This window comes from Rhizobium sp. UFLA01-1127, from assembly GCF_059803845.1.
This window is the reverse complement of sequence record NZ_JAUQTZ010000001.1, coordinates 1-57,337: the sequence shown is the minus strand read 5'-3', so window position 1 is coordinate 57,337 and position 57,337 is coordinate 1. Positions and strand designations below refer to the sequence as shown.

52 protein-coding genes and 1 riboswitch (1 of these 53 cut by a window edge) are annotated in these 57,337 nt (G+C 60.6%); of the genes, 18 read left to right on the top strand and 34 right to left on the bottom strand.

The genetic code is table 11. The features are described from left to right. Positions 1-1,119, top strand: the 3' portion of a protein-coding gene (locus Q4Q11_RS00260) for a class I SAM-dependent RNA methyltransferase (RefSeq protein ID WP_498568200.1). Its footprint begins 132 nt before the window's first position; the window shows 1,119 of its 1,251 coding nt (coding positions 133-1,251); its start codon lies beyond the left edge, outside the window; the stop codon is at positions 1,117-1,119. A 4-nt stretch (positions 1,120-1,123) separates the two neighbouring features. Here Q4Q11_RS00260 and Q4Q11_RS00255 read toward each other — a convergent pair whose 3' ends face one another. Then, on the bottom strand, positions 1,124-1,876 hold the full coding sequence (locus tag Q4Q11_RS00255) for a crotonase/enoyl-CoA hydratase family protein (RefSeq protein WP_498568199.1): 753 nt from the start codon (positions 1,874-1,876) through the stop codon (positions 1,124-1,126). 9 nt (positions 1,877-1,885) lie between these two features. After that, a complete protein-coding gene (locus Q4Q11_RS00250) occupies positions 1,886-3,664 on the bottom strand; it encodes an acyl-CoA dehydrogenase family protein (protein WP_498568251.1) in 1,779 nt (592 codons plus the stop codon). Positions 3,665-3,952: 288 nt separating this feature from the next. On the opposite strand from Q4Q11_RS00250, the gene Q4Q11_RS00245 reads away from it, so the two are divergent. Beyond that, entirely contained in the window at positions 3,953-4,954 is a 1,002-nt protein-coding gene (locus Q4Q11_RS00245; RefSeq protein WP_498568250.1) for a transporter, read from the top strand. A 179-nt stretch (positions 4,955-5,133) separates the two neighbouring features. Here the strand turns inward: Q4Q11_RS00245 and Q4Q11_RS00240 are convergent, their stop codons facing one another. Beyond that, complete coding sequence (locus Q4Q11_RS00240) at positions 5,134-5,589, bottom strand: BA14K family protein (protein ID WP_112512339.1); 456 nt, start codon at positions 5,587-5,589, stop codon at positions 5,134-5,136. A 305-nt stretch (positions 5,590-5,894) separates the two neighbouring features. Here Q4Q11_RS00240 and Q4Q11_RS00235 point away from each other — a divergent pair, with 305 nt between their 5' ends. After that, positions 5,895-6,845 (top strand): glycoside hydrolase family 25 protein, encoded by a 951-nt coding sequence (locus tag Q4Q11_RS00235; RefSeq protein ID WP_498568249.1) that lies wholly within the window; start codon positions 5,895-5,897, stop codon positions 6,843-6,845. Between the two features lie 125 nt (positions 6,846-6,970). Here the strand turns inward: Q4Q11_RS00235 and Q4Q11_RS00230 are convergent, their stop codons facing one another. Then, positions 6,971-8,059: an FAD-binding oxidoreductase gene (locus tag Q4Q11_RS00230; protein WP_498568198.1), complete on the bottom strand. Its 1,089-nt coding sequence runs from the start codon at positions 8,057-8,059 to the stop codon at positions 6,971-6,973. A 2-nt stretch (positions 8,060-8,061) separates the two neighbouring features. Next, positions 8,062-9,306, bottom strand: coding sequence for an aromatic ring-hydroxylating oxygenase subunit alpha (locus Q4Q11_RS00225; RefSeq protein WP_498568197.1), 1,245 nt, complete (start codon positions 9,304-9,306; stop codon positions 8,062-8,064). Positions 9,307-9,403: 97 nt separating this feature from the next. Beyond that, a riboswitch (cobalamin riboswitch) is annotated at positions 9,404-9,607 on the bottom strand. A gap of 415 nt (positions 9,608-10,022) precedes the next feature. Here Q4Q11_RS00225 and Q4Q11_RS00220 point away from each other — a divergent pair. The 3 genes from Q4Q11_RS00220 to Q4Q11_RS00210 are packed head-to-tail and all read left to right on the top strand — an operon-like array spanning position 10,023 to position 13,134. Then, positions 10,023-10,640, top strand: a complete 618-nt coding sequence (locus Q4Q11_RS00220) for a DUF6656 family protein (RefSeq protein WP_113213772.1) — start codon at positions 10,023-10,025, stop codon at positions 10,638-10,640. Positions 10,641-10,698: 58 nt separating this feature from the next. Beyond that, entirely contained in the window at positions 10,699-11,673 is a 975-nt protein-coding gene (locus Q4Q11_RS00215) for an L-threonylcarbamoyladenylate synthase (RefSeq protein ID WP_498568196.1), read from the top strand. 30 nt (positions 11,674-11,703) lie between these two features. Next, positions 11,704-13,134: an FAD-binding oxidoreductase gene (locus Q4Q11_RS00210; protein WP_498568195.1), complete on the top strand. Its 1,431-nt coding sequence runs from the start codon at positions 11,704-11,706 to the stop codon at positions 13,132-13,134. Positions 13,135-13,138: 4 nt separating this feature from the next. On the opposite strand, the gene phnF is transcribed toward Q4Q11_RS00210, so the two are convergent. Further along, entirely contained in the window at positions 13,139-13,873 is a 735-nt protein-coding gene (gene phnF / locus Q4Q11_RS00205) for a phosphonate metabolism transcriptional regulator PhnF (RefSeq protein WP_498568194.1), read from the bottom strand. Between the two features lie 72 nt (positions 13,874-13,945). On the opposite strand from phnF, the gene Q4Q11_RS00200 reads away from it, so the two are divergent. Further along, positions 13,946-14,497, top strand: a complete 552-nt coding sequence (locus tag Q4Q11_RS00200) for an MOSC domain-containing protein (RefSeq protein WP_498568193.1) — start codon at positions 13,946-13,948, stop codon at positions 14,495-14,497. Positions 14,498-14,796: 299 nt separating this feature from the next. On the opposite strand, the gene Q4Q11_RS00195 is transcribed toward Q4Q11_RS00200, so the two are convergent. Both Q4Q11_RS00195 and Q4Q11_RS00190 read right to left on the bottom strand, forming a co-directional pair. Beyond that, positions 14,797-17,766, bottom strand: coding sequence for a DNA translocase FtsK (locus tag Q4Q11_RS00195; RefSeq protein WP_498568192.1), 2,970 nt, complete (start codon positions 17,764-17,766; stop codon positions 14,797-14,799). A gap of 220 nt (positions 17,767-17,986) precedes the next feature. Next, on the bottom strand, positions 17,987-20,488 hold the full coding sequence (locus Q4Q11_RS00190) for a DUF1217 domain-containing protein (protein ID WP_498568191.1): 2,502 nt from the start codon (positions 20,486-20,488) through the stop codon (positions 17,987-17,989). Between the two features lie 317 nt (positions 20,489-20,805). On the opposite strand from Q4Q11_RS00190, the gene Q4Q11_RS00185 reads away from it, so the two are divergent. Then, positions 20,806-21,372: a DUF6101 family protein gene (locus tag Q4Q11_RS00185; protein WP_498568190.1), complete on the top strand. Its 567-nt coding sequence runs from the start codon at positions 20,806-20,808 to the stop codon at positions 21,370-21,372. Positions 21,373-21,714: 342 nt separating this feature from the next. Here the strand turns inward: Q4Q11_RS00185 and ubiA are convergent, their stop codons facing one another. Together ubiA and Q4Q11_RS00175 are read right to left on the bottom strand one after the other, a co-directional pair. Further along, positions 21,715-22,677: a 4-hydroxybenzoate octaprenyltransferase gene (ubiA, locus tag Q4Q11_RS00180; RefSeq protein ID WP_112513117.1), complete on the bottom strand. Its 963-nt coding sequence runs from the start codon at positions 22,675-22,677 to the stop codon at positions 21,715-21,717. 97 nt (positions 22,678-22,774) lie between these two features. Continuing rightward, positions 22,775-23,557 (bottom strand): MipA/OmpV family protein, encoded by a 783-nt coding sequence (locus Q4Q11_RS00175; RefSeq protein WP_498568248.1) that lies wholly within the window; start codon positions 23,555-23,557, stop codon positions 22,775-22,777. Positions 23,558-23,861: 304 nt separating this feature from the next. On the opposite strand from Q4Q11_RS00175, the gene Q4Q11_RS00170 reads away from it, so the two are divergent. Continuing rightward, positions 23,862-24,296 carry a hypothetical protein gene (locus tag Q4Q11_RS00170; RefSeq protein WP_112513119.1) on the top strand — a complete coding sequence of 145 codons (435 nt, stop codon included), beginning with the start codon at positions 23,862-23,864 and terminating at the stop codon, positions 24,294-24,296. Between the two features lie 88 nt (positions 24,297-24,384). Here the strand turns inward: Q4Q11_RS00170 and Q4Q11_RS00165 are convergent, their stop codons facing one another. Further along, the gene (locus Q4Q11_RS00165) at positions 24,385-25,644 is read right to left on the bottom strand and encodes a cyclopropane fatty acid synthase (RefSeq protein WP_498568189.1); all 1,260 of its coding nucleotides are present in this window, start codon (positions 25,642-25,644) and stop codon (positions 24,385-24,387) included. A gap of 139 nt (positions 25,645-25,783) precedes the next feature. Then, the gene (locus tag Q4Q11_RS00160; RefSeq protein WP_498568188.1) at positions 25,784-28,093 is read right to left on the bottom strand and encodes a Tex family protein; all 2,310 of its coding nucleotides are present in this window, start codon (positions 28,091-28,093) and stop codon (positions 25,784-25,786) included. Between the two features lie 244 nt (positions 28,094-28,337). Between Q4Q11_RS00160 and purD the strand changes: the two genes are divergently transcribed. The 3 genes from purD (at position 28,338) to Q4Q11_RS00145 (ending at position 32,336) form a co-directional block, all read left to right on the top strand. Next, positions 28,338-29,606, top strand: coding sequence for a phosphoribosylamine--glycine ligase (gene purD, locus Q4Q11_RS00155; RefSeq protein WP_498568187.1), 1,269 nt, complete (start codon positions 28,338-28,340; stop codon positions 29,604-29,606). Between the two features lie 112 nt (positions 29,607-29,718). Beyond that, positions 29,719-30,138 (top strand): plant virulence effector HPE1-like domain-containing protein, encoded by a 420-nt coding sequence (locus Q4Q11_RS00150; protein WP_113213785.1) that lies wholly within the window; start codon positions 29,719-29,721, stop codon positions 30,136-30,138. A 383-nt stretch (positions 30,139-30,521) separates the two neighbouring features. Continuing rightward, a complete protein-coding gene (locus Q4Q11_RS00145; RefSeq protein ID WP_113213786.1) occupies positions 30,522-32,336 on the top strand; it encodes a methyl-accepting chemotaxis protein in 1,815 nt (604 codons plus the stop codon). 77 nt (positions 32,337-32,413) lie between these two features. On the opposite strand, the gene Q4Q11_RS00140 is transcribed toward Q4Q11_RS00145, so the two are convergent. From Q4Q11_RS00140 to Q4Q11_RS00085, 12 genes are all read right to left on the bottom strand, one after another. After that, the gene (locus Q4Q11_RS00140) at positions 32,414-32,908 is read right to left on the bottom strand and encodes a 2-thiouracil desulfurase family protein (protein ID WP_112513125.1); all 495 of its coding nucleotides are present in this window, start codon (positions 32,906-32,908) and stop codon (positions 32,414-32,416) included. A gap of 14 nt (positions 32,909-32,922) precedes the next feature. After that, positions 32,923-35,037, bottom strand: a complete 2,115-nt coding sequence (gene glyS, locus Q4Q11_RS00135; protein WP_498568186.1) for a glycine--tRNA ligase subunit beta — start codon at positions 35,035-35,037, stop codon at positions 32,923-32,925. Between the two features lie 85 nt (positions 35,038-35,122). Further along, on the bottom strand, positions 35,123-37,063 hold the full coding sequence (locus Q4Q11_RS00130; protein ID WP_498568185.1) for a DUF2207 domain-containing protein: 1,941 nt from the start codon (positions 37,061-37,063) through the stop codon (positions 35,123-35,125). A gap of 90 nt (positions 37,064-37,153) precedes the next feature. Beyond that, entirely contained in the window at positions 37,154-38,410 is a 1,257-nt protein-coding gene (locus Q4Q11_RS00125; protein ID WP_498568184.1) for a 3-phosphoshikimate 1-carboxyvinyltransferase, read from the bottom strand. An 87-nt stretch (positions 38,411-38,497) separates the two neighbouring features. Further along, positions 38,498-39,049: a LemA family protein gene (locus tag Q4Q11_RS00120; RefSeq protein WP_498568183.1), complete on the bottom strand. Its 552-nt coding sequence runs from the start codon at positions 39,047-39,049 to the stop codon at positions 38,498-38,500. 135 nt (positions 39,050-39,184) lie between these two features. Continuing rightward, positions 39,185-40,144, bottom strand: coding sequence for a glycine--tRNA ligase subunit alpha (locus tag Q4Q11_RS00115; protein ID WP_498568182.1), 960 nt, complete (start codon positions 40,142-40,144; stop codon positions 39,185-39,187). 121 nt (positions 40,145-40,265) lie between these two features. Then, positions 40,266-40,667, bottom strand: coding sequence for a PIN domain-containing protein (locus Q4Q11_RS00110; protein ID WP_498568181.1), 402 nt, complete (start codon positions 40,665-40,667; stop codon positions 40,266-40,268). Next, positions 40,667-40,897, bottom strand: a complete 231-nt coding sequence (locus Q4Q11_RS00105) for an AbrB/MazE/SpoVT family DNA-binding domain-containing protein (RefSeq protein ID WP_498568180.1) — start codon at positions 40,895-40,897, stop codon at positions 40,667-40,669. The genes Q4Q11_RS00110 and Q4Q11_RS00105 overlap by 1 nt, the downstream gene beginning before the upstream one ends. A gap of 64 nt (positions 40,898-40,961) precedes the next feature. Beyond that, positions 40,962-41,153, bottom strand: coding sequence for a membrane protein (locus Q4Q11_RS00100; protein ID WP_037149631.1), 192 nt, complete (start codon positions 41,151-41,153; stop codon positions 40,962-40,964). A 16-nt stretch (positions 41,154-41,169) separates the two neighbouring features. Further along, positions 41,170-42,030, bottom strand: coding sequence for a S49 family peptidase (locus Q4Q11_RS00095; RefSeq protein ID WP_498568179.1), 861 nt, complete (start codon positions 42,028-42,030; stop codon positions 41,170-41,172). A gap of 108 nt (positions 42,031-42,138) precedes the next feature. Further along, on the bottom strand, positions 42,139-42,915 hold the full coding sequence (locus Q4Q11_RS00090) for a methyltransferase (protein ID WP_113213792.1): 777 nt from the start codon (positions 42,913-42,915) through the stop codon (positions 42,139-42,141). An 8-nt stretch (positions 42,916-42,923) separates the two neighbouring features. Next, a complete protein-coding gene (locus tag Q4Q11_RS00085; RefSeq protein WP_112513154.1) occupies positions 42,924-43,154 on the bottom strand; it encodes a putative signal transducing protein in 231 nt (76 codons plus the stop codon). Between the two features lie 108 nt (positions 43,155-43,262). On the opposite strand from Q4Q11_RS00085, the gene Q4Q11_RS00080 reads away from it, so the two are divergent. The 4 genes from Q4Q11_RS00080 to moaB all read left to right on the top strand — a co-directional run bounded on the left by Q4Q11_RS00080 (position 43,263) and on the right by moaB (position 47,739). Further along, positions 43,263-44,279 carry a polyprenyl synthetase family protein gene (locus tag Q4Q11_RS00080; RefSeq protein WP_112513155.1) on the top strand — a complete coding sequence of 339 codons (1,017 nt, stop codon included), beginning with the start codon at positions 43,263-43,265 and terminating at the stop codon, positions 44,277-44,279. Positions 44,280-44,402: 123 nt separating this feature from the next. Continuing rightward, positions 44,403-46,259: a tetratricopeptide repeat protein gene (locus tag Q4Q11_RS00075; RefSeq protein ID WP_498568178.1), complete on the top strand. Its 1,857-nt coding sequence runs from the start codon at positions 44,403-44,405 to the stop codon at positions 46,257-46,259. A gap of 8 nt (positions 46,260-46,267) precedes the next feature. Continuing rightward, complete coding sequence (locus Q4Q11_RS00070) at positions 46,268-47,182, top strand: 4-(cytidine 5'-diphospho)-2-C-methyl-D-erythritol kinase (RefSeq protein ID WP_498568177.1); 915 nt, start codon at positions 46,268-46,270, stop codon at positions 47,180-47,182. Continuing rightward, on the top strand, positions 47,182-47,739 hold the full coding sequence (gene moaB / locus Q4Q11_RS00065) for a molybdenum cofactor biosynthesis protein B (protein ID WP_498568176.1): 558 nt from the start codon (positions 47,182-47,184) through the stop codon (positions 47,737-47,739). Before Q4Q11_RS00070 ends, moaB begins: the two co-directional genes overlap by 1 nt. A 236-nt stretch (positions 47,740-47,975) precedes the next feature. Here moaB and Q4Q11_RS00060 read toward each other — a convergent pair whose 3' ends face one another. Beyond that, positions 47,976-48,290: a hypothetical protein gene (locus Q4Q11_RS00060; RefSeq protein ID WP_112513158.1), complete on the bottom strand. Its 315-nt coding sequence runs from the start codon at positions 48,288-48,290 to the stop codon at positions 47,976-47,978. Between the two features lie 284 nt (positions 48,291-48,574). Beyond that, the gene (locus Q4Q11_RS00055; protein WP_498568175.1) at positions 48,575-49,093 is read right to left on the bottom strand and encodes a glycosyltransferase family protein; all 519 of its coding nucleotides are present in this window, start codon (positions 49,091-49,093) and stop codon (positions 48,575-48,577) included. A 238-nt stretch (positions 49,094-49,331) separates the two neighbouring features. Here Q4Q11_RS00055 and Q4Q11_RS00050 point away from each other — a divergent pair, with 238 nt between their 5' ends. Further along, positions 49,332-50,489, top strand: a complete 1,158-nt coding sequence (locus tag Q4Q11_RS00050; protein ID WP_498568174.1) for a PA0069 family radical SAM protein — start codon at positions 49,332-49,334, stop codon at positions 50,487-50,489. 105 nt (positions 50,490-50,594) lie between these two features. Then, positions 50,595-51,254 carry a ribonuclease HII gene (gene rnhB, locus Q4Q11_RS00045; RefSeq protein ID WP_498568247.1) on the top strand — a complete coding sequence of 220 codons (660 nt, stop codon included), beginning with the start codon at positions 50,595-50,597 and terminating at the stop codon, positions 51,252-51,254. Positions 51,255-51,258: 4 nt separating this feature from the next. Here the strand turns inward: rnhB and Q4Q11_RS00040 are convergent, their stop codons facing one another. The 8 genes from Q4Q11_RS00040 to Q4Q11_RS00005 form a co-directional block, all read right to left on the bottom strand. Then, the gene (locus Q4Q11_RS00040; RefSeq protein ID WP_498568173.1) at positions 51,259-52,023 is read right to left on the bottom strand and encodes a phosphotransferase enzyme family protein; all 765 of its coding nucleotides are present in this window, start codon (positions 52,021-52,023) and stop codon (positions 51,259-51,261) included. 122 nt (positions 52,024-52,145) lie between these two features. Continuing rightward, on the bottom strand, positions 52,146-52,637 hold the full coding sequence (locus Q4Q11_RS00035) for a F0F1 ATP synthase subunit B (protein ID WP_112513162.1): 492 nt from the start codon (positions 52,635-52,637) through the stop codon (positions 52,146-52,148). Positions 52,638-52,640: 3 nt separating this feature from the next. Then, positions 52,641-53,234 carry a F0F1 ATP synthase subunit B gene (locus tag Q4Q11_RS00030; RefSeq protein WP_112513163.1) on the bottom strand — a complete coding sequence of 198 codons (594 nt, stop codon included), beginning with the start codon at positions 53,232-53,234 and terminating at the stop codon, positions 52,641-52,643. A 78-nt stretch (positions 53,235-53,312) separates the two neighbouring features. Next, positions 53,313-53,540: a F0F1 ATP synthase subunit C gene (locus Q4Q11_RS00025; protein WP_004109844.1), complete on the bottom strand. Its 228-nt coding sequence runs from the start codon at positions 53,538-53,540 to the stop codon at positions 53,313-53,315. A 66-nt stretch (positions 53,541-53,606) separates the two neighbouring features. Further along, positions 53,607-54,359 (bottom strand): F0F1 ATP synthase subunit A, encoded by a 753-nt coding sequence (locus tag Q4Q11_RS00020; RefSeq protein ID WP_112513164.1) that lies wholly within the window; start codon positions 54,357-54,359, stop codon positions 53,607-53,609. Between the two features lie 78 nt (positions 54,360-54,437). Further along, positions 54,438-54,782 carry an AtpZ/AtpI family protein gene (locus Q4Q11_RS00015; protein WP_498568172.1) on the bottom strand — a complete coding sequence of 115 codons (345 nt, stop codon included), beginning with the start codon at positions 54,780-54,782 and terminating at the stop codon, positions 54,438-54,440. A 314-nt stretch (positions 54,783-55,096) separates the two neighbouring features. Continuing rightward, positions 55,097-56,275 (bottom strand): cell wall hydrolase, encoded by a 1,179-nt coding sequence (locus Q4Q11_RS00010; RefSeq protein WP_112513166.1) that lies wholly within the window; start codon positions 56,273-56,275, stop codon positions 55,097-55,099. Between the two features lie 169 nt (positions 56,276-56,444). After that, positions 56,445-57,337, bottom strand: an 893-nt coding sequence (locus tag Q4Q11_RS00005; protein WP_498568171.1) for a KUP/HAK/KT family potassium transporter, incomplete at its 5' end; no start/stop codon positions are given.

The window sequence follows — 57,337 nt, the reverse complement described above, 5'->3', positions numbered from 1 at the left end:
CAGGGTACGCTGATGTCGATCGCGTCCGCCTCGCCGGACCGGCAGGAGCCGCAGTGTCGACACTTCGGCCCGCACGGCGTCAACGGCGCCTGCGGCGGCTGCACCTTGCAGCATTACGCCGGCGCACCCTATCGCGCCTTCAAGCGCCAGCTGGTCGTCGACGCACTGCGCTCCAAGGGCCTCACACCCGAGGTGGACGATATCGTCGCCGCGCATCCGGGCGAGCGGCGCAGGGTGGTCTTCGCCGCGCGCAAGACCGAAAAAGATATGTTGATCGGCTTCAACCAGGCCGAAAGCCACCATATCGTCGCCATCGAGGAATGTCCCATCGCCTCGGCCGGCATCATGGCCAGGCTGCCTGCAATCAAGACGATTGCCGCCGCGATGGCCATCAACGCCGAAGCTTTCCGCATTTCCGTATTGGAGACGCAGACCGGCCTCGACCTTGCCGTCGACGGTATCAAATCGCTGTCGGACAAGCAGCGCCGCAGCACGATCGAAACCGTGCTGTCGCTTCGCGGCATCGCGCGCGTCTCGCTGAACGGCGAGATCCTGGTGGAGCCGGCAAAACCGATCATCGATTTCGGCGGCGTGCAGGTCGCACCGCCACCCGGCGCCTTCACGCAAGCGACCAGGCAGGCCGAAGATGCCATGGCCGAGCTGGTTGCGACCCATGTCGGCAAGGCGAAGCGCATCGCCGATCTCTTTGCCGGCAGCGGCACCTTCTCGCTTCGTCTGGCGCGGATCGGACGCGTGCATGTCGTGGAAGGCGAAGCCAAGCCGCTGGCGGCGCTCGACCATGCCGCGCGCAATACGCAAGGATTGAAGCCGGTCACCGTCGAGCGACGCGATCTTTTCCGCCGGCCGCTGATGACGCAGGAATTGAAGGTCTACGACGCTGTCGTCTTCGACCCGCCCCGCGCCGGCGCGGAGTTCCAGAGCAAGGAGCTTGCCCGCTCTCAAGTAAAAAAGATCGTCGCCGTCTCCTGCAACCCGCTGACGCTTGCCCGCGACCTCGCCATATTGGTCGAGGGCGGCTACCGCATCACGCTGGTGACGCCGATCGACCAATTCCTTTGGACCTCGCATGTCGAGGTGGTTGCGGCGCTGGAGAAGTAAGTCTTCAGCGCTTCATGAAAGCTTCGAAAGCCGCGCGTGCTTCGGCGCTTTTCAGCTGGGCGGCGAAATGCTCCGCTTCTTTCTGGATTCGGTCGAGGACGGCGTCCGGTGGGCCGCGCATCAGGTCACGGGCGATCCGCAGCGCCTCGGGCGGCTTGGCGGCGAGTTTGGCCGCCAGCGACAGTGTCTCGGCTTCCACCGCGTCCGGTGGCGTCACCTTCCAGATCAGGCCGGCCTCCTTGGCGTCCGCAGCGGAAAAGCCTTCGCCGAGGGCCAGCAGAGCGAAGGCGCACTGATGACCCATCACACGCGGAGCAAGCAGGCTTGAGGCCGCTTCAGGAACCAGCGCAAGATCGACAAAAGGCGTCTTGAACAGGCTGCGATCGGAGGCAACGGTCAAATCACAATGCAGGTGGATCGTCGTGCCGATGCCGATCGCCAGGCCATCGACGCCGGAGACGACAGGTTTCTTCGTGCTTGCCAGCGCGACAAGAAAATCGATGACCTCGCGCCCCATATTGCCGCTCATGGCGAAGGCTAGGAAGTCGGCGAGATCGTTGCCAGCCGAGAAGCAGCCTTGCGTACCCAGAAAGGCATGGACGCTGATATCGGGGGCAGCTTCCGCCGCCTTCAACGCATCGGTCATCGTCTGATACATGGCGCGCGTGATGGCGTTCTTTTTTTCCGGCCGGTTGAACCGGATGATCTGAACCTGCGGCGCAGTCTCTGGTCGTTGGATCAGGATATGGTCGGTCATGGCTTTTCCTTAGGCTAATGCCGCACGGGCGGCTTCAAGGCTGGGCGCGCCGGCGATCACCCGATCGGAGAGAGCGGCAGTCTCGGCCAGAAGATTTTCAGCAGCGAAGCGGCAGAGCGCGATGCGCGTGCCACCCTCTCCGTCACCCACATCGGCAAGGCCGCCCTTGGCCAGATAGGAGCCGGTCAGCACAAGGCCGAAAAGCCGCTGGTAAGGTGTGGCGCCTGCCAAGGCTTCGGCAACGGCGCCCTCCGCCTGCTTGGACAAGAGCCATTCGGTCGCCTTTTCCAGATCGGCGATTGCCGCCCGCAGCCGCGGCGCCGTCTCGCCGAAGCCTTCGAGATTGGATTTGGCGACGCTATCGGCGATCTCCCGCAATTCGGCGATAAAGCCGCGTACGTGATCGCCGTTGGCGATCGTCAGCTTGCGCGTCACCAGGTCGATGGCCTGAATGCCGTTGGTGCCTTCATAGATCGGGGCGATACGGGCGTCACGCAGCAGCCGCGCCGCACCCGTCTCTTCGATAAAGCCCATGCCGCCATGGACCTGGATGCCAAGCGAAGCGACATCGACGCCCGCATCGGTGGAGAAGGACTTGGCGATCGGCGTCAACAGCGCTGCACGCTCCTGCCAGAAGCGGGCCTTCCGCGGATCGCGATGCGACATGTCGATCGCCTCGGCACAGGCATAGCAGATGGCGCGCGAGCCCTGCGTCAGGGCTTTCATCGTCAGCAGCATGCGGGCGACATCGGGGTGCTCGATGATCGGGCTCATGCCCGATGCGGTCGCGCCCGGCGCGCGGCCCTGAGTGCGCTCTCTGGCATAGGCGATAGCCTTCTGCGTTGCCGCCTCGGCAATCGCCACGCCCTGGATGCCGACGGCGAGACGCGCATTGTTCATCATCGTGAACATGCAGGCGAGGCCTTTGTTCTCCTCACCGACGAGCCAGCCGACGGCGCCCTTCTCCTCACCATATTTGCCATCGCCATAAATCATCGTGCAGGTCGGCGAACCGTGAATGCCGAGCTTGTGTTCCAACGAATGGGCGAAATAATCGTTGCGGGCGCCGAGCGAGCCATCGTCGTTCACAAGGAATTTCGGCACAAGAAAGAGCGAAATGCCGCGCGTGCCGGCCGGCGCATCCGGCAGGCGGGCGAGAACGAAATGGATGATGTTTTCCGTCGCCTCGTGATCGCCCCAGGTAATGAAAATCTTCTGGCCGAAGAGGCGATAGGTGCCGTCGTTACTGCGTTCGGCGCGGGTGCGCAATGCCCCGACATCGGAGCCGGCATGCGGCTCGGTCAGGTTCATCGTGCCGGACCATTCGCCGGAAACGAGCTTTGCCAGATATGTCTTCTTCAGGTCATCACTGCCGTGAGCCCGCAGCGCCTCGACCGCCCCCATAGTCAGCGTCGGCGCAAGGCCGAAGGCCATCGAGGCGGAATTCCACATCTCGAGAGTCGCGATATTCAGCATATGCGGCAGGCCCTGCCCGCCGAATTCCTCGGGCGCGGTGAGGCCGTTCCAGCCCCCGGCGATCCAATCGCGATAGAGCTTCTCCCAGCCTTCCGGAAGCATCACCTTGCCGTCGACCAGCTGAGCCCCCTGGCGGTCACCGATTTCGGCGAGCGGCTCCACCTCCTCACCGGCAAATCGTCCGGCCTCCGACAGAATGGCATCGACGACATCGGCGCTGAGATCGCCGAGCATGCCTGCTTCCATGGCGCGCGCCATGCCCGCGACATGTTTCAGCGTGAACGCGATTTCTTCGACAGGCGCCTTGTACATGATGATTTCCTCCGGATCGGTGCCGGCCATGATCCGCCTCACCCGGACCATCGGCCATTTGTGGCTAGAGCTAGTTTATTTTTACGTAAACGTCAATTTTCCAGATAACAAAGATGCCTATTTCCACCCTCTCGCGAACCCGAATATCGCATACGCCTTTCGGCGCGCTGTGCGGCCGTGACATCGCCACCAATGCCCACGATTATTTCGCGAAAGCACCGACTTGCATAAACAACCGTCATGAACGAAGACTATGGCAACTGTTCAGACAATGCGAACGACACCGCCATGAACACGCTCACATTAGCCAATACGATACCCGGCTTCATCTGGGCCTATCGTCTCCGCCCCGGGGATTCCAAGGCGGAGCGACTACCTGATGATACCGATCGTTCGACGCTTTTCAGCGGCGAAGGCTTTCTCTGGCTGCATCTCAATCTCGTCGATGCGCGCGTATCGGCTTTCCTCGAGGATGCGCCCGGACTGAACGAAGCCGCTCGCACGGCTCTCACCACGCATGAGACACATGCGACGATCACCGTCGACGATCAGATGCTATTCGGCACATTGGTCGATTTTCAGCGTGACTTTGCCCATAACACGCATGATATCGGCTGGCTGCATTTTGCGCTGACCGATCGCCTGCTCATCACCAGCCGGCTGCAGCCGCTGCGCAGCCTGGACCGGGTGCGGGTGCTGATCGAGAAGAATGCGGCCCGGTTTGCGAACCCGGTGGATATTTTCGAGCTGATCGTCGTCGAATTCCAGCGCAGCCTGATCTCCGTCGTCATCGAGATCAGCGAAGAACTCAATGCCATCGAGGATTTCGTCCACGGGAATACGTCGCGCGACGAGCGCGCCAAGCTTCCGCCCATTCGCCGGACCATCGTGCGTCTGCACCGCCATCTGCGGACAGTGCTCTCGCTGATGCGCCATGCCGCCGCCTCGGATGACGAGGAAATGCCGCTCGGATTCGAAGATATCGCCGCGCGGCTGACGGGACGGCTGGAAGCGGTCGAGCATGATGTCTATGCATTGCAGGAACGGGCCAGGCTGCTGCACGAAGAAATCGATTCCAAGCTCGCCTCCGAGATCAACCGCCATCTCTACGTCCTGTCGATCATGACGGCGTTTCTGCTGCCGCCGACGCTGGTGACCGGCTTTTTCGGTATGAATACATCGGGCCTGCCGCTTGCCGGCGGCGCGGGCGGCACCAGCTATGCCGTCGGCTTCATCATCGCCTCCATGCTGCTGGCATGGTGGTTGCTGAAGCGCGTCAACATTCTCTGACAGCAGGCATGCAAAAGCCGCCCGAAGATGCCGGGCGGCTTTGCGTCTTAGCCTCGGATATGTGGTTTAGAGCATGATGCCGAAAAGTGTGATCGGTTTTCGGACGACATCATGCTCTACTTCCTTGATTCTAGAGCGGATTCAGATTTTAAGTCGAACAGACCTAAAATCATCCGGCTCTAGTAGTAGGGCGAGTAGCACTGACGGCGCGGGCCGGAATTGGGCTGGAACGTATTGTCATAAGCCCGATAGGAACGATAGCGGTCCGAGCACCATTCGACATGACGCGGGTTGATGCCGCCGGCCGGAGGCGGAGCGGCATAGTAGCGCGGCTGGCTGGCAATCGCGCCGCCGATAATGGCACCAGCGCCGAAGGCAGCCAGCGGGAACCAATAGCCGTCATGGTAGCGATAACCGCGACGATAGCCGGGATAACCACGATAGCCGCCATACCAACCCCGGCGATAGTAGCCGCCGTGACGCCACTGGACCTGTTCAATATTGGCGGGCGCGGACTTGTCCACCGACGCGATCGGCGCGGCGGGCATCTGCATGGCAAAAGACGGTGTGAAGCTCGTCAGCGCGACGGCAGCCGTAAGAGCCAATGTCGCGATTCTTGCACGGAAACCGAGCATTTTTATCTCCATTCCCTGGTTCGACTTGGGTTCAAGTCTGAAGCGTTTCACGTCGGGAATGCTCTTCGAGCAAGGTTTCTCTGCCTGCTTTGCTGCATATCCGAGTAGACGACAAGAAACGCGGCAACACGTTATTCTGTTCCTTAAATCCCTACCAATTTAAGGAGTTATGCGGGGCTCCACGCCGACCATATAGTGATTGTATCCTTAACCCAAGATTAACCAGCAATCCTTACTATTATTTCATGAAAGGATACCGGCAGAGTAATCTCCTTATTTGCGGCTTGCTGACGATCCTGACCTTGATGGGGCCGGTCTCCAAGCCTTCGGCGGGTGAAAGCCAGCCTTGGGGCGATCCGAAAAACGCCCTGATTGTCGATGCTTACGAGCTGAACACCATCGACTGGAATGCGTTTTTGCAGGACAAGCGGATCGCCGGTTTCATCTCCAAGGCCTCCGACGGACTTCCTGAAAGCTACAGTTGCACCGGCGACCACGCCGGAGACACCTATGCCCACTGCAAGACGATGTGGCGCAAATATGCCGTCAGCCGCGAACTCTTCCAGACGCGCCGCATGCTGGCAAAGACGAATGGCCTGCTATGGGGCGCCTATCATTTGGGACGACCCGGCAATCCGATCGATCAGGCCAATCATTTTCTCGATTACGCCGATCCGCAGCCGGACGAGCTGATGGTGCTTGATATCGACGGGATCGACACGACCCAGTTCATGTCGCTCGACGATGCGCAGATTTTCGTCGCCCATATCAAGGTCAGGACCGGACGCTATCCCATTCTCTATACCAACCACAATACGGCACGATATATAGCCGACCATCGCACGACTTATCCGCTGCTGTCGCGGCTGCCCTTGTGGTACGCGCGCTACAAGCCCGATGTGAAAGGCACCTTTCCGCTCGGCAACTGGGACAGCTATGCCCTCTGGCAATTCGCCTCATCCGACAATTGCTCCGAAAAGAGCTGCCCTTACCGCGTGCCGGGTACTTCGACCGACATCGACGTCAATGTCGTGCCGATGACGAAGGTTCAGCTCGCCATGATCTGGCCGCAGGGTGATCTCCTGCCCGCCAAACCGCTGCCCGCACCGGACCTGACGATCGCGCTTGCCGCAATGTGCAACGGGCCAAGACAGACGCTCGTTTCACTCATGCTCGATATCGACCCGGTCGTCACCGCATCGACCCCGCAAACGAAGCCGGTCGAAATCAACGAGCTGAACTACCAGGATTTCTAAAGCCCATCGCGATCTTTCAGATTCGCTTCTGGTGCTTTAGGTCTTTGATTTTGCGCATGTCGTTGTCGCAAAACCGCAGCACACTTTTGCGCGACATGCTTGGCGAGGCGGCTTTCGGGTCGATGCTATGCCTCGACCTGCACATCCGTCTTCGGGCGAGAACAGCAGGCAAGGATATAACCTTCTTCGATCTCGTCATCGAGGATGCCGCCATTGTGGCTCATCTCGACTTCGCCCGAGAGCTTCATCACCCGGCAGGTGCCGCAGAGTCCGGATTCGCAGGCCGCACCGATGCGTACGCCTGCGCCGCGCGCGGCCTGAAGCACGGTCTGGCCTGCCGCGCAGGCAACATCCTTGCCGGCCATGGTGAAACGGATGGTGGTCGCGGCCTCGCCGGAAGCATCGTCGGAAACCTCGGCAAGCGGCGTTGCCGCATTGGCCGGCTGGAAGCTTTCCTGATGGTAGCGCGACATGTCGAAACCATGTGCTTCCAGCATGGAGCGAACGGCATCCATGAAGACTTCCGGGCCGCAGCAGAAGATCGTCCGGTCCATGAAATCGGGAGCCAGCAGACCGATCTTCGCCTTGTCGATGCGGCCCTTCAATCCCGACCACAGATCGGTACGGCCGCAGCCCTCGACGATGAAGCCGAGACTGAGGTTGGGCATGAAGCGGGCGAGATATTCCAGCTCCGAACGGAAGATGATGTCGGCCGGGCTTCGCGAGCAGTTGACGAAAGCGATGTCCGACAGCGGTGCGATGTCGGACATGTAGCGGGTCATGGACATCATCGGCGTGATGCCGGAGCCGGCAGAGACGAAGAGATATTTCTCGCCGGGATGGCGGATATGGCTGAAATCGCCGAGCGGACCAAAAGCCTTGATGCGCATGCCGGGCTTCAGGTTTTCGAACATCCAGCGCGTGCCGATGCTGTCCTTCTGCGCCTTCACCGTCACGGCGACCGAGAAGGGCCGCGACGGCGTGGAGGAGAGCGTATAGGTGCGCATGACCGGCTCTGGAGCCGTCGGCAATTCCAGCGTCACGAACTGGCCGGGCAGATAGCGGAACCAGTTGTCCTTGTCGGACCCGAATGTGAAGGTCATCACATCGGGGCTTTCCGGCGTGACCGAGAGGCATTCAAGCAGATGATGCCTGTCGTTCCAGGGCTGCATCTGATCGAGGTGGCGATGCGGAAGAGAGACGGTCATGTTCATGCTCAGGCAACCGCCGACAGCTTGGCCTGGTCGCCCTGCAGCCGGTTGATCATGAAAGTCGTGTACCATTCGACGAACTGCATGACGCCGCCCTCATGGATTTCCGAATAAGGACCGGGCTCGTAAGCCGGCGAGCGGATGCCGAAGGCATTTTCCTCGACGATACGGCGATCCTGATCGTTGGTTTCAGTCCAGACGTGAGTCAGCTCTTCCAGATTATAGTCGACGCCTTCGACGGCGTCCTTATGGACGATCCATTTGGTGGTGACGGCGGTTTCCTCGGCGCTGATCGGCAGGACGCGGAAGGAGATCGCATGGTCGCCGAGCATGTGGTTCCACGTCGTCGGGTAGTGAAACAGCAGCATGGTGCCGATACCGTTGATCGTCACATCGGGCGAGAGCGGCCGCCTGACGGCGTTCTGGCCGGACATGGTGTAGCTTTCGGCTCCCTCGATCAGCGGCATGCGGGCGGCGCGGAACTGCCCGTCCGGTGAGATCTTGAACTCGCTCGGCAGGCCGGCTGCTTCGCAGCGCTTCCAATGCTCGGCAATGACAGGATCGTTCATCGCGCCCTGCACGCCGGTAACAGTCGGCGCTTCCGGGAAAGTGCGGCAAAGCTCGGGGTGATTACCCGCGCAATGGTAGCATTCGCGGTTGTTTTCCCAGACCAGCTTCCAGTTGCCCTTTTCGATGATGGTGCTCTGGAAAGCGATCTTGGCTTCGCCGATGCGATGCGGCGCCATATAAGGCTCGATCGTGGCGCGGACGGAGGCGAAATCCGGTGCGTTCTTTGCAAGGCAAATGAAGATGTAGCCACCGACGCTTTCGCAGTGAACAGGCTTCAGCGAAAACTGGCTCTTGTCGAAATCCTCAGCCATCTGGCGGGCAAACAGCAGCGAGCCGTCGAGCTCGTAAGTCCACTGATGATAAGGGCAGACGAGCTTTGCCGAGGAGCCGCGCTCCGTAGAGCAGACACGCGAGCCGCGGTGACGACAGCTATTATGGAAGGCGCGGATGACCTGATCGCGGCCACGGACGATGACCACGGGATAATCGCCGATCTGGACGGTGAAGTAGTTGCCTGCGCGCGGCACCTCGCAATCATGGCCGATGAACAGCCAGTCGCGATAGTAGATCGTCTCCATATCGAGCTTGAAGTAATCCGGGTCGGTATAGAAGGGTTGCTCCAGGCTGAAACCCGGCCGGCGGTTCTTCAATTGCCGCAGAACATTGCTGCTGATATCCATTTGCCTATCCTTGCGCAGTACGGGAGACGGACAGAGGACATGCACGGCCGCTTGGGAGCGGCCGAAAGCAATGTCCTGGCCGCCCGCCGCGGTCAGTAAACCATATGTGCCCAAGGCTGGTTTCCGGGCTCTGGAGCGGTTCCGTTTCCGGAACCCCATGGCACCTTCCCAGGCCCGTCGGCCCAGTGGCTTTATTCGCCATGCCTCACTCCACCACCGTTGCGGGGGCAGCGCCGGATTTTGACCGGCTTCCCAATTCTCCACCTCCCTAGCAGGCGGCACCTTGAGATTGATGGCATCATAGCTCTCGGTTCCATCGGCCGCTGCGCTGCAATGCGACATCGGCTCCGAAATTGACGACAGACGAAACGGGGCAATGGGACGGTTACGGGCGGTGGTTAAATGGATAGGTAATTCAAGTCCTTGTGCCTTTCGGCGAAAAGCGTGGACGACGTCATGGCGATGCCTTGCCATGACGCTTTATTCTGATTGCGACAGACTGGCCAAGCGACCACTATGACACGGCGTATGCCGCAGAAAGCGCCTGCAGGGCAGCCGCGGCCGGCATCGACTACGAGAGTGAAGATGGATGGCGTCGAGATCTGCGGTCCCGATCCCGCACCTGCTTCACAGGTCCGTTGACCCCGCACGGTTAAGCCCGGCTCAAGCTATCGAATCTATCATGCCGTCCAGAGACATCCATAGTGAGAGCCGGCATGGCCAAACTCAGATATTTCGACGCTGGGAAGCCCGCCGAGCCGGAACCGGCGCCGGCTGTATCGACGACGGGGCACAGCGAATTCCTGCGTACCGGTCGCATCAACCGCGACAGGGCGCATTGGCTTGCCGAGGAGCGAGAATACCTCACCCATCAGCAGGTAGCCGAGCGCACCGCGCAAAAGCTGCGGAATGCCGGCGAGAAAACCCATGACCGGCTCAACAGCTTTCATAAGTCCATCCGCTTCCCGAAACTCATCTTCCATCACACGCTGAAGGACACGCCGCATCTCGGCTATTGTCATGTCACAGCGGCGCGGACGCAGTTCGCGCGATATGAAGAGGTGAACTGGGCCTTCTACATCGCCAACTTCTTTGCCCGCATCGGCCAGGAAGAAAACTTCTTCGAAGACATCAGCCTGAAATATTCGCGGATGTATTTCGCCGTCGCCATCCATCCGGACAGGCAAGCGGAAGACAAGAAACTGACGATCAATCGCGACATACGGGGCAACGGCGTGCTGTTCCACACCCACGACCCGCAGATCGCCATTCGCAACGTCCTCCTGCTCGGTGCACGCAACGAGCAGCTTCGCGACATCATTCGCCAGCTTTGACGATTGATCCGAAAACCCGAAGAGCATAAGAACGGCCTGAACTGCAAGCAGACAGGCCATGGCACGACACATAGACATTCTCGAACATCCGCAAACGGCGATAGAGGTCGCGACGGCAACCCTTGCCGAGGGCCTGCCGATCGGGCTGCCGACGGAAACGGTCTACGGCCTTGCCGCCGATGCCACTAATCCTGCCGCCATTGCCCGGATCTACGAGACCAAGGGGCGTCCGCGCTTCAATCCGCTGATCTGCCATATGAGCGATCTCGCCATGGCGGAGCGCTACGCGGTCTTCGATCCCATCTCCCGCAAGCTGGCGGAAGCCTTCTGGCCCGGCCCGCTGACGCTGGTGCTGCCGCTGAGATCCGATAGCGGCATCCATCCGCTCGCAACCGCCGGGCTCGACACGGTCGGCATCCGTGTGCCGCAAGGCTTTGCCGGGGAGTTGATCCGCGCCTTCGGCCGCCCGCTTGCCGCGCCGAGCGCCAATACGTCGGGCAAGATCAGCGCCACTAGCGCCGATCATGTCGATGACGATCTCGGGGAGCGGATCACGCTTATTCTCGATGCCGGCGCCTCGGTGGTCGGCGTGGAATCGACCATCGTCAAGGTCGAGGATGGCGAGATTCGTCTTTTGCGGCCTGGCGGCCTGGCGGCAAGCGAGATCGAACGCGTGGCCGGCAAGGCGCTGAAGCGCAGTAAGAAGGCTTCGGCCGCCATCGAGGCGCCCGGCATGATGGCCTCGCATTATGCCCCTGGAGCGGCCGTACGGCTGGATGCGACGGATGTACTGGCAAACGAGGTGCTGATCCGCTTCGGGGCGCCCGACATTGCCGGAAGCGAAAAGGCAGTTGCCGTGCTGGACCTGAGCACGGCAGGTGATCTCTCGGAAGCCGCCGCAAACCTTTTCGACTTCATGAAGCGCGCCGACGCCACCGGCGCTGCAACCATTGCCTTTTCGCATATTCCCGACGAGGGCCTCGGCGAGGCCATCAACGACCGGCTGCGCCGCGCGGCTGCACCCAGAGAATAAATCGCCCGACCTACCGGCAAAGGATAAGCCATGAGCAGCTCCGTCCCCTCTTCCGACCTCCTCGACCGTTTCGCCGCCATCGTCGGCGAAAAACATGCCGTGCGGGATCCTGCGGAAATCGCACCGCATCTCATTGAAAATCGGGGCCTCTATCACGGTGCTTCGCCCATGCTGCTGAAGCCAGGCTCGGTCGAAGAGGTCTCGGCGATCCTCAAGCTTGCGAGCGAGACCAGCACGGCCATCGTGCCGCAAACCGGCAATACCGGCCTTGTCGGCGGTCAGACTCCGCGCGAGGGCGGCTCCGATGTCATCCTATCGCTGGAACGCATGAACCGCGTCCGCGATATCGATCCGGTCGGCAACACGATGATCGTCGACGGCGGCTGCATCCTTGCCGATGTGCATAAGACAGCGGCAGAGCATGGCCGCATGTTTCCGCTTTCGCTCGGCTCCGAAGGCTCCTGCCGCATCGCAGGCAACCTTTCCACCAATGCCGGCGGTACGGCCGTTCTTGCCTATGGCAATATGCGCCAGCTTTGCCTCGGTCTTGAGGTCGTGCTGCCTACCGGAGAGATCTGGAATGGCTTACGCCGCCTGAAGAAGGACAATACCGGCTACGATCTACGCGATCTCTTCATCGGTGCCGAAGGCACGCTCGGCGTCATCACCGGCGCGGTGCTGAAGCTCTTCCCGCAGCCGCTTGGCCATCAGGTCGCCTTTGCCGGGCTGCAGTCGGTCGACGACGCCCTGACCCTGTTCAAGAATGCTTCCAGCCTGTGCGGTACGGCACTGACCGGCTTCGAGCTGATGCCGCGCCTCGGCGTCGAATTCACCGTTCGGCACATTCCGGGTGTGCGCGACCCGCTGGAGACGGCGCATCCGTGGTATGTACTGATCGATATCTCCACCTCGGATTCGGCCGAAACCGCCGAGGGGATGATGACGACGCTGCTCGAACAGGGCTACGAGGCCGGCCTGATCCAGGATGCGACCATCGCCAGCTCGGAAACGCAGCAGAAGGCCATCTGGCACATGCGCGAGAGCATGTCGGATGCGCAGAAGCCGGAAGGCGGCTCGATCAAGCACGATGTTTCCGTACCGGTGGCGCAAGTTCCGCACTTCATGGCCGAGGCCGAAGACGCCGTCCTCGCCGCCATGCCGGGCGCACGCATCTGCGCCTTCGGCCACATGGGCGACGGCAATATCCATTACAATATCTCGCAGCCCGTCGGCGCCGACAAGGACGAATTCTTCGGCCGCTGGCACGAGATGAACACGATCGTGCACGGGCTCGTGCTGCAGCACGGCGGCTCGATTTCGGCCGAGCACGGCATTGGCCAACTGAAGCGCGACGAATTGGCGTCGATACGCTCCGATATCGAGATGGACCTGATGCGCCGGATCAAAACGGCGTTCGATCCGGCCGGAATCATGAATCCGGGGAAAGTTCTCAAGGTCTGAGCGCTTAGACCGTCACGAAGACCCGTTCCGAGGCAAAGCAGCCGATCTGGCATGAAATGACCGTGCCTTCGGCATCGATGTCTTCGCCGGCATAGGCAAGCACCGGCACCAGACGCGATTGCTGCAGCAGCCGCGCCTCGGCTTCCGTGGGCATGCGCGCCGTTATGTCGGTGGAACGGCGCCAATAGTCGGTCACGCCGTAGTCCTTCAGCGCGGCTGTGAACGAACTCATTGCCACGAACTTTTCCGCCAGCCCCCGGAAGCGTTCGGCCGGGCAGCTGCGCATGACGACCGAGACGGGAAGCGCGTCCACATAGGCGACCATGCACATTTCCAGCACCGTTTCGCCTAGTTGCAGATTCAGCCGCGCAGCGACATCGGCATTGGCCGGAACATCCCTGGCAGAGACAACCTTGCGCGTGAGGTCAGCATCCGCCGCGGTCAGGTCCTTGCTGAAGCGCACCTTGTCGCCTAACTGGAAGCGAACGGGCATGTCGGCGCGGACATAGGCGCCGCTTCCGCGCGCCACGCGCAAGAGCCCTTCCTTCTCGAGCTCGGCAATCGCGCGACGCATCGTTACCCGCGAGACGCCAAACCGTTCGGATAGGGCGCGTTCGCTCGACAGGCGGCTACCCGGAGCATGCTTGCCCTCACCAATAGCGCTTCTCAGCTCCGCGGCTACAGCCGCCCAGCCTCCACCGGATTTCGCGCCCCCATTCCGTCGATTTTTCCCGCTCATCACAATTCTGTCGCCTTGAAATTGGTATACACCAATTTATAATGATCCAGATCGTTTATGGAAGGGCTCGGCATGGGCGACAAGCGCATATATGTGACGGCGGTCAGCAGCAGCGGCGTGCACGGTTTCAGCAAGCAGACGAAAGATCACATTCAACTTCTGACGGGACTCGGCGTCGAAGGCGATGCGCATATGGGGGTGACTGTGAAGCATCGCTCGCGCGTCGCGGTCGATCCGACCCAGCCCAATCTGCGCCAGGTGCATATCATCCATGAGGAGCTGTTCGACGAGCTTACCGAAAAGGGATTTTCGGTTGCTCCGGGCGACATGGGAGAGAATATCGCGACCCGAGGGATCGACGTGCTTTCGCTGCCCCAAGGGACACGTCTGCATATCGGCGCGGAAGCGATCGTGGAGGTGACCGGCTTGCGCAATCCCTGCAAGCAGATCGACAATTTCCAGAAGGGCTTGCTGCATGCCGTGCTCGGCAAGGATGCCGATGGCGGGTTGGTCCGCAAGGCGGGGATCATGAGCATTGTCGCGCAGGGCGGCCGTGTGCAGCGCGATGACGCGATCCGCGTGGAGTTGCCGCCGCTGCCGCATATCAAGCTTGAGAGGGTTTGATAACGAGATCGACCTGATGCGCTCTGCATTGAGAGAAGTCGGCTCTGAACGTGTGGAGCCTCTGGTACCCCCCTCTGTCGCTTTCGCGACATCTCCCCCACAAGGGGGAGATTGTTGGGAGTATGTCGCGCCGCTTCGCCAAGTCATCGTACCTTGGTTTCTGCGGACAAGATATTTGTTTGCGGCGACTAAGTGCTGCGGGTCACTAATCTCCCCCCAATGTGGGGAGATGTCCCGAAAGGGACAGAGGGGGTGAACACTCTCCACGGCAACCGCAGCCAGCATCACCCCCAATTATATCAATCGAAGTCTTCCTGCCCCGAACCACCGCCGCCATTGCGGTTGCCCGAGATGATCTCGCGCTTGCCGACATGGTTGGCTGGGCCGACCAGGCCATCCTTTTCCATGCGCTCGACGAGCGAGGCGGCGCGGTTGTAGCCGATGCCGAGGCGGCGCTGGATGTAGGAGGTCGAGCACTTCTTGTCGCGCATGACCACCTTGATCGCCTGTTCGTACAGATCGTCGCCGTCTTCCGAGGCAATCGCGCCCTTGTCGAAGACAGCCGTATCTTCTTCCTCGTCTTCATCGTCCTCGTCGGCCGTAACCGTGTCGAGATATTCCGGACGGCCCTGCAGCTTCAGGTGAGCGACGACCTTCTCGACTTCCTCGTCGGACACGAAGGGGCCGTGAACGCGGGAGATGCGGCCGCCGCCGGCCATGTGCAGCATGTCGCCCTGGCCGAGGAGCTGTTCGGCACCCTGCTCCCCGAGAATGGTACGGCTGTCGATCTTCGAGGTCACCTGGAAGGAGATGCGCGTCGGGAAATTCGCCTTGATCGTGCCGGTGATGACGTCGACCGAAGGACGCTGCGTCGCCATGATCAGATGGATGCCGGCGGCGCGCGCCATCTGCGCCAAACGCTGGATCGCGCCTTCGATTTCCTTGCCGGCGACCATCATCAGGTCGGCCATCTCGTCGACGATAACGACGATATAGGGCATCGGCGTCAGGTCCATTTCCTGCTGTTCTTCGATCGGAGCACCGGTGCCTTTATCGAAGCCGGTCTGGACCATGACGTGAATCGTCTCGCCCTTTTCCTTGGCGGAGGCAACGCGGCTGTTGTAGCCGTCGATATTGCGCACACCGAGGCGCGACATTTTCTTGTAGCGATCCTCCATTTCGCGCACCGCCCATTTCAGCGCCATCACGGCCTTCTTGGGATCGGTGACGACGGGGGTCAGGAGGTGCGGGATACCGTCATAGACGGAGAGTTCCAGCATCTTCGGATCGACCATGATCAGACGGCACTGTTCCGGCGTCATGCGATAGAGCAGCGACAGGATCATGGTATTGATGGCAACGGACTTGCCCGACCCAGTGGTGCCGGCCACGAGCAGATGCGGCATCTTCGCGAGTTCGGCGATGACGGGCTCGCCGCCGATGGTCTTGCCGAGGCCGAGAGCGAGCTTGTAGCCGCTCTTCTCGAAATCGGGCGAATCGATCATCTCGCGGAAATAGACGGTCTCGCGGTTGACGTTCGGCAGTTCGATGCCGATGACGTTGCGGCCGGGAACGACGGCGACGCGCGCCGAGAGCGCCGACATCGAGCGGGCGATATCGTCTGCGAGATTGATGACGCGGGAGGATTTGACGCCGGGTGCCGGCTCGAACTCATAAAGGGTGACGACCGGGCCGGGACGGACATGGATGATCTCGCCCTTGACGCCGAAATCCTCCAGCACACTTTCCAGAAGACCGGCATTCTGCTCCAGCGTTTCCTGCGTCATGATCACGCCTGAACGCACGGCAGGCTCCTGCAGCAGCTCGCGCGGCGGCAGCTCGTATTCACCGTCAGCAGAGCGGGCGATCGGCCGCCACTCGGGCGGCGTCAGCGATGCGGGCCGGCGCGGTGCGATCCGCAACGGCGGCGCATCGATCAAACGCTGCGCTGCGGCTTCGACGGCTGGAATGGTGGGGGCAGCCTTGACGACCGGCTCGGCGAAAGTCGGAGCGACAACCTTGGTCGGCATGGGCGCCACGACCATGACCGGAGCGGCGCGGATTTCGGCGGCCGGTTCGGCGCCGTAAACCGCGGTTACGAAAGCGGGCGGCACGAATGTTTCGGCTGGCTCGACCACAGGCTGCTGCGCGGCTTCGCCAACGGCGGGTACCACCTCGATGGTTGGCGCCAGAACGGCCGCCTCCAGCGCCGCAAGCTCGTCCATGGCCGGCGTGCTGAGATCTGCCGCCGGCTCGCTGGAAACAGTTTCGACTGGTGCTGCGACCTCTACCGCCGGAGACAGCACGACGACGGGCTGCGTCTCGGTAGCAGCAGCGGGACGGCGGCACTCGACGACGCGGAACTTCGAAATGATCGATTCGGCATCGACTTCTGGCCGCTGCGGCGTTTCAGGCTGCTTCGGCTCGCCCTTGAGGGCGGAGACGAACTCGCCGTCGAACGGCATCGCATCCCAGAAAGCGAAATCGGAAAGATGGGCAAGACGCGACTCGACCACAGGCGCGGCTACGGGCTCGGGAACACTTGACTGAACAGGGGAAGCATCCAGCGCGATCGCGGGAGCTTTCGAGAATGCGGTAGCGATAACGGTCATCTCCAATGCGTCCGGCTCGTTTGCCGGAGAATTCTGAATTACTATCGGTATGTAGCTTTGCACGGCAAAAGGCATGTCCTCCAGCGGCGGCAGATGGAACTCGGCTGATGGCACCGGCTGGGGAGCGGCGGCAACTACTGGGGCAACAATCGGAGCTGCGACGGCCGGCGGCTCCATCACCCGCATGGCCGCATGCGAGGCAACTCGTGGCCCGGCTTCGGCCTGCGGTTCCGCCGGCGGACGGCGGCTGATGATTTCGTTTTCACGCGTGCGGGTAAACCGCACGTTCGGTCCCATCAGGAAGGCATTCTGCCAGCCGGGCGATGCAAGATCTTCAGCGGAAATTCCCTGAGGAAGAACGGGCATTTCCTGCTCGCTCGTCACTGCGGCAGCCTGCAATGCCTCTACAACCGGCGGGGGAGCGGCGGCGGTGCGCTTCCTCACCTCTTCGGCAAGGCGCTTTTCCTCGGCGCGGCGCTGCTCTTCGGCCTTGCGCTTGGCTTCGCGGGCAGTGCGAATCTTCTCTTCCAGGAACGCGCGGCGAGCGGCGATCTGTTCGGCGCGGCGCGCCTCTTCGGCTGCCTGCTCCGGGTCGAGATCGCCCTCCGGCTGGACGCCTTGTGACGCATTGGAAACTGTCGTTCGGGAAAGACGCATGAGACCTGCAACCCAGTCATTGATATTGCCGTTGGCTTCTCAATTCGAATAGGGCAAGGATGGTTAATAAGTTCCTTCCTGCCGTTATCGAAAGCAGCCATTCCGCTCCCTTCATGGGCGTTTAAATCACCTTAAAAATCAAGCAGAAACAAGTACATGAAAGCTACCCGGCCACGCGAAAGCGCAGCTGGGGCCGGGTTAAATATTTTGTGGAGTCCCGTTAGTTCGACGAGGACAACTGCGCGATGGAAAGCAGCGTGTCGGCACTGATGCCGACGCCCGAGGAAGAGCTCGTGAGAATCGAGAGCGCAGGCGATGTCGAGGATGTCGTATTGTTCTGCAGGTCATACATCGCCGAGAAGCGCTGCAGGAGCTTGTTGACCTTGTCCGGGTCCTTCAGGTCGCTCACATTGATGAAATTGCCCAGCATCTTGGCCTGATTGGTGACATCCATGCTGGAGATGGAGCTCGGCAGCTTGTAGGTGGTCGTAACCACCTCATAGAGCGCCGCGTCACCCATGATGTCATAGATCGAGTTGATATCCGGCGCCTTGCGCTGGAAATAGAGCGCCAATCGCACGCCGGGATTGGTCTCGCCTTGCTGATCTTCCAGCGTCTGGTGCAGATAGAGATCGTTGGTCGCTGCCAGAGCACCCTGGTTTTCCGCCGTGCCGAGCTTGCTGTCGGTCAGCTTCCCGTCGGTGCCGAAATTGAAGGCTTCGACGATGCTCTTGAACTTGGCACCGTCAGTCGTGTTGACGAAACTTTTCGAATTGGACGGATCGGACGCGAACGCCTTCTTCAATGTCGCGGTACTGACGGTTTTGGGATCGATGCCGTTGGCGGTCAGAATGAAGTTGGTCAGCTTGCTGTCGGCCAGCAGATCCGTGACAGTGCTTACCTTGCCGATGTTGCTCGCGAAATAGGTGCCGGCGGTCTTGGCATCGCTGGTCGCCTTCGTCAATACGGTGCCGGTCAAGCCGGCCGTACTGTGGCTGGAATATTCGGAGATGTAGCTGTTGATCTGCGTTTGCGACAGAGCCTGCACTGGAGCCTTCAGCTTGCCGCTGCTGTCGAAATTGAACGCCTTGGCGAGTTCGGTGAAGCGGGAATCCTTGAGCGAACTGACATAGCTCTTCGAATTATACGGATCGCTTTCGAGAATCTTGGTGAGTTCGGACTTTGTCACCTCATTCTCGCCGATACCATAGGCACGCAGTGCCATCTGATAGAGCTGCGGAATGGTCCCGGACGTGCCGGTGGCTGTATTGCTCGCGAAAAACTCCTTGATGTTCTTCACGCTGGAGATGCGGTTCTTGTAGTTGTTGACCGCATCGGTGGTCAGGGTCGACTGCGACGTCTGGTAATTGGTCATATAGGCCTTGGAGGCCGCGTCGGTCTCGGGCTGAGACTGCGCCGTCTGACCGGATGCTACCGTACCGTCCGACTGGAAATTGAATTGGGAAACAAAGTTCGTCAGGCCGAAGATGGAAGCGGTCGTCGGATCGGCCACGGCATTCTTGAAGACGATGGCAGGCGTCGTCGGGTCGATGCCATAAGCCGTCTTGACGTAGTTGAGGAGACGCGTGTCCGATGTCAGCTGATCGATCGACGTGATGGAGCCGATGTGGCTCTTGTAATACAGATCGTTGTCGGTTGCGCCGACGCTGGTGGTGAATGAGGGCACGATTGAATTATATGCACTCATCACATCGGCCTGCTGGCCAAGGGTCTGCGGCCCTGCTGGATAATTCGCGGTATATCCCGATGTCGTGGCGCTGATCTGGGCCGCTGTCTGCGCCTGCGAGCCCGAAGCGACGGTTCCGTCGCTCTGGAAGTTGAACTGAGCCATGACGGCGGTCAGCCCATTCGAATTTGCGGTGGCGGCGTCCTGGGCGGATGCCTGGAACTGGTCCGCCGTGATGTAGGAAGGAATATTGAACGCCGTCTTGACGTATTGAAACAGCTGCGGATCGGATGTGAGCTGAGAGACCGACGTGACCTTGCCGATGTTGGCCTCGTAATAAGCCGTATCGCTGTCGGGCGTCGATGTCTTGACGGTGCCGTCCGCATTGAAATTGAATTCCGCCACCAGCGCCTTGTCGGCGGCGCTGCCGTTCTGATTGACAAAGCTGTTGGGATCGCTGGTATCGCTCGTCAGCATCTGTTTCAGCACGGAATTGGATATGTCGCTTGGATCGATGCCGTAGGCCTGCAGCACATAGTTGCGCAGGCGCGTATTGCCAAGAAGATCATCGACCGTTTTCACGGAGCCAATATTCTGACTGTAATAGCTCGTTTCGGTCGCCGCCGCTGTCTGCTCATTCGTAAACGACTGCTTATAAAGGCCGATCAGATCGTCTTCCTGCGCGCTGGTTTGCGCCGTATTGGTCGTGCCCGTTCCGAAATTGAACGCGGCAGCAAACTCCTTATAGCGCGGATCGGTCAGCTTGTTCGCAAAACTGCTGGAGTCACTGAGGTCGCTGGTCAGGACCTGTTTCATAAAGGCCTTGGCATAGGTCATGTCCGAAAGCCCGTAGGCTTCCATGGCATAACTGTATAGCTGATAGTCATTCAGGAAGTCGTCGATATTGGTTACTTTGCCGATATTGGCGTTGTAATAGTCGATCAAACGCTTGTTTTGCGACTGCTGCGCCACCTGATTGAGCGAGGTCGCCATATCTCTGGTTGCGATCGTATAACCAAGATAGGTGGAAATCATCAGCGGGATCCCAATAGATCTCTAATAAAGGGGGCGAATCTAGTCTCCATTATTTCATACAAACCTTACCCGAGACTTACACTGTCTCATCTTATGCGTGCACCGCTTTGACGCACCGCCCTGCCGTGTATTCACATTATGGAAACCCTGATGCATTCGACTTTGCTAACCATTTGAGGACGCAAAGTTTTCTTAACCTCGATTTTTAAGCTGTCCGGAAGGGACGGCGCCTAATCTGCCCAACAACGAGAGGACAGAAGTTCTCCGAGAGAAGACCGGAAAAACCGGCTCTCAGGTAAAGCAAGGGTAGAGAATCGATGACTAATACCGTCCTGAAGCCCGACTGGGCTGGAACCACACTGCGGCTCGATCCGGCGCGCTTTCCGCAACAGGTCAGCTATGCCATGCGAGGTGCCGAGGGTGACGTCACCATTACGATCGACGAGCGTGGCGCAGTGCTGCGTAAGATCCTGCCGTCCAGCGGCCTGCCGCTGTCCGTCGCCTTGCCCAAGCGCGCTTTCCAGGGTGTCGCGGCCCGTGCCATCGACCATGGCGACGGCGAAGTCACCGTCACGCTGGAACTGCATCACTCCGATCCGGATCTCTGCATTCCCCTTCTCGTCGCTCACGACCTGAGCGACATCGCAGCCGACTGGCGCTCGTGGTCGGAAGCCTTCCGCATTCCGATGCTGATGATCGAAGCCGACGGCATCGCCCGTCCGCTGGAAGAGCATCTCGGCGGCGTCCGCTCGCAGGACAGCCAGCCGCGTCGCCGCCATTCCTATTTCGCAAACCGCCGCCTCCGCTTCCTCGTGCGCCGCACGACCGGCAAGCTCGGCGTCAAGATGAAGATCGAAGGCCGCGAGATCATCGCAAGGCATTGAGCCGCGCCTTATCCAAATTCGACCATTCTGGAAACTCGGCCGTGGGACGGATAATCCCACGGCCGAAATCTTTATTGCGTCAACGGAACTTTCCCGTCAGCGCTCGACAAGAAAGGACGTCCCTCTAGAGCCGGATGATTTTAGGTCGAATCGACCTAAAATCTGAATCCGCTCTAAAATCAAAGAAGTAGAGCATGATGTCGTCCGAAAACCGCTCGCACTTTTCGGCATCATGCTCTAAAAGCACGTCGCGATCTTTCAGATTCGCTTCCCGTGCTTTAGCTGTTTGATTTCGCGCATGTCGCCGTCGCAAAACCGCTGCGCACTTTTGCGCGACATGCTTTAGGGAACAAGAAACAGGAACGACAGGAAAAGGCCGGCAAAAATGATCAGCCCAACCCGATTGTTCGATTTGAAGAGGGCAAGGCATTGCTCGGCATCGTTGATGTCGAGTACGGCGATCTGATAGGCGAACATGCCGCCGGCGACGATCAGACCGGCATAGGCGAGCCAGCTCGTACCAGCGAGCGCGAAGGACACCAGCATCAGCAGCAGCGCCGCTCCATAGAGCCCGACCAGCCAGAGACGCGTCCGGTCACCGAAAAGCCGCGCGGTCGAACGCACGCCGATCAGCTCGTCGTCCTCCTTATCCTGATGGGCGTAGATCGTGTCGTAGCCGATCGTCCAGAGGATGGCGGCGAGATAGAGCACGACCGAAGCAAACGAAAGGCTGGCGAAGAGGCCTGCCCAGCCCATCAGGGCGCCCCAGGAAAATGCAAGGCCGAGGAAGAACTGCGGCCAATCGGTAAAGCGCTTTGCAAAGGGATAGAGCGCGACGATGCCGAGCGACAGCACGCCGAGAACGACTGCGAACCAGTTGAATTGAAGCAGCACGAACAGGCCGACCAGGGCCTGCAGCGCAATGAACACCTTGGCCTGCGCGCGCGTCACACGGCCTGACGGCAGGGGACGGGAACGCGTGCGGGCCACCGACATATCGATCTGATGGTCGACCAGATCGTTGTAGGTGCAGCCGGCGCCGCGCATGGCGACGGCCCCAATGAAATAAAGGACGAGATGGTAGATCACCACGAAGCCCGGCGAACCATGCCCCATGGCGATGGAGGCATTGGCCGCAAGAGCGACGGACCAGAAGCATGGCCACATCAGGAGCTGCCAGCCGATCGGCCTGTCCCAGCGCGCAAGCTGGGCATAGGGCCACAACGCCGGGGGCAGAACGCGATAGACCCAGTTGCCGGACGGCGCGTCAGCGACGCGCCCATTGATGTCGCCTGTCTTTTGCATAGGCGAGTAGTAGTGATATCCGACGTCGAAGGTCAAGCGGCGGGATGCGGGAGTCAGAGGACACTTTTCGTCATCATGCTCCCAGTCCCGCTCACTTTCAGTATGTCGTGAAATTGAACTTGTAGCTCGCGGAAACGCCGACCAGGAGCTGGTTGCGGTCTCCGCGCTCGCGCACGAGGCTACTATCGGCGGCAGGGCCGGTAAGCCGGGTGTATTCGAGGAAGGTGCTGGTGGTCCAGTTCTCGGTGGCCTTCCAGGTCAGGGCGCCGCCCAGACCGACGGATTTTACGCCGCCGCCCGGATTGTAGCGGCTGAGGCCGGAAGCTGCCGATTCGCGCGCATTGACGCCGTAGTAGGTGCCGAAATAGTCGCTGCTGGCGAGCGTCATGCGCGGACCGCCAGAGAGGCGCAGCTCGGGCGTGATATCGGTAAAGGCATCGAGGGCGGCGTCCGCGACGACGCCGCTGTGGGCGCGGATACCCTGCCGGACTTCGACACGGGCGCGCAGCCAATCGGTCGGATAAGCTTCAGCAAAACCGCCGGCTTCAAGGCCCCACTTGACCTTTTTCAGCCCCCGCAACTCGCGGCCATCGCTGCTGTCGCGGCTCGGCACGAACTTGCCGACGATGCCGACACGAAAGGCGTCGCTCTCGATGAGAGCGAAGGACGGATTGTCGTTGCGCGAGGAGAAGCGTGGACCCGGCCCTTGCCGGCCAACGGAGACGAGCGGCGACCATTGCAGCTTGTTGTGCTTGCCACCTTCGAATTTCGGCGCAGAAAAACCGGCTGCGCCGACGCTTAGATACCAATTGCCCGACCAGAAATGCTGGCCGTCACCCGCGTAAGCGGCGCCGGCATGGGCGACAGAGAGGCCGAGGATGAGGAAAAGACGCGACTTCGCAAACACAATGCAACTCCGTGATACGCAATACAAAAAAGGGCCATGCACACAGCCCGAGAGTTGGCTCAAATTATGCGGATCGCGTTACCGCTCTCTTAACCACAAGGCGTCGAATTCGATCAGAACATCAAATTCGGGTTGCTCCAGTCCGGATGCCGTTTGGCATGCGTCAATCTATCGCAATGATTTAATCTCTGTATAGAATACTCAATCGTGGGTAATGGCTGAAACCTGCCAAACGCCCACCATCTCGCAGCCTCCAATTTCAAAAAATGAGAAACGAATGAAGAGCATATCACTGATCTCCCTAGGTCTGGCCCTCAGCGCCGGCATGGCGCTTTCCGGCTGCGTCGGCACTCCGATCGGCGGGGCAAAGCAAAGCCATTTTTCGGGAAGGGTCGCGCCCGGCAAGAAGACGAAGATTACGAGTGCTTCGCTTGTGAAACAGGACTGCACCTTTGCAGGATTCCCCTATACGGGCGTCGTCAAAGCGCCGGCGCATGGCAAGGTTGACGTCGAGCACGGTCCGGTCGCGGCAAAGTTTTCGAAAGACAGCAATGCCTACCTATGCTCGGGCAAGACGGTCCAGGGGAACATTGTCTACTACACGCCCAACCCAGGTTTCTCGGGCACCGATCAATTCACTATGCGCCTTACGGGACTGAACACCGACGGTACGGTGCAGGACGGAACCTTCACAGTCCATGTCGGCAGATAGCGACTTCGGCGACATACAGGCATGAATAGAAAAGCCGGACCGTAAATCTCCACGGTCCGGCCCTATCAGACGGCGCCATAACAGAGGCTCAGAATGTCACCTTTTCCAGAGGTGCGCGCGCTGCTTCGAATTCCTTCAGCTTCGCTTCGCGCTCCGCGATGTAATTGCGGTTGTCCGGCACGGCGAACTGGTTCTTGGCGATCTGGAGCTGCATGATGAACAGTTCGTCCCAGCGGAAGCCCATTTCGGAACCGGCCAGATAGAACTCCCACATGCGGAAGAACTTCTCGTCGTAGAGCGCGACGGCATCGGCCTTGCGTGCGACGAAGCGGTTGCGCCAGTGCCGGAGCGTATAGGCATAGTGCATCGGCAGGGTCTCGATATCCCTGGTGAGCAGACCGGCCTTTTCCAGCGGCGGCGCGGTCTCGCCGACCGACGGAATATAGCCGCCGGGGAAAATATACTTTTCGATGAAGGCGTTGGTAGCATAGCTCGGCTTCGGACGGGCGATGGAATGCAGCAGCATGACGCCGTTGTCGTCAAGCAGTTCAGACACCTTGCGGAAGAACTTGCCGTAGTCGCCGATGCCGACATGTTCGAACATGCCGACCGAGACGATGCGGTCGAACTTCTTGCCGGTCATATAGCGATAGTCCTGCAGCTCGAAGCGGACGCGATCGGAGAGGCCGCGCTTGGCCGCCCGCTCGCGCGATACCTTGAGCTGCTCTTCGCTGAGCGTGATACCCGTCACGTCGAGGCCGGGATAGGCTTCTGCAAGATACATGGCCATGCCGCCCCAGCCGGAGCCGATCTCCAGCACCTTCTGACCGGGCTCGACCAAAAGCTTGGCGGCGATGTGGCGCTTCTTGGCCAGCTGCGCTTCGTAGAGGCTAATGCCGGGCGGATTGAAATAGGCGCAGGAATATTGCCAATCCTCATCAAGGAACAGATCGAACAGCTTCGCTGAGAGATCGTAATGATGTGCAACATTGTATTTGTTGCGGTTGATCGGCGAGCGGCTCTTGATCTGCTGCCAGGCGATGCGGCCGACCAGCAGCGCCGCCATGCGGAAATCGAAGACCTCATTGGTCGTATTCTGCTTCACCAGCGAGAGGAATTCGTAGATATCCCCCTGCTCCAGGATGAAGCGGCCTTCCATATACATTTCGCCGAGCTTGAGCGTCGGATCGCGGGCGATGGCGTCTTCGGCCTGCTGATCGGCAAAACGAATAGCCACCGTATCGCCGGTTCCATCGCCGACCACATGGGTCTCGCCGGATGCAAGCGTAAGTTTGAGCGAACCTTTACGGATGAGTTTCTTGATGAGAGGAAAAAGTGCCGACGCCATGGACGCCTCGAATGTTATGACATTAAGGCAACTTTAACGCCTCCCGGCATTGTGGCAAGCTCACCCTTCCATAGTCGTTGGCACTCTGGCAACAACTCTGCCAGAGTGTGGCATTCTTGCATTAAGTTCCGCTAAGTCCTTATTTTCGTTTGAGTGCATCCGCCAATGCAGCGCCAAAACTACCCTGCTGTTCGGTCTTCGGACGGGCATTTGCCTTAACCCCAGCGTTGCGCGCGCCACCCTGCTCGCGCGACTCCCGCCCGGACGAAGCCGCTACAGCGCTGCCGTCTTTTCGCATCGAGAGACCGATTCGCTTACGCTTGACATCGACTTCCACGACCCTGACCTTGACGACGTCGCCGGCCTTCACGACCTCGTGCGGGTCCTTGATGAAGCGGTCCGCCAATTGCGAGACATGCACCAAACCGTCCTGATGGACGCCGATATCGACGAAGGCTCCGAAAGCGGCGACATTGGTCACCGTGCCTTCCAGCAGCATTCCGGGCTTGAGGTCGCCGATCTCGTTGACGCCTTCGGCAAAGGTTGCGGTCTTGAAGCTCGGGCGCGGGTCCCGGCCCGGCTTTTCCAGCTCGGCGATGATGTCGCGCACGGTCGGCAGACCGAACTTCTCGTCAATAAACTGCCTGGGATCGACGGCCTTCAGCGTCGCCGTATCGCCCATCAGGGTGCGCAGGTCGCGGCCGCAGGCGGCAACGATCTTCTTGGCGACTCCATAGGCTTCCGGATGCACGGAGGAAGCGTCGAGCGGCTCCTTGCCGTTGGGAATGCGCAGGAAGCCGGCGCATTGCTCGAACGTACGCTGGCCGAGGCGGGCGACCTTCAGGAGATCGCGGCGCGTCTCGAACGCGCCCTCGCCGTCACGATGCTTGACGATGGCATCGGCGATCGACGGGCCGAGGCCGGAGACACGGGCCAGCAGCGGCGCCGAAGCCGTGTTGAGATCGACGCCGACGGCATTCACCGCGTCCTCGACCACCGCATCCAGCGAGCGCGACAGCTTCTGCTGGTCGACATCGTGCTGGTACTGACCGACGCCGATCGACTTCGGCTCGATCTTCACCAGTTCGGCCAGCGGGTCCTGCAGACGGCGGGCGATGGAGACGGCGCCACGCAGCGAGACATCGAGGCCGGGGAATTCGAGCGCCGCCGTTTCCGAGGCTGAATAGACAGATGCGCCGGCTTCGGAGACGATGACCTTGGTGGGTTTCGGTGCGGGCAGTTCGGCCAGCATGTCGGCCACCAGCTTCTCGGTTTCGCGGCTGCCCGTGCCGTTGCCGATGGAAATCAGCTCTACCTTGTGCTTGCGGATCAGTGCCGCCAAGGCAGCCTGCGTACCGCGCACGTCGTTCTTCGGCGGAAAGGGATAGACTGTCGTCGTTTCCAGGAGCTTGCCGGTGCCATCGACCACGGCAACCTTGACGCCGGTGCGGATGCCCGGATCGAGCCCCATGGTGGCGCGCGAACCGGCAGGGGCCGCCAAAAGCAGATCCTTCAGATTGCGGGCGAAAACGTGGATCGCCTCTTCTTCGGCGCGCTCGCGCAATTCGCGCATCAGGTCGAGCGACAGCGACATGGAAAGCTTTACCCGCCAGGTCCAGCTTGCGACCTCCGTCAGCCAGCGGTCGCCCGGACGGCTCCCGCCGATGTCATAGGCCGCAGTGACCATGCGTTCGACCGCCTTGTTGGGCGAGACGGCATCGGTATCGACCTCGATGGTCAGCGTCAGGACTTCTTCGTTCCAGCCGCGCAGCATGGCGAGCGCACGATGGCCGGGAGCCGTCGCCCAGCGTTCCTGATGGGCGAAATAATCCGAGAATTTGGCGCCTGCTTCCTGCTTGCCGTCGACGACAACGGCCTTCAGGGTGGCATTGGTCTTCATGTAATTGCGCAGCTTGCCGAGCAGGTCTGCATTTTCGGCAATGCCTTCGGCGATGATATCGCGCGCGCCTTCCAGCGCCGTTTTCACGTCAGGCACATCGGCCGTGATAAAGCCTTCGGCGAGAATCGCGGGCTCTTTGGAGCGATCCGCAAAGATCGTGTCGGCCAATGGGCCGAGGCCGCGCTCCCTCGCAATTTCGGCGCGCGTGCGGCGCTTCGGCTTGTAGGGCAGATAAAGGTCTTCCAGCTCAGCCTTGGTGCCGACGGTTGCAACCTTGCTCATCAGCTCGTCGGTCATCTTGCCCTGGCTGGTGATGGATTCGATGATAGCGGCGCGGCGGGCTTCCAGCTCACGCAGATAGACCAGACGTTCCGACAGAGTACGAAGCTGCGTATCGTCGAGGCCACCGGTCACTTCCTTGCGGTAGCGGGCGATGAAGGGCACCGTTGCGCCTTCGTCCAAGAGCTCGATGGCGGCCTTGGCCTGATCCGGGCGGGAGTTGATCTCGGCGGCGATGGTAGCAGCAAGGGAACGGATATCGGCGGACATGTGTCTCTCTGAACTGGACAATCGTAAGGGGACCATAAGCATGATCCCGTGGACATAAGAAGCGGTTTTCGTCACGGAACACGCCAATCAGGGCGCGGAGGCGGCGTGAGCCCGAAACCGCTTCCGCTTTAGCGGGATAAAAAGGCATGGCAATGTTGCCGGCCCTGCCTCCACAGGATTTGCCGCTTGACCTTTGGCTCCAGCCCCCTTAACCGCGCAAAAGGACGCAACGAAAGGGCAAGCCATGAGAGTTCTGTTGATCGGATCGGGCGGACGCGAGCACGCACTGGCCTGGAAACTGGCGCAATCGCCTCTCATGACGGAATTCTATGCTGCACCCGGCAATCCCGGCATTGCCGAGCATGCGACGCTCACAGCGCTCGATATCGACGATCACGATGCCGTCGTCGCCTTCTGCAAGGAGAAGGCCATCGACTTTGTCGTGGTCGGCCCGGAAGCTCCGCTCGTTGCCGGCATTGCCGACAGGCTGCGCGCCGCCGGCATCGCCGCCTTCGGCCCTTCCGCAGCAGCGGCCCAGCTCGAAGGGTCGAAGGGTTTCACCAAGGATATCTGCACCCGCTACAACATTCCCACAGGCGCCTACCAGCGCTTCAACAATGCGCCGAAGGCAAAGGCCTATGTCCGCGCTCAGGGCACGCCGATCGTCGTGAAGGCGGACGGCCTTGCAGCGGGCAAGGGCGTCACCGTCGCCATGACCGTCGATGAAGCGCTTGCCGCGATCGACGATTGCTTCGAGGGCGCGTTCGGCGAGGCCGGTGCGGAGGTGGTGATCGAAGCCTATCTCGACGGCGAAGAGGCAAGCTTCTTCTGCCTTTGCGACGGCAAGCATGCGCTGGCGCTCGCGACCGCGCAGGACCACAAGCGCGTCGGCGACGGCGACACCGGACCGAACACCGGCGGCATGGGCGCCTATTCCCCTGCCCCCGTCATGACGCCCGAAATGGTCGAGCGTACCATGAAGGAGATCATCGAGCCGACGATGCGCGGCATGGCGGAAAGCGGCCATCCCTTCAGCGGCGTCTTCTTCGCCGGACTGATGATCACCGCCAAGGGTCCCGAACTGATCGAATACAATGTCCGTTTCGGCGATCCGGAATGCCAGGTGCTGATGATGCGACTGAAGAGCGATCTGCTGCCGCTGCTCCTTGCATGCGCCAACGGCACGCTGGATCAGGTGACGGCGGAATGGCGCGACGACCCGGCGCTGACCATCGTCATGGCCTCGAAAGGCTATCCAGGTTCCTACGCCAAGAACACGCCGATCACGGCGCTGCCGGCGGACGGCGAAGGCACCAAGGTGTTTCATGCCGGCACAGGCCTGAAGGACGGGGCGCTGGTCGCAACCGGCGGCCGCGTGCTGAACATTACCGCGACGGGCAAGACGGTTGGCGAAGCAAAAGAACGCGCCTATGCCCTGGCCCGCGAGGTGAAGTGGGAAAACGGTTTCTATCGCAATGATATCGGCTGGCGTGCGGTCGAGCGCGAGACGTAAAGATCGCACCGGAGCCGCAATCGGAAGTCCATTAAATTTTTACCTAATCTCCTGACTCTATGGAAACAAAGGGACGCTAATGTCTTCGCCAGTATAGGCGGAGTTCCTTGTTATGCGTTTCTTCTTCCTGACCTTGGCGTGCGTACTGGCCAGCGGCTCTGCGATGGCGTCGTCGATCCAGCCGATCGACGGCACGATGATCGGCGGCAATGGCAGCATTGTCGACAAGAGCTGCGCCGACTGCCCTCCCCTCAAGCCGCAGGCCATGGAAAAGGAATACGCGGTGCCGACGCTGGAGCCCGGCACACAATCCATCACCGTGCGTAACGTCGATGGCCAGACGAAGGTCGTGCGCACCGAAGCCTGGATGGGCGGCTCGCCTGTTACATTCATGAGCAAACCGACGCCCGAGGCGCTGGCGACTGCCGGCGACGGTATCGACATGACGGCGCAGACGGCAGCCTTGCCGAGTCCCTCCGCAACTCGCCAGCCGGCGCCGCTCGATCTCTCCAGCTTCCAGCTCCGCCAGTAGAGCGTTTTCGCGATTCGAAGAAAAGCGGAAAGGTTCTACGCTCGCGGCCTCCGACTTCGGCAAGCAGTCACACTGTCGAAAATATACTTTTTGATACTAGATTTGTCTAAATACAACATCGCAAAGCTCAATCCATTCCGAAGTTTTTCGCAAAATCAAAATAAGTATTATTTTTAGTTCGAGAGCATATCTTCGGTTTCAATTGCAGAAACAACACAACCGCCCTCCCGCAATTAAAGCTTTCTTAGACATAAGCAGCGATTTTACTGCCTACCGGACAGCAGCATGTCATTCGAGCGGCGGCAAGCGTATTGAGGTTCTCTCAGGCGATCGCACAGGCGGTAGGATACCGCACCGGTATTCACCTACCTGCGGGAGCCACCATGAAGAATCTCAAGATTTCACATCAACTATTTGCCCTGCTTGGCGTCCTGATGGCCGCCTTTGCCGTGACCACCTATTTCCAGATCCGGTCCCAGGCCGATTCCATTTATGACGACCGCTTCGATATGCTGCGCACGCAGGTCGAATCGGGCATCTCAATTTTGGACCAGTATTATCAGCGCGAAAAATCCGGCGAGATGACCCATGAGGCAGCCCAGGCCGAAGCCTTCAAGATCCTGTCGCATGTCAGCTTCGCGCCAGCAGGCTATTTCTTCGGCTTCGACTTCAATGTCATCCAGCGCATTCATCCGAGCCCGGTCAATATCGGCAAGGACATGTCCTCGCAGGTCGACAAGAACGGCACTCATTTCAGCAAGGAAATGGTCGAAAAGGCCATCAAAGGCGGCGGCCGCACGATCTATTACTGGAACAAGCCCGGCCATCCCAATAGCGACTTCTTCCTGAAGGGCAGCTATTCGGCGGCTTTCACGCCCTGGCAGATCGTGCTCGGCTGCGGCGTCTACATGGACGACCTCGAGGCGCAGATCAATACGACGATATGGCGCGCCCTGCTGGTCTGCGGCATCATCTTCGTCATCGGCATCGGCGCGGCCTTCTATTTCATTCGCGGGATCACCAAGCCGCTCGCCGACGTTCACATTGCCCTCAAGGCCGTGGCCGACGAGGATGTTACGACGGTCATCCCGCATGCCGAGATGCGCAACGAAATCGGCCTGATGGCCAAGGCGACGCAGGCGTTGCAGGAAAAGATCCGCGAACGCCATGCCCTTTCGGATCGCCAGGCAGCGCAGGAGCTCGAAATCAGCAATGAGCGTGAGCAGAACCTGCGCCAGCAGCAGGACGAAGCACGCGAACAGGCGCGCGTCGTCTCCGTCATCGGCAAGTCGCTCGAGGACCTCGCTCGTGGCGACCTGACGGTACGCTGCGGCGATCTCGGTGCAAGCTACGCCGGTCTCCGCAACAACTTCAATGAAGCACTGTCGCATCTTGAAGCCGCGATGGGGCGCGTCAACGCCAAGGGCAACGACATCGGCCTCAGCAAGGAAGAGATCCGTCGCGCCTCCAACGAGCTGTCGCAGCGCACGGAGCGCCAGGCAGCAAGCCTGGAAGAGACTTCGGCAGCACTCGACGAACTCACCGTCGCCGTTCGCCAGACGGCGGAAGGCGCGGACGAAGCCAGCAAGCGCGTCCATGCCGTCAGCGCCGAAGCATCGCGCAGCGATGCTGTGGTTGCCCAGGCGATCGAGGCGATGAGCGGCATCGAGAAGTCCTCGGCAGAAATCGGCAAGATCATCGGCGTGATCGACGAGATCGCCTTCCAGACCAACCTGCTGGCGCTCAATGCCGGCGTCGAAGCCGCGCGCGCCGGCGAGTCCGGCAAGGGCTTTGCCGTCGTCGCCCAGGAAGTGCGTGAACTCGCCCAGCGCTCCGCGGCAGCCGCCAAGGAGATCAAAGACCAGATCGCCCGCTCCTCCGGTCAGGTCGACCAGGGTGTCCGCCTCGTCGGCGAGGCAGGCGAAGCGCTGAAGCGCATCTCCAACCAGATCAAGGCCGCCAACGAGATCGTCTCGAAGATCGCACACAGCGCTTCCGAGCAGGATACGACGCTGCGCTCGATCTCCTCTTCGATGAACCAGCTCGATGCCGCCACGCAGCAGAACGCCGCCATGGCCGAAGAGACCACCGCATCGGCCGAGACGCTCGCCGCCGACACGGAAGATCTTCTCGCCCTCATCCGCGGCTTCCGCGTGAGCGACGGCCGCCCGGCTGCGGATCATCGCCGCGCCGCCTGAGCCGTATAGACCAGAGGACAAGAAACCGCCGGGCTTGTGTCCGGCGGTTTTACTTTGCGCTGAGAATAGTCGCTAATTCAGTCTACCGTCTTCAGCCGCTCGACCAACCTGTCGATCTCGCGATCGGAATAGACCTCAATGCCGGCCTGCTTGAGCAGCGCCGCGGTAACGCCCCGGCCGTTCTGCCGGCCACCGGAAAATGTGCCGTCATAGATGAAGCCCGAGCCGCAGGACGGGCTGCCGTCGATCAGCAGGGCATAACGACAGCCAGTTTCCTTTGCGAGCGCCACCGCATTTTCCGCCGCCTGGCGAAATTCCGCCGTGACGTCACCGCCGGTAATCTCCATCACCTTTGCGGTGCCGGCAAGCACGTCCTCGCCGGTGGCGCCGCCTGCAATCTCGGCCGGGGGTCTTGGAACCGCCATGCCGGCAGACATTTCCGGGCAGATCGTCACCAACAACCCCTCGTCGCGCCAGCGATCAATCGCTGGATGCACGAGCGGCTTTGAGCGGCCGTCGTAACGGACGGCATGGCCCATGAGGCAGGCGCTGACGAGGATCTTTCCGGTCATAGCGCCCCCATACGTTATCCCGCAATCTTCGAGAAGTCGGCGACGGTGCCGGTCGCCTCGCGGATCATGCGCAGCAGCGCCAGGCGATTGGCGCGGATGGCGGCGTCTTCGTCGTTGACGAGCACGTCTTCGAAGAAGCGGTCGACGGGCGCCCGCAGCTTGGAAAGGGCTGCCATGGCTGAGCGGAAATCTTCCTTGGCGATCGCATCCGAGGCTTCGGCCGAGGCGGCCTTGACAGCGGCGAAGAGATCTTTTTCGGCATCGAGCTTCAGCAAGGCGTCCGAAACGCCATCGGCAACAACGGTGCCCTTCTTCTCCTCGGCGGCTAGGAGCTGCGTGGCGCGCTTGGTGCCGGCGAGCAGGTTCTTGCCGTCTTCGGAGGTGATGAAGGCGGTCAGCGCCTCGACACGGCGGGCAACCATCAGCAGATCGTCGGCCTCCGGCGTCAGCACGGCGTCGATCAGATCATGGCGGGCACCGAGATCGCGGAGATAAACCTTGAGGCGATCGTGGAAGAAGGCGAGCAGATCGGCATCCCTGGTGGTCGCGAGCAGCGGCAGGCGCACGCCGCGCTCCAAGAGGATGCGGACGACGCCAAGCGCGGCACGGCGCAGCGCATAAGGATCCTTCGAGCCTGTCGGCTTTTCGTCGATTGCCCAGAAGCCGACGAGTGTATCCAGCTTGTCGGCAAGCGCAACCGTGATCGCAACCTTGTCCTCGGGGACGCGATCGGACGGGCCTTGCGGCTTGTAGTGATCTTCGATCGCCGTTGCGACCGAGGAGGTCTCGCCCTGCAGCGACGCGTATTTGCGGCCCATGACGCCCTGCAGCTCGGGGAATTCGCCGACGGCTTCGGTGCGCAGGTCAGCCTTAGCCAGCACGACGGCACGATCGACAAGGGCGGCATCGGCGCCGGTGATCTTGGCGAGGTCAGCGGCCAGCGCACGGATGCGGGCGACACGCTCGCCCTGGCTGCCGAGCTTGGCATGGAAGGTGACGTTGAGGGCGTCGAGCTTTGCCATACGCTGGTCGAGCGGCTTCTTCAGATCGAGGCCGAACTTTTCAGCGGAGCCTTTCAGCGTTTCGAGATCGGGCAGATCGCCCTGGTCGCGCTTCCAGAAGTGCAGCGCGTCGGACAGACGGGCGCGCACGACCTTGCCGTTGCCGTGGATGATGTCCTTGCCGCCATCCGTCGCCTGGATATTGGCAACGAGAATGAAGCAGTTGGACAGCGTCTCACCGGCTTGCGGGCGCGTGACGAAACACTTCTGATTGGTCTTGATGGTCAGGCGGATGATTTCCGATGGGATCGACAGATAGTCTTCCTCGAAAGAGCCCATCAGCACCTGCGGCCACTCGACGAGGCCGGAGACTTCCTCCAGCAGGCCTTCGTCTTCGACCAGCTCGAGGCCATTGGCAAAAGCGACATCGCGCGCGTCGTGCAGGATGATGTCCTTGCGGCGCTCCGCATCCAGAACGACATAGGCCTTTTCCAGGCTCGCGGCATAATCCTCGAAGCGCTTGACCGTGATAGCTTCGGGGGCATGGAAGCGATGGCCGTAGGTCACGTTGGACGCGACGATGCCGTCGATCTCGAAGGGGATGACGGCGGTCTCTTCATGCTCGGTGCCGAAGGTGCAGACGATCGACTGCAGCGGGCGCACCCAGCGCAGCGAGCCGGGCTTCACCGAGGGCTTGCCCCAGCGCATGGATTTCGGCCAGGGAAAGTTTCTTACGATATCGGGCATGACCGCAGCGACGATTTCCTCCGCGGCACGGCCGGGCTTGGAAATGATCGCAACGTAGAAATCGCCCTTCTTCGGGTCGCTCTGCACCTGCGCCTCGGAAATCGAAGAGAGCCCGGCACCACGCAGGAAGCCTTCGATCGCCTTCTCGTTGGCATCGGTGCGCGGACCCTTGCGCTCCTCGCGCACATCGGCCGAGCGCGCCGTCAGGCCACGGATGTCGAGCGTGAGGCGCCGCGGCGTCCAATATTCCCTTGCCCCCTCATAGGAAAGACCCGCTTCGACCAGGGCATCGGTCACCAGCTTCTTCAGGTCGCCGGCAGCCTTGCGCTGCATACGGGCGGGAATTTCCTCGGAGCGGAGTTCGAGAAGGAGATCGGGCATGTGAGCTGTCTTTACGTTGAGGCAAAAATGATCCGGGCGGACTTAGCAAGCCCGGCGACAAAAGTCACCAAGGCAAACGGCGAATTTACCATCCGCCGCCGCCTCCGCCGCCGCCGCCACCGCCGGAGGAGCCGCCACTTCCTCCGCCATCGCCGAAAGCGGATGAGGAGCTCGATACTGGGGCGGGAATGGTCGAGGCTATGGTCGACGCCATGGAAGAGGAGAAGTCGCCGATCGTTCCGCCGATATTGCCCGGGCGGAAATCACCGGAATACCAGACCGGCGCATAGGCTGCGGCGGCAGTTGCACCGGCAGCGGTGGCGAGCCACGTTTCGAAGGCGCCCGACCAGGGCTTTTCGACGCCGAGCGCGACGGCATAGGGCAACAGCTTCTCGAAATGCTGCGGCGACATCTGCGGTGCGCCCTGCATGTTCATCCGGTCGCGTTCGGCAAGCGTCAGATATTGCCTGAGGCCGGCGATGCCATCCGTCATCTTGCGCCCAAGCGGCGTCGGCGCTCCCATCAGGAAATAAAAGACGACGTTGAGCGCGAAAATGCCGACGATGGCCGCCACCAGCGGCAGCAGACCTGCCTCCCACAGCGGCACGATCGCGGCGGCAAAGCCGCTGACCGCAATCGAGACGAAGACGAAGCCGAAGAAGGAGAAAATCAGTACCGAAATGATGCGCTGGGCGAGGCTGGCACTATGCCTGCGAAACCTGCGGCCGATCGAACTCGCAAAGATCGTCACGAAAATCGAGAGGAAGCCCGGCACAATGATTAGCGGCAGGGCATTTTCATGCAAGCGACCGAAGATGACGATCGCCGCCAGAACCAGAACTGATAGCGCAATACCTGTTATAACATAGAGCGAATTGGCCTTGTAATATTCGCCGCGATGATTGCGTTCGATGGCGCTGCGGAATTTCGAGCCGAGCTGCTGCACCGCCTCGCCATTCGCCTTATCGATAACAAGCGGCGAGAATGGCCCGACGGCCTGCATGAGAACCTTGTCGCCACCGCCGAGATCGCTGCCTGCCTTGCCTGTGGGCCGGATGACCACCCTTCCCTTCAGGTCGTCGAGAATGACATAGCCGCGCACGGCAAGATCGATCGCCGTTGCGGAGAATGCGGTCCAGCCGGAACTGGCGAAGCCCCTGTTGTCGATATAGTTCACGAGTGCCGGCGAAATGCCCTCGGGTGGATCCCAGCGCGGGACCATGACGCCTGGCCGAGGATCGCGGCCGACCGCGATCCAGCTTCGCATATAGTAGGCAAACAGCAGGATCAGCCCGGCGATGGCAATAATCGTATCGAGGTGATCCCGAAGGAACCAGCCCCATTGCTGGCTGTCGCTCGGCGGTGTGATCGCTCCTTTGGCCAGCTTGATGGCGATCGTCAGGCCTTCGGCCGCTGCGAGCGGCCTGGTCGTTGCGAAGCTAACGATATTGCCCTGTTGGCTCGCACTTGCATTCTTGTCGGTAGCGCCGAGCGGCCCGGTGAAGAAGGCAAGCTGCTGCGGCTGCGCGCCATCGGGCAAGGTGACTGTTGCCTTCGCATTGAGGATGGGGAACAGCCAGCCGTTGCCCGTCACGTTCCAATAAAGCTCGTCATGATCGCCGAAATAGCGCATTTGACGATTGGTGTCGTAGGTGAGGCGGAATATGTGCGAGCCTGGGTTCAGGATACGCTCGGCGTTGCCGATATAGATACGCTCGCCGCCCTTGATACGTTCGCTGTGCCAATCCTCCGGCTGCCCATCGCGCTCGACGGATACGACCTTGAAATTCACCTCGATCTCGCGGCCACCGGCATCGGTCATCGTCAGGGGGAAATCCCGGAAGATACCGCGGCGGATGCTTTGGCCCTCGGCATTGACGGAGATCGTCTCGACGACGCGCATGGAGCCGTCACGATGCAGCGCGATCGCTTGATCGAAGTTGGTGATGAGCTCGGCCGCCGTTGCCGCCGTTGCGCAAAGCAGCAGGCACAGAGCCAGGAAGAACCCGCAAAGCCGTGTCATCACTCCCCCAAAGGATGGCCGCGACGCCGTTGCCGGCGCCGCTTCACGTCAGAAATACGTCTGCGCTCAGCCTTCCCTTAAGATGGCGGAGCGTCAGTCTTCGTAAGCGACACCCAGCGAAGCCAGCACGTTCCAGTAGGACGGGAAAGTCTTGGCGACGCAATCGGGATCGAGAATGGTGATGCCGCCGATCTTGAGGCCCGCAAGGGCGAAGCTCATAGCGATACGATGATCGGCGAAACTGTCGATCTCGGCCGGCAGCACTTTTCCCGCAAGGCTTGGATCGGAAGCGACGATCAGATCGTCATCCTCTTCGGTGCCGAGGTTGGGAACGATGCGCGACAGGCCGCTCGACAGCGCGCGGATGCGGTCGCATTCCTTGACGCGCAGGTTCTCGATGCCGACGAAGCGCACCGGCGTCTCGTTGAAGGCGGCAAGAACGGCGAGCGTCGGAATGGCATCCTGCATCTGCGAACCGTCGATGACGGCGGGCAGATGCGGGAACTTCGAAATCAGGTCATAGGCCTTCGCATCCGGCTGCGAGAACTGTTCCGCCGGGGTGCCAAGATCGATCTTGCCGCCGCTCAGAACTTCCGCCGCCCAGAGATAGGTCGCGGCGGAAGCATCCGGCTCGATCAGGAAATCGGCGGCATGATAGCCGGTGGGTTCGACGCGCCAGGCGACGGGGCTCACGCGCTCGACCTTGGCGCCGAAAGAGCGCATGGCAGCGACTGTCAGGTCGATATAGCCGAGAGCGCCGATATGCTCGCCGAGCAGTTCGACATCGACGGCGCGGTCGCCGCCGGCCGCCATCATCAGCAGCGCCGAGACATACTGGCTGGAAAGGCCGCCATCGATCTGCACGCGGTTAGCTTCGAAACGGCCGGTGCCGTTGATGGTCACGGGCGGGCAGCCGGTTTCCGTCGAGGCGTCGACACCGAGCGAGCGGAGCGCATCGACCAGCGGGCCGATCGGCCGCTTGCGCATATGGGCATCGCCATCGACGACGACCTTGCCTTCGACCAGGGCGGCGGCGGCCGTCAGGAAGCGCGTCGCGGTGCCGGCATTGCCGAGGAAGAGAGGGGCTGCCGGCGCCTGCAGCTTGCCGCTGCCGGTGACGATGAATGTAGTGTCGTCGGGCTCGTCGATCGTTACGCCCATGGCGCGCAGCGCTTCGGCCATATAGCGGGTATCGTCGCTCTTCAGCGCACCGGTCAGCCGGCTCGTGCCCTTGGCAAGGCCTGCCAGCAGCAGCGCGCGGTTGGTGATCGACTTCGATCCCGGCGGCATGGCGCGTCCGGTCAAAGGCTTGCCAGGCGGGATAATCGTGAGTTTGGCTCTACCCATCATCGTTCTCTTTGGTCAGTCAGGAAGGCGGCCGATGGCCAGCGGTCGGCATCCTTTAGCGCCTCGCATGAAAAACCGATAGCGGAAATCTCAGAACTTCACCGACGGAACCGCGCGGTCCGCTTCGTTGGTAATCTCGAAGTAGGCCCGCTTAACGAAGCCGAAGGGACCGGCGATGAGATTGTTCGGGAAAGTTTCGACCCTGACGTTCAGATCGCGCGCGGCACCGTTGTAGTAGCGGCGCGACATCTGAATTTCACCCTCGACGCTCTCAAGCGAGCGCTGCAATTCGAGGAAGTTGGTATTAGCCTTGAGATCGGGATAGGCTTCGGCAAGCGCGATCACACGGCCGAGAGCCTGCGACAGCAGGCCCTCCACCTGACCTCGGGCGGCGACGTCGCCTGCAGGCACCGCCTGCGCCTTGTTGCGCAGCTCCACAACCTCCTCCAACGTCTGGCGCTCATGGCCGGCATAGCCTTTGACCGTTTCAACCAGATTGGGAATGAGATCGGCGCGACGCTTCAACTGCACGTCGATGCCGGACCATGCTTCTTCCGCGATCTGACGGGCACGAACAAGCCCGTTATAGGCGAAAACGACATAGAGCACGGCCAGAATTATGATCGCGAGAACAATAAACATCTGAAATCCCCGTGGCGACTGCAACCACGGGGACAGTAGGCAGATTTGCCGGCTATGTCACCCGGCTTCACAATCGCAGGCAAGCAAGAACCAGTTAGCCCGGCCCAAACTCGGGGAAGTCCGCTCGGGATTGGCTTACGCGGCCTGCCGGTTCCAGTTGATGCCGCCGGCATCGGTCAGCAGGAAGGCCTCGCCGCAGGCCTTGGCGAGCGTACGCACGCGCAGGATGTAACTCTGACGTTCCGTCACCGAGATGACGCCGCGAGCATCGAGCAGGTTGAAGACGTGGCTCGCCTTGATGCACTGATCGTAGGCCGGAAAGACGCATTTGTGCAGGCGATGATTTTCGCTGTCGCCGGGGGCGCCGGCTGTCAGCAATGCCTGGCATTCTTTCTCGGCATCGATGAAATGGCGATGCAGCATCTCGGTATTGGCATATTCGAAATTGTGCCGGGAATATTCCTGCTCGGCCTGGAGGAAGACGTCGCCATAGGTGATCTTGTCTTCGCCCTCGAGGCCGTTGAAATTGAGGTCATAGACGCTGTCGACCCCCTGAACGTAGGTAGCAAGACGCTCCAGACCATAGGTCAGCTCGCCGGCGACGGGCGCGCATTCGATGCCACAGACCTGCTGGAAATAGGTGAACTGCGAGACTTCCATGCCGTCGCACCAGCACTCCCAGCCGAGGCCCCATGCGCCGAGCGTCGGACTTTCCCAATCGTCCTCGACGAAGCGGATATCATGCAGCAGCGGATCGAGGCCGATCGCCTTCAGTGAGCCGAGGTAAAGCTCCTGCAGGTTCGGCGGATTGGGCTTCAGGATGACCTGATACTGGTAATAATGCTGCAGGCGGTTCGGGTTCTCGCCGTAGCGGCCATCGGACGGGCGGCGGGACGGCTGGACATAGGCGGCCCGCCAAGGCTTCGGACCGAGCGAACGCAGCGTCGTCGCCGGATGGAACGTGCCGGCGCCGACTTCCATGTCGTAGGGCTGCAGAACCGCGCAACCCTTGTCGGCCCAGTAATTGTGCAGCGTCAGGATCAGCGCCTGAAAAGAGCGCTTCGGGTTCATATGGTCGGGCACGTTGGCAGTCATGGGAATTGATTTCTTCCGCTGGCGAATTGTTTGGCGGACAGGTGCCACGGCGGGGCGAACTGGTCAAGTTTTTACTCCGCGCAGTGCGGCGGGATCGCACGTGCTTGACTCCGCAGGGCCGTCAAAATGGATTGACGATCGTCAACTGTTTCTCGATTACCAGACCGCCGTGCAGATCCTCCGAATAAAACCGCTCGCAGCCACCCTCGATCGCCGCAGCCAGCATAGCTGCATCATAGGAGGAAAGCCGATAGCGCTGGGCAAGGTCCAGCCCTGCCAACGTAATCTTCTCACTTACAGGAACGATGGTTGCCGACAAAGCGACGAGTGCATCAACTGCCTCGCGAATATCGGCCCACTGCATTTTGAGCTTCTTACGTCCGACATTGGCAAACTCGTTCAGTGCCTGAGCGCTGATAACGAATGGTTCGGCCAAAAGTGCCTGTGCTTTTTCGGCTCGTTCTCCCTCCGTAAAAGCATAGAGGAGAACGCTGGTGTCGAGAAAATCCGAAGCGCGACGCATCAGCGGGAATTGGCGTCTTCGCGGTCAAACTTCCAATCCCCGGGAAGTTTGAGCTTGAACGATCTGATCTTTTCCAAGGCTTTCAGCCGCTTGTCGTCGCGTTCGATCTCGAAGGCGTTTCCTTTGCCGACACGCACGACGATATCGTCGCCTTCCTTCAGATCGAGAGCATCGACAACCGCGGAAGGGATGCGGATGGCCAAACTATTCCCCCACTTCGCGACCTGCATGAGACACTCCAATGATATACATTAAGCAACGTATATCAAAAACTCGCAAACGAAGCAATTTGCCCTACTCATCCTCGCGTTTCACATGGTACTCGCCGGTTTTCGGGTCCTTGACCAGCGTTCCCATGGCGCCGGTGCGGCGCTCCGTTTCGGCGCGGCGGGATTTTTCGGCAAGCTTCTGGGCGTCGCGCACGAAGCGCCGATAGAGCAGCCAGATGCCGCCGACGGCGATGATGAAGAAGATGATCTGGGGCATCAGGCAGCGCTCCCGATTACAATCCGTACCGGCTCCACAATGCCTTTTCCTCTGCTGCTTCGGCAAGCCCGGATACAAGCCCGGCGCCGAGGCCGTCCATGCCAGCCAACGAAATGCCGGAAGCCTTGCGGCCGAAAAGGCTGCGCGGTGTGGTAATCAGCGTAGGCTTGACCTTGTCGCCGAAGCGTCTCCTCAACTCCTGACGCATGTCGCCGAGGCCATCGATCAGGCCAAGCTCCAACGCACGATTGCCGGTCCAGAATAGGCCGGAGAATACCGTTTCGTCCGCTGAGAGCTTTCCTGTGCGACGCTCGAGCACCATGTCGATGAAGACCTTGTGGATCTCGAGCTGCAGGCTCTTCAGATATTCGATGTCCTTCTCCTTTTCCGGCTTGAACGGATCGAGGATCACCTTGTTTTCGCCGGCGGTATAGACACGGCGTTCGACGCCGATTTTCTTCAGCAGCTCCGGAAAACCGAAGCCGCCGGAGACGACGCCAATCGAGCCGACGATGGACGTCGCATCGGCCATAATCTCATCGCCTGCCAGCGCAATCATGTAGCCGCCGGACGCCGCGACATCCTCGACGAAGACCAGAACCTTCTTCTTTTTCTCGGAAGCGAGATCGCGGATGCGATTGTAGATCATACGCGACTGCACGGGAGAGCCGCCGGGCGAATTGACGACGATGACGACCGCCGGTGCCGTCTTCATATCGAACGCCTTTTCAAGTGCCTGCGACACCCCCGCAAGGCTCAGCGTCTGCCGCAGCGGCCCACCGCCTGCGGAGATGACGCCACTCAGCCGGACGACGGGTATGATCACTCCATCGTTGCGGAAGCGCTTCGGAAGCATGCGTCTCAAGAACCCAAACATTCGTCATCCCTGATTCATGAAATCTGTTGTTCCGTGATGTATGCATGGAAACGGCAAACGCAACATTGCGGATTGCATTTCATCACAGATCCCAAGGCGGACGATAGGCTATCGGCGCGGATATGGCGCGCGACCATTGTTCATATCGTCAACGAAATCGGTGAATTTATGCGTCCGCTCGCCGTGCATGGTCAGCGGCGCACGCAATGCCAATCTCGCCCTCGATCCTTTGATCGCGGTCGCCAGAATGCGCACGGCATTCTCACCCGCGCGCGGGTGGATCGGCGTGATTTCGATGCCCCCGAAGCGACGGCCGCAGGCGGCAATGATCTCGCCGATCGATTCCGGCCGGGCGATGAGTGACAGCTGGCCGCCGGGAATCATGATCGCGCCTGCCGTACGTATCCAACGCTCGAAAAGCCCCTCGGTCATGGCATGCGCCTCCGCTTTCAATGCATCGGGCGTCAGCCGGTCGCTGGCATCGTTGAAGGGCGGGTTCATGATGACGTGGTGGAAGCTGTCATCGGTGAGGCCGGCCTCGTTGCGATCCTTGCCGGTCAATGTCACATCAGCTTCGATGACCGAGACGCGATCGGCAAAACGGGCATTTTCCGGCAATTTGAGGCTCTTGCGAGCAAATTCCGCCATGTCGGGCGAACGCTCGAACAGCACCACCTCGGCACGATCGAGCCGTGACGCCACGGCCATTCCGGCCGCGCCCGCGCCCGCGCCGAGATCGGCCACCCGGATCGCCCGCTCGTCGGCCACCAGCGCCGCGAGCAGCATCGCATCCATGCCGGAACGATGCCCCCTGCCCTTCGGCTGGACGACATGAAAGGCGCCGCGATGGAAGGCATCGATCGTTTCGGAGGGGTTTTCGGTCATGGCGGACCTCAACGACGCGCCGGGCGCAGCTCGTTGCCGAGACCGGCATCGACGAGGATGCGGCGGGCCTGATCGGCGCGCTCTTCCTCGACCAGAAAACGGCGCGGCAGCATGCCGAGAGAGCCCTCAAGCACACTCATCGCCTGATCCGCCACCAGGCAATGAATTCCGGCATCCTTCATCAGGCTCTGCGCAAATGAAAGAAGAACCGGGTCGTTGGTGCGGATCAGCTCGTGCATAAGCCTTAGAATTCCTGTCAAATTTATGCGACGAGGCAATTCGCCTCTTGCCGCCTGTTTCGCCCCTTCTTATTGTGCTTTACGGAAAATGAACAGGAGTCCGGATCGTTGGGCGTCGTGATACCGCTTGAAGAAAGCAAGAATAAACTGGCATCCATCAAGCCATTGGTGGACCTGACCAAGGCGGACATGGAACGCGTCAATCAGCTCATCCTGTCGAAAGCCGGCTCGGATGTGCAGATGATCCCCGAGGTTGCGGAACATCTCATTTCCTCCGGCGGCAAGCGCCTGCGGCCGATGCTGACCATCGCATCCGCCGCGCTTTACGGCTATCAGGGCGATAATCACATCAAGCTCGCAACCTCGGTCGAATTCCTGCATACGGCGACGCTGCTGCATGACGATGTGGTCGACGAAAGCGATCTGCGCCGCGGCAGGTCCACTGCCCGCATGATCTGGGGCAACCAGGCAAGCGTCCTTGTCGGCGACTTTCTGCTCGGCCAGGCCTTCCGCATGATGGTGGAAGTCGGCTCGCTCGAGGCGCTCGATGTGTTGTCGTCGGCCGCCTGCGTCATCGCGGAGGGCGAAGTGCTGCAGCTCTCCGTTTCCAAGAACATGGAAACCACGGAAGACGATTATCTCTCGGTCATCCGCGCCAAGACCGCAGCACTCTTTGCCGCCGCAGCCGAAGTCGGACCGATCGTTGCCAACGCCGGCAAGGCCGAGCGCAATGCGCTGAAATCCTACGGCACCAATCTCGGCCTCGCCTTCCAGCTCGTCGACGATGCGCTCGACTATGGCGGCAAGGCTGCCGATCTCGGCAAGAACGTCGGCGACGATTTCCGGGAGGGCAAGATCACGCTTCCGGTTATCCTCGCCTATCGCCGCGGCACCGAAAAAGAACGCGCTTTCTGGCGCGACGCCATCGAAACCGGCAACAACAGCGACGCAAATCTTGAAAAAGCCCTCGGCCTCATCACGAAATATGGCGCCCTGGCCGATACGATCGCTCGTGCCGTGCATTACGGCACCATCGCCCGTGATGCCCTGGCGCCCTTGCCGGAAACGCCCTGGAAATCCGCACTTCTGGAAGTGATCGATTTCTGCATCGAACGCGTTAATTGATAGCGGCGACCCGAATTTGTTGCAGGGCCGCTTCAAAAAAGCCATCCTGTTGTGAATCAGTTGACACGAACGCTCTATGCCGCCGGCGACTTCGCCGGCCATCCCTTGATGAAAGGCTTTCTAATGCGGCAGAGACTTGCCATCCGTTTCCTCTCGGGCGTAGCCTTGGCGGCGGTCCTTTCCGTGTCCGCCCTGACTGGCGCGCGCGCAGAGGATAAGCCGGCAGCGCCGGAGGCAAGCGCCCCGGTCACTTCTTTCGATCCGGATAACGTCGATACCTTCGCAGGCGCCTTCCTGGCCGCCCGCACCGCCGATGTCGATCACGACTACAACACTGCCATCGCGCTCTACAAGAAAGCGCTGATGATCGACCCGGGCAATCCGGAAATCCGCCAGCGGCTGATGATCTCTCTGCTGCTGAACGGCAATCTGGAAGAAGGCGTCAAATATGCCAACGAGCTGAAGAGCGATCCTTCCGTCGAGCGCGTCACCACGATCGTACGCGGCATGGACGCCATCCGCCGCCACGAATATCGCGCCGCGCAGGAAATCCTCAAATATAGCGGTCCGAACGATCTCGACCGGATGATGACCAACTTGCTTGCCGCCTGGGCTCGCGCCGGTTCCGGCCGCGGCAAGGAAGCCATCTCGATGATCGACAAGATGAAAGGCCCGGACTGGTTCAACATCTTCAAGAACTATCACGCCGGCGCCATCGCCCTGACGATGGGCGATCTCAAATCGGCACGTTCGCACCTCAATGACGCGATCCTCGACAAGACGGGTGGCGCAACGGCTCCCGACACCTTCATGCGCGCCGTCATGGCGCTCGCACGGCTCGAAGCCAAGGCCGGAGACAAGCAGAAGGCCCTGGATGCGATCTCGGTCGGCGACAATCTTGTCAGCAACTATGCGCCGCTCAATGCGCTCCGTGACAGCATCGGCAAAGGTGACAAGCCCGACCAGCAGGTTACCAACGCCGGCGAGGGCGCAGCCGCCGTGCTCTTCACAATCGGCGCCGCACTGAACCGCGACGGCGCGGAAGACGTCGTCTCGCTCTACCTGCAGATCGCCAATTCGCTCGATCCGAAGGCGGCCGACGCGCTGGTTCTGCTTGGCGGGCTTGCCGAAAAGCAGGATCAGACCGATCGTGCCATCGCCTTCTACAAGAAGGTGCCGGACGATTCGCCGATGGCCCGCATCTCCGAACTGCAGCTCGGCCTGGCACTCGCCCAGTCCGGCAAGGTCGACGATGCGCGCAGGCATCTGAAGGCGCTGATCGATTCAGATCCCAACGATGTCCGCAGCTATCTGGCCTATGGCAGCGTCCTTTCCGATGCGAAAGACTTCCAGGCCATGGCCGACAATTACGACAAGGCCGTGCAGATCATCGGTCCCGTGCCGAAGCGCAGCGACTGGGCCGTGTTCTTCCAGCGCGGCATCGCCTATGAGAGGCTGAAGAAGTGGCCGGATGCCGAGCCGAATTTCAAGAAGGCTCTGGAGCTCAATCCGGATCAGCCGCAGGTGCTGAACTATCTCGGCTACTCCTGGGTCGACATGAACATGAACCTCGACCAGGGTCTCGACATGATCCGGAAGGCCGTGGATCTGAAGCCGGATGACGGCTACATCGTCGATTCGCTCGGCTGGGCCTATTTCCGTCTCAACCGCTTCGACGATGCGGTGAACGAACTGGAGCGGGCTGCTCAGCTGAAGGCCGGCGATCCGACGATCAACGATCACCTCGGCGACGCCTACTGGCGGGTGAACCGCAAGCTCGAAGCCGTCTATCAGTGGAACCGTGCGCTCGCCTCCAAGCCGGAAGAGGCCGATATTCCGAAGATCAAGGAGAAGATCGAAAAGGGCTTACCCGCACTCGATAACGATCCGAAGACCGTCGACAAGAGCAAACAGCCGGATCCCGCGCCGGCACCTGCGCCCGATACGAACGCCCCGGCGCCGGTCGATAAGAAGTCCTAAGACTTCCCATGAACGCGATCTTGGCAGCGGGCGATTTCGACCTCACGGAAGAAGCGCCTGCAAAGATCAATCTTGCACTGCATGTCACAGGCCGCCGCGCTGATGGCTACCATCTGCTCGACATGCTGGTGAGCTTTGCCCGTTATGGCGACCGCCTCGGCTTTCGCGCCGGCGATCATGACGAATTCAGTCTTTCAGGGCGCTTCGGACCGCTTCTTTCGGCCGACGCAGAGGCCGGTGGCAACCTCGTGCTCAGAGCGCGCGATCTGCTGCGGCAAGCCGCCAACGCAGCCGGATTCGACGCACCCGCCACCCATATCCATCTGGAAAAGAACCTGCCGATCGCTTCGGGTATCGGCGGCGGCTCCGCGGATGCGGCCGCGACATTGCGCGGGCTGATGCAGCTATGGCGCCTCAAGCTGCCGGAGGACACGATCAAGGCGATCGCCTTGAAGCTTGGCGCGGACGTGCCGATGTGCCTTGCCAGCCAGCCGCTGGTGGCGCGCGGGATCGGCGAGGCCATAGACCTGCTGCCGGCGTTTCCTTCTTTCCCGATGGTTCTCGGCAATCCGCTCGTCGGCGTCTCCACGCCGGACGTTTTCCGCCTGCTGACCCGCAAGGACAATCCGCCATTGCTGTTTCCATCGCAAATGCCAAAGGGATATGGCGAATGGATCGACACGATCAGAAATCTGCGCAATGATCTCGAGCCACCGGCACGCTTGATCTGCGGAGAGATTACAGTACTTTCCGGCCTGATCGAAAGCCAGTCCCCGATCGTGACGCGCATGTCCGGCTCGGGTGCGACATGTTTCGGCATCTTCGCGGATGTCGAGCAGGCGAAGGAAGCAGCCGCTTCGCTTCACAGGCAGAGGCCGGAATGGTATTTCCAGGTGACGGAGACAATCGCAGGAGAGGCATGATGGCGGGTTCAGTCAGTGAAAGATCCTTCATTCCCGTCGGTATCGCCGTGCTGACCGTTTCCGATACGCGCACGCTTGCCGACGACAAATCAGGCGATACGCTGGTCGCACGCATTGCGGACGCCGGTCACCGATTGGTTGCCCGCGCCATCGTTCCCGATGACCAGGAGCGCATTCGCGCACAGGTGGAAGCCTGGACGAAGGACGACGCGGTCGACGTCGTCATCACCACCGGCGGCACGGGCTTTACCGGCCGCGATGTCACGCCCGAGGCGCTGGAACCGCTGTTCGAAAAGCGCATGGACGGCTTTTCCGAGGTGTTCCATCGCATTTCATACGACAAGATCGGTACGGCGACGATACAGTCGCGGGCAACCGGCGGCGTCGCCAACGCCACCTTCATCTTCGTGCTGCCAGGCTCCCCTGGCGCTTGCAAGGATGCCTGGGACGGCATTCTCAAAGCGCAGCTCGACTACCGTCATATGCCCTGCAATTTCGTGGAGATCATGCCGCGCCTTGACGAGCATCTGAAACGCGGTGCCGGTTCTACCGCATAATTCCTTAAATCGTGATCGATCTAAAGCGCGTCGCGATCTTTCAGATTCGCTCTTCGCGCTTTAAGCCCTGATTTAGCGCATGTCGTCGTCGCAAAACCGCTACACACTTTTGCGCGACATGCTTTAACGATAAAATCATGCAGCAGATCTAAAGTGCTGCAGCGACCTTTGCGCGTCATACATGACACGCTGCGCTGCAGGTACGAGCCGGATGGGCACTGTGCTTTGCCGGGACGCTATGCTTTCTGCCCCGGAAAAACAGGAATTGATTCCCAGCTCTCGCCGGTGAGGATGATGCAGCTGCGGCCGGAAACGTCGCTGATCATGAGCGTCCAGTTGCCACTCTCCGCCGCGTAGATTTCAACGACCGTGTCCGGATTGATCTTGCCGACGGCGGAAAGCTTTTCGGAGAGATGGTCGCTGAGGAAGCCGACAAGATCGACGCGTTTGGCGCAAGCAAGCATCGCCTGCGAAGCAGCCACGTCGGGATAGAGAATTGCCGTTGCCACGAGAGCCATTGCCGTGAGGCGGGTGAACATCGTGCGTTTCATGACGCACCTCCTTTCGCCGGTATCCCGGCGGACAAGGAGTGTTCCGCTGACCTGTTCCGCCGCATATCGGCATCTTCATGGTCGGCCGCTCGACGCGACACGTTAGAGGTGCCGCCCACAAGAGAATTATCGCAGCTATTTGCAGCTTTTCAAATGAAATCTCAGGTCAGGCACCCACAGCGCCGCGCGTCGCATGCGACGCGCAAAGGTCGCTGTGGCACTTTCGATCTGCTGCATGATTTCACCCTCAAATCGATGCCGGTTTAGGGCATCATACAGCGGCCCTATCGCGCTGCGCGCGCTACCCAGGAGGGAATGAGTTCGCTCGAAAGCCGCCTCCCCTTCTGGCCCTTGGCAAACTCAGCCAGCCGCATGCCGGTTTTCGCGGCGGAGATGGCCTGATGTTTGGAAAGCAGCAGACCCAGTTCGAGCGGCGAAGCGCTGTGGCCGATCCGCTTCAAGAATGGCCGGCGATAGCCGCGCGAAGCTGTAAAGCGCGCCGGAACCTTGTTCAGGGAGACATATTCGGCGATCTCGTCGATCCAGCCTGCTTGCGGCCGTGCGCCCGGCTCGACCAGCAGCAGCCATTCGCCGCGCGCCGAGCGTAAGATGTCGTTCATATCCCATTGCGAATAGAAGCGGCATCCGGCCGCATCCGCCACCTTCGACGTGCCGTCACTGGAGCCGTGATCGAGCACGACCACATCGCTGACCAGCCCCTCGACCGCGCCCGCCACCAATACCGCCAATGTCTGCGCCAGCTCGGGTTCGTGATCCTGGCATTCGATGATTACCGTCAACATTGCCCATTTATAAAGCTGCGCACAATTTTTTGCCAGCACATAAGCCTTGTATCCGGCTGTTTGAGCAAGGGCTTACGTATAGGTTTGAAGCGCCTTCAAGACATCCTAAATCCGCCGGAAGCATGGACAAGCGGTGCGCAGATCCGCATTTTGTTCTTGCAATGTTCTCATTTGTCGGATAGGAATTTAATCATCTTAGACGCGGCATGCGATGGCATGCATCGCCCTGGAGCTACCGATGAACGAGCAGTCCCTAGCAGGGCAGGCCGCATTCGCGCCTGCCAATACGGCAGACGTTGCCAACGCGCTGATCGCCGATGCCGGTTTCAGGATCGACGCCGAGCGCCGGCGCGGGCGCGGTGCCGGATTGAATCCGAGCGGCCGGTTCGAGCCGCAGCAGCGCGAGGCCTTCGACGACGGCTGGCAAAGCTGGGAAGAGCTTCCACCGTTCAAGACCGAAGTGCAGGTGGAAAAGCCGCGCACCGCCATTACCCGCAACGAATCTCCCGATATTCCTTTCGACCGCTCCATCAACCCTTATCGCGGCTGCGAGCATGGCTGCATCTACTGTTTCGCGCGGCCGACGCATGCCTATATGGGCCTGTCGGCCGGGCTGGATTTCGAATCGAAGCTGTTTGCCAAGCCGGATGCGGCAAAGCTGCTGGAACGCGAGCTGGCAAAGCCCGGCTACAAGCCGCGTGTGATTGCCATCGGCACGAACACGGATCCCTATCAGCCGATCGAGAAGGAATGGCGGATCATGCGTCAGATCCTCGAGGTGCTGAACAGGGCGAACCATCCGGTCGCCATCGTCACCAAATCGGCGCTGATCATGCGCGATATCGACATTCTTCAGGAAATGGCCGCAAAGAACCTGGTGCGGGTGGGATTGTCGGTGACGACGCTCGACAGGACGCTGGCGCGGGCCATGGAGCCACGTGCTGCGACGCCGCCGCGGCGACTGGAAGCGATCCAGGCGCTCAGCGAAGCCGGCGTCCGCACGTCGATCATGGTGGCGCCGATCATCCCCGCCCTCAACGATCACGAGATCGAGCGCATCCTCGATGTCGGCAAGGCTGCCGGCGCGCTGGAGGCAAGCTATGTCATCCTGCGGCTGCCGCTGGAGGTGAGTCCGCTGTTTCGCGACTGGCTGCTGCAGCACTATCCGGATCGCTATCGCCACGTCATGTCGCTGATCCGCTCGATGCGCGGCGGCAAGGATTACGACGCCGAGTTCGGCAAGCGCATGAAGGGCGCCGGGCCTTACGCCTGGCAGATCAGCCGCCGCTTCGAGATGGCGACGCGCCGGCTCGATCTCACGCGCCGCAATATCGCATTGCGCGACGACCTGTTCGTGCCGCCCGATGGCGGCGGCGTACAGCTGTCGTTGCTCTGATATTCCTCGCGGGTTTTCCCTGTACCCGCTGGAAAAGCCCCCCGGTTCGCCGCCCTGATCCACCGGGGGCTTGCAGGAGATCGGGTGGTGTGCGAGCTTCGCCGCATGTTAGGCAGCACATCACCCGATTCTCCCATGCTCTTCGAGGACGTCCCGCTCGTTCCGACATTCGAGTTGGAACTGGTCGCCCGTCGCGCCGGCCACTGGCCGGTTGCGGGAGCGGACGAGGCCGGCAGAGGGCCGCTTGCGGGGCCGGTCGTGGCTGCCGCCGTCATTCTCGATCCCGACCGCATCCCGAACGGGCTGAACGATTCCAAGAAGCTGACTGCCGGCAAGCGAGAGGAGCTGTTTGTCGAAATTCTCGCAACAGCGACCGTCTCGATTGCCTCGTCAAGTGCTGGCCGCATCGACATGACCGACATCCGCAAGGCAAGTCTGGATGCGATGCGGCGCGCCATTTGCGGGCTGGCGCTGCCGGCAAGCTATGTGCTGACCGACGGCCTAGACGTGCCGGCTGGGCTGGCATGCCCCGGAAAAGCCGTCGTCAAGGGCGATGCGCGCTCGTTCTCCATCGCCGCCGCCTCGATCGTCGCCAAGGTAACACGCGACCGGATGATGGCACGCGCAGGAACCGTCTTCCCCGCCTATGGCTTTGCAGACCATGCCGGATACGGCACGCCACAGCATCGTGCCGGCATCGAGGAGCATGGTCCTTGTTCCCTGCACCGCATGAGCTTCCGCCCTCTGCGAAAAGAGGCTGTCTGAGTTCTCAGTCCGTCAGCCCTGCGGCGATGTCCGCCGACCATTTCGTGATATAGGCGATGTCTTCCCTGTAGACGCGATCATGTCCATCCCGCAGATTTCGGCGATATCTCTCGATGCCCCGCGCGGCTTCATGCTGCATGAAGGACAGCAATGCCTCCAGCCGTTCGACGGTGATATCCGGTAGGCAAGGACGCTCGGCGGCGGGCAGCCCATAGGCATCGACAAAGATGCGGGCGCGACGGATCTGATCGGCTGGCCTGTCCAACCCCTCGATTGCAGCACTTGAGGACAAGGATGCCCAACGATAGATCGCATAAGCCAGGTCCCAGCAACGGGAAGCGGGATGCGCGGTCTCGAAATCGATGATGCCAATCGCCTCGCCGTCGTTCAGGACGACATTATAGGGCGCGAAATCGCCGTGGCAGATGACTTCGCAGGGCGGACGGGCCGGCAATTGCCAGAGGTGGTCAGCCTCGAGGTTCCCGGCGAACAATGCGGAACAATCATGATAACGGCGCAGCAGCGATGCTGCGGATCGCAATGCCTTTTCGCTGCGCATATCGGTGCAATTATCAAAATCACCGGTATCGCCCGGCAGATAGGTCACTCTTTCCCAGAGCTCGTCGTATCCATCCGGAAGCGGTGCCGATTCGAAGCCATTTCGATGCAGCGCAGCCAACAAGGCGTGTACACCCGGTGTCCAGGGCCGCGCCGGTCTGACGATAAGATTGCCCTGACGAAACGGTTCGCCGTCTGTCGCTGTCAGCATCCGCCACTCTCCCGAAGCCGGTGACTCTGCCGACTGCTATGGCAATGATCAATCCGATATGAACGGAAAACGAAAAAGCCCCACCGAAGCAGGGCTCTTACGAATTTCGATTGTCCGCGTGCTCAGTTCAGCCGCGTCTTCACTTCGTTGACCGCGTCGTTGAAGAGGCCGGATTGAACGCTTCCGTCAGCTTTCTTCGCAAGCACCGATTCAGCAGCGGCGATCGCCAGGTCGACAGCGGCCGAACGGACCGCCTTCATCGCATCGGCTTCAGCCTGCTTGATCTTTTGCTCGGAAAGAGCCGTGCGATTGGCGACGAACTCCTCCGTCTTCTTGCGGGCTTCCGTCGTCAGCATCTCGGCTTCGCGCTCTGCTGCCGCGACGATGTTTGCCGCTTCAGCTTCTGCTTCCTTGCGCTTGCGCTGATATTCGGCCAGCAGGTGCTGGGCTTCTTCGCGCAGGCGCTTGGCTTCCGCCAGTTCGTTGCGGATCTGGTCGGCGCGGTCGTCCAGTGATTTCGCCATCATGCCCGGAACCTTCAGATAGACGATCAGGCCAAGGAAGATGATGAGCGCAACAAAAGCGAAGAAAGTTTCGTCAAGACCGAAAGTCATGGATCAACCCTCCTGCTTTGCGGATGCGGCGGCGACAGCCGATGCGACATCTGCCTTGCCGGCGACGTTGCCAACGAGCTGCTCGACAACGGCCGAAGCCGTCTCTTCCGCAATCGCGCCCACATCGCCAAAGGCTTTGGCCTTGATCTCGGCGATGCGCACTTCGGCGGCCTTGAGCTTTTCGGAAAGGCTGGCTTCGATCGCCTTGCGATCCTCTTCCGCTTTCGCCTTGGCGGCATCGCGGGCGGTCGCGCCGATCGAATTCGCTTTGGTGCGCGCAGTGGCCAGTTCGCTTTCATAGGTCGCAACCGCGGCGTCGGCTTCAGCCTTCAGACGCGAGGCTTCCTCGATATCCTGGGCGATGCGGTCATGCCGGCTCTCCAGAATCGTGCCGACACGCGGAATGACGATCTTCTGCATGGCCACGTAGAAGATGACGAAGGTGATCACCAGCCAAAGCAGCTGTGACGGGTACGTCGTATGGTCAAACGGCGGGAAAACGCCGCCGTGATGGCCTTCATTCGGCGCACCCGTTTCCGTGTGCACCGCTCCGGCGGCCGGCGGTGCTTCTTCAGCATATGCCGGGGTCACAAACATGCTCACCTCCAGGTGGTCTGCAAATACAAAGAATCACGGCTCGCTGCCCGCGAACCGTGATCTATGACGCCGCTGAAATCAGACGGCGAAGAGCAGGAGGAGAGCGATGAGCAGCGAGAAGATGCCCAGAGCTTCCGTAACGGCGAAGCCGAATACCAGACGGCCGAACTGGCTGTCAGCAGCCGACGGGTTGCGCAGTGCGCCGGACAGGTAGCTGCCGAAGATATTGCCGAGGCCGAGAGCCGTGCCGGCCATACCAAAGCAAGCCAAACCTGCGCCGATGAACTTTGCTGCTTCCGCGTCCATGTTGAACTCCTTTGAAATGGTTGTGCGGTGAATGACTGACGCCCTTAGACGCCAATGTCTTTATCCTTAGTGGCCACCCGGATGGATCGCGTCGTTGAGGTACATGCAAGTCAGCACCGCAAAGACGTAAGCCTGGAGGAAGGCGACAAGGAATTCGAGACCGGTTAGGGCGACGGTCATGATGAGGGGAAGAATTGCGCCGCCGATGCCGAGCGCGCCGAGGGCTCCAAGCGAGGCTACGAAGCCCGCGAACACCTTGAGCGTGATATGACCGGCCAGCATGTTGGCGAAAAGACGTACGGAGAGTGAAATCGGCCGGGACAGGAAGGAAATGATTTCGATCACCACCACCAGCGGCAGCAGAATGCCCGGAACACCCTGCGGCACGAAGAGCTTGAAGAAGCCGAAGCCGTGCTTGATCAAACCATAGAGAATGACGGTGAAGATGACGAGAAGCGCCAGAGCGAAGGTGACGATGATCTGGCTGGTGACCGTGAAGAAGTACGGAACCATGCCAAGCAGGTTTGCCGTCAGCACGAACATGAAAAGCGAAAAAACCAGCGGGAAGAACTTCATCCCCTTCGTTCCCGCCCCTTCCTTCAGCATCGAGGCAATGAACTCATAGGCCATTTCCGCAACCGACTGAGAACGGCCGGGGATAACGCTGCGGGGCGCGGTGGCGAAATAGAGGAAGCCGGCGGAAATCGCTGCCGAGGCAACCATGAACAAGGAAGCGTTGGTGAACGAAAAATCAATTCCGCCGATATCGATCGGGATAATCTTGAAGATCAGGAACTGATGGGTAGGTCCGTTTGCCACCGCTTGTTCTCTTTCATTTTTCCGCCCCTTCGAGCGGATGCCTCTTACCTGGAAACAACGCCGCAGCGCTGCGTCCGCTCATTTCCTGTCAGTCTTGCGCTCATCCAGCATGGGTGTCGCCACCTTGCCTGCGGAGCGCAGCACGTTCAGCACGCCGGCACAAAATCCGAGAAGCAGAAAAACAATCATGCCCCACGGCGTCGTACCAATAAAACGGTCGAAGACATAGCCCAGAACAATACCGACGACGATCGCGGCAATGAACTCACTGGAAAGCTTCATCGCCTGAGCGTAGCCTTTACGGCTCTCCTCGGCGCGAACCTCCCCGCGTTCATCCTCTCTCACCGCAGCACGCTTGCTCGCCAATTCGGCTTCCAGCTGCGCCCGACGCTGTTCCAGACCTTCATCGCGACCATCCGTCATGATGGCACCCTCCCCTTTCGTTGCGCGTCGCCCCAATACCCCGGTCAACGCGTAAACGAACAGCAGGTTTCGCCACCTTTCGGCCCGTTTTGAAGTCGCGCGCAACATAGTTTTAGGAAAAAGCATAGTCAAGGCGTAGACGGTATCTGTCCAGCCATAAATTAGCCCAATTAAATCATGATCTTAGGCTGAAAGAGCCATATTCGCTGAAAACTGAGCCGAAGAATCCTCTTCAGCCCATGCTCTCCTGTGGCCTTTTTGCAAGGGAATGCAGGCCTTCGCGCGATGTCAACTCGCCGGAACCGGGTTACCTCTCAGCTCCAGCCGCCGCCATAGGTCCTATAGAAGATGTGCATGCCTATGCGGCCGACCTTCACCATTTCGGCCGCCCATTTCGGCCGAACGTAGACAGCATGATAATGGGTGGCGGAGCCGACTTCCGGAAGCCAGATCTTTCCGGCGGTGACGGCCATGGCGACCTGGCGGGCAATGCGCCAATGTTCGGGAGAATTGACGCGCTCCTTGACGTTATCGCAGGCAAAGGAGAATTGGCAGGCATTGTGCCAGTCCTCATTCTGATAGACGACGCCGCATATGGTCTTGGGATAGGCGGGATTGCGGACGCGGTTGAGAATGACCTGGGCGACGGCCGCCTGCCCTTTCACGGACTCGCCCCGCGCCTCGAAATAGATACCCGTGGCAAGGCATTGCTGTTCGTCCGACGAGAAGACCGAGGGCGGCAGAACATTGGCTGCCCAGGCATGATCCTTCGGCCCGATCTGCGGCACGAAGCGGCCTTCGCCGTCCTGATCCTTCGCCAGAATGGAATCGAAGGGAGAAACGCGGGCATAATCCGGCGGCGGTGAGGCATAGGCCGCAGCAAGAACATCGGCATTCTGATTGGTGACCAGATTGGCGATGTAAGCCGGCATAGTGTCGTCAGGCTTCGGCGGCTGCTTCTTATAGAATGCGGTGGCGATCTGGATTTCCTTGCCGCCGAGCTTCGGCTTGAGGAATGCCGTGCGCTCGCCGGTCGCGGATTCCGGTCGAAGCAGCATGCTTTGGCGCTGCAGCACCGAGCCTGCGGAAAAATCCTTCGGCGGCTGCATCGGCGCGACGGCCACTACGCGGCCCTTCTTGTCCTGCCGGTTGATGCGGTCCTCGTCGGGCCGGGGATCGCTACCCTTCCGTTCCGACTGGAATGCGACCCGAGTTCCGTCCGGCAGCATCAGGCCGCCATCGCCGACGGCCGCTGCCGCCCCGGCATCGCCGAAGGCCAGCTCTGCCTGATGGGTGGAGCCGGCCGGCGATTTGGTCATCACCATGCGCCAGTTGGCCCCTTCCCGGTCAATGCCCGCGAGCAGGCCGGCAAGATCGCCATAAGCAGCATTCGATGGAAAGATCAGCCAGGCGCAAAGCCCGAATACGGCCGGGGAAGTCCAGGTTTTTGGCAAGAATCTCAATTTACGACTGACATAACGCGAGCGAGACAACACCGGACTCCAACGGCACTCGAAACCAGGAGCCGGAATAATCTCCCATTAACCTTGATGGATGGTTAATTCGGGCGAATCTATGATTATCAGTACGGTGAACCGAAAACGGAAAAAGGCCCTGCGGATATCCACAGGGCCTTTTGAGCAAACAGCAGAAACATCCGCGTCAGATGATGACGTGCGAGCCCAGTTCCACCACGCGGTTGGCCGGCAGTCGGAAATAGTCCGACGGATCGGTCGCTGCATTGGCAAGCGCGATGTAGAGCCGGTCCTGCCAGTGCGGCATGCCGGATTTCGCATCCGGCACCAGTTTGCGGCGCCCGAGATAGAAAGAGGTCGACATGATGTCGAACTTCAGGCCTGTCTTGCGCAGGGTCGCCAAGGCCTGCGAGACGTTCTGCGATTCCATGAAGCCGAAGCGCAGCTCCACGCGCGAGAAGCGCTCGGAAACTTTTTCGACGGAGTAGCGGTCCTCCTGTGCGACGCGCGGCTTGTTGGTGGTACGGATCGTCAGGATGACGTTCTTGTCGTGCAGGACGTGGTTGTGCTTCAGATTATGCAGCAGCGCTGCCGGTGCGGATTCGGGATCGCTGGTGAGGAAGATCGCCGTGCCGGGCACATGCGCGGGCGAATGGTCGCTCTTGCGCTCGATCGAGCTGACGAAGGACGACAGCGGGATATCGGTGTGGCGCGTCTTTTCCATGAGGATCGCGGTGCCGCGCCGCCAGGTCCACATGACGACGGTGAAGGCCGTTGCGATCGTGACCGGAACATAGCCGCCGTCATGGATCTTCAGAAGGTTGGCGCCGAGGAAGACGAGTTCCAGCAGCAGCAGCGGCGTCAGCACGGCGACCGCCATCGGCAGCGTCCAATTCCAGCGAACGCGCACGAATTCGAAAGCCATGATCGTGGTGACGACCATCGCGCCTGTCACGGAGATACCGTAGGCCGTCGCCAGCGCATCCGAGGTCTTGAAGCTCAAGACCAGGAAGATGACGCCGAAAAACAGCACGGCATTGGCCGACGGCAGGAAGATCTGGCCGGTATTGGTCTCCGACG

Coding starts and splice junctions, on each gene's coding strand:
- Q4Q11_RS00255 (WP_498568199.1), bottom strand. CDS start 1,876: ATGACCGACCATATCCTGATCCAACGACCAGAGACTGCGCCGCAGGTT.
- Q4Q11_RS00250 (WP_498568251.1), bottom strand. CDS start 3,664: ATGTACAAGGCGCCTGTCGAAGAAATCGCGTTCACGCTGAAACATGTC.
- Q4Q11_RS00245 (WP_498568250.1), top strand. CDS start 3,953: ATGAACACGCTCACATTAGCCAATACGATACCCGGCTTCATCTGGGCC.
- Q4Q11_RS00240 (WP_112512339.1), bottom strand. CDS start 5,589: ATGCTCGGTTTCCGTGCAAGAATCGCGACATTGGCTCTTACGGCTGCC.
- Q4Q11_RS00235 (WP_498568249.1), top strand. CDS start 5,895: ATGGGGCCGGTCTCCAAGCCTTCGGCGGGTGAAAGCCAGCCTTGGGGC.
- Q4Q11_RS00230 (WP_498568198.1), bottom strand. CDS start 8,059: ATGAACATGACCGTCTCTCTTCCGCATCGCCACCTCGATCAGATGCAG.
- Q4Q11_RS00225 (WP_498568197.1), bottom strand. CDS start 9,306: ATGGATATCAGCAGCAATGTTCTGCGGCAATTGAAGAACCGCCGGCCG.
- Q4Q11_RS00220 (WP_113213772.1), top strand. CDS start 10,023: ATGGCCAAACTCAGATATTTCGACGCTGGGAAGCCCGCCGAGCCGGAA.
- Q4Q11_RS00215 (WP_498568196.1), top strand. CDS start 10,699: ATGGCACGACACATAGACATTCTCGAACATCCGCAAACGGCGATAGAG.
- Q4Q11_RS00210 (WP_498568195.1), top strand. CDS start 11,704: ATGAGCAGCTCCGTCCCCTCTTCCGACCTCCTCGACCGTTTCGCCGCC.
- phnF (WP_498568194.1), bottom strand. CDS start 13,873: ATGAGCGGGAAAAATCGACGGAATGGGGGCGCGAAATCCGGTGGAGGC.
- Q4Q11_RS00200 (WP_498568193.1), top strand. CDS start 13,946: ATGGGCGACAAGCGCATATATGTGACGGCGGTCAGCAGCAGCGGCGTG.
- Q4Q11_RS00195 (WP_498568192.1), bottom strand. CDS start 17,766: ATGCGTCTTTCCCGAACGACAGTTTCCAATGCGTCACAAGGCGTCCAG.
- Q4Q11_RS00190 (WP_498568191.1), bottom strand. CDS start 20,488: ATGATTTCCACCTATCTTGGTTATACGATCGCAACCAGAGATATGGCG.
- Q4Q11_RS00185 (WP_498568190.1), top strand. CDS start 20,806: ATGACTAATACCGTCCTGAAGCCCGACTGGGCTGGAACCACACTGCGG.
- ubiA (WP_112513117.1), bottom strand. CDS start 22,677: ATGCAAAAGACAGGCGACATCAATGGGCGCGTCGCTGACGCGCCGTCC.
- Q4Q11_RS00170 (WP_112513119.1), top strand. CDS start 23,862: ATGAAGAGCATATCACTGATCTCCCTAGGTCTGGCCCTCAGCGCCGGC.
- Q4Q11_RS00165 (WP_498568189.1), bottom strand. CDS start 25,644: ATGGCGTCGGCACTTTTTCCTCTCATCAAGAAACTCATCCGTAAAGGT.
- Q4Q11_RS00160 (WP_498568188.1), bottom strand. CDS start 28,093: ATGTCCGCCGATATCCGTTCCCTTGCTGCTACCATCGCCGCCGAGATC.
- purD (WP_498568187.1), top strand. CDS start 28,338: ATGAGAGTTCTGTTGATCGGATCGGGCGGACGCGAGCACGCACTGGCC.
- Q4Q11_RS00150 (WP_113213785.1), top strand. CDS start 29,719: ATGCGTTTCTTCTTCCTGACCTTGGCGTGCGTACTGGCCAGCGGCTCT.
- Q4Q11_RS00145 (WP_113213786.1), top strand. CDS start 30,522: ATGAAGAATCTCAAGATTTCACATCAACTATTTGCCCTGCTTGGCGTC.
- Q4Q11_RS00140 (WP_112513125.1), bottom strand. CDS start 32,908: ATGACCGGAAAGATCCTCGTCAGCGCCTGCCTCATGGGCCATGCCGTC.
- glyS (WP_498568186.1), bottom strand. CDS start 35,037: ATGCCCGATCTCCTTCTCGAACTCCGCTCCGAGGAAATTCCCGCCCGT.
- Q4Q11_RS00125 (WP_498568184.1), bottom strand. CDS start 38,410: ATGATGGGTAGAGCCAAACTCACGATTATCCCGCCTGGCAAGCCTTTG.
- Q4Q11_RS00120 (WP_498568183.1), bottom strand. CDS start 39,049: ATGTTTATTGTTCTCGCGATCATAATTCTGGCCGTGCTCTATGTCGTT.
- Q4Q11_RS00115 (WP_498568182.1), bottom strand. CDS start 40,144: ATGACTGCCAACGTGCCCGACCATATGAACCCGAAGCGCTCTTTTCAG.
- Q4Q11_RS00110 (WP_498568181.1), bottom strand. CDS start 40,667: ATGCGTCGCGCTTCGGATTTTCTCGACACCAGCGTTCTCCTCTATGCT.
- Q4Q11_RS00105 (WP_498568180.1), bottom strand. CDS start 40,897: ATGCAGGTCGCGAAGTGGGGGAATAGTTTGGCCATCCGCATCCCTTCC.
- Q4Q11_RS00100 (WP_037149631.1), bottom strand. CDS start 41,153: ATGCCCCAGATCATCTTCTTCATCATCGCCGTCGGCGGCATCTGGCTG.
- Q4Q11_RS00095 (WP_498568179.1), bottom strand. CDS start 42,030: ATGTTTGGGTTCTTGAGACGCATGCTTCCGAAGCGCTTCCGCAACGAT.
- Q4Q11_RS00090 (WP_113213792.1), bottom strand. CDS start 42,915: ATGACCGAAAACCCCTCCGAAACGATCGATGCCTTCCATCGCGGCGCC.
- Q4Q11_RS00085 (WP_112513154.1), bottom strand. CDS start 43,154: ATGCACGAGCTGATCCGCACCAACGACCCGGTTCTTCTTTCATTTGCG.
- Q4Q11_RS00075 (WP_498568178.1), top strand. CDS start 44,403: ATGCGGCAGAGACTTGCCATCCGTTTCCTCTCGGGCGTAGCCTTGGCG.
- Q4Q11_RS00070 (WP_498568177.1), top strand. CDS start 46,268: ATGAACGCGATCTTGGCAGCGGGCGATTTCGACCTCACGGAAGAAGCG.
- moaB (WP_498568176.1), top strand. CDS start 47,182: ATGGCGGGTTCAGTCAGTGAAAGATCCTTCATTCCCGTCGGTATCGCC.
- Q4Q11_RS00060 (WP_112513158.1), bottom strand. CDS start 48,290: ATGAAACGCACGATGTTCACCCGCCTCACGGCAATGGCTCTCGTGGCA.
- Q4Q11_RS00055 (WP_498568175.1), bottom strand. CDS start 49,093: ATGTTGACGGTAATCATCGAATGCCAGGATCACGAACCCGAGCTGGCG.
- Q4Q11_RS00050 (WP_498568174.1), top strand. CDS start 49,332: ATGAACGAGCAGTCCCTAGCAGGGCAGGCCGCATTCGCGCCTGCCAAT.
- rnhB (WP_498568247.1), top strand. CDS start 50,595: ATGTTAGGCAGCACATCACCCGATTCTCCCATGCTCTTCGAGGACGTC.
- Q4Q11_RS00040 (WP_498568173.1), bottom strand. CDS start 52,023: ATGCTGACAGCGACAGACGGCGAACCGTTTCGTCAGGGCAATCTTATC.
- Q4Q11_RS00035 (WP_112513162.1), bottom strand. CDS start 52,637: ATGACTTTCGGTCTTGACGAAACTTTCTTCGCTTTTGTTGCGCTCATC.
- Q4Q11_RS00030 (WP_112513163.1), bottom strand. CDS start 53,234: ATGTTTGTGACCCCGGCATATGCTGAAGAAGCACCGCCGGCCGCCGGA.
- Q4Q11_RS00025 (WP_004109844.1), bottom strand. CDS start 53,540: ATGGACGCGGAAGCAGCAAAGTTCATCGGCGCAGGTTTGGCTTGCTTT.
- Q4Q11_RS00015 (WP_498568172.1), bottom strand. CDS start 54,782: ATGACGGATGGTCGCGATGAAGGTCTGGAACAGCGTCGGGCGCAGCTG.